This window comes from Streptomyces sp. L-9-10, assembly GCF_004151105.1.
In the GTDB taxonomy this organism is placed as follows: Bacteria; Actinomycetota; Actinomycetes; order Streptomycetales; family Streptomycetaceae; genus Streptomyces.
Genome location: NZ_PHRF01000026.1, coordinates 1 through 57,671 on the forward strand (window position 1 = coordinate 1; position 57,671 = coordinate 57,671).

At 68.4% G+C, this 57,671-nt stretch carries 50 protein-coding genes, 2 tRNA genes and 1 pseudogene (1 of these 53 running past the window's edge); 22 read left to right on the forward strand and 31 right to left on the reverse strand.

From position 1 onward, the window contains the following. Both CU044_RS05265 and CU044_RS05270 read right to left on the reverse strand, forming a co-directional pair. Window positions 1-96, reverse strand: a pseudogene (locus CU044_RS05265) (response regulator transcription factor); the annotation flags it as partial. Window positions 97-256: 160 nt separating this feature from the next. Continuing rightward, window positions 257-1,387: a PP2C family protein-serine/threonine phosphatase gene (locus CU044_RS05270; protein ID WP_129767271.1), complete on the reverse strand. Its 1,131-nt coding sequence runs from the start codon at window positions 1,385-1,387 to the stop codon at window positions 257-259. A gap of 304 nt (window positions 1,388-1,691) precedes the next feature. On the opposite strand from CU044_RS05270, the gene CU044_RS05275 reads away from it, so the two are divergent. Both CU044_RS05275 and CU044_RS05280 read left to right on the forward strand, forming a co-directional pair. Beyond that, entirely contained in the window at window positions 1,692-1,913 is a 222-nt protein-coding gene (locus CU044_RS05275) for a hypothetical protein (RefSeq protein ID WP_129767272.1), read from the forward strand. Window positions 1,914-2,006: 93 nt separating this feature from the next. After that, window positions 2,007-3,092 carry a sporulation protein gene (locus CU044_RS05280; protein ID WP_165371801.1) on the forward strand — a complete coding sequence of 362 codons (1,086 nt, stop codon included), beginning with the start codon at window positions 2,007-2,009 and terminating at the stop codon, window positions 3,090-3,092. Between the two features lie 141 nt (window positions 3,093-3,233). Here the strand turns inward: CU044_RS05280 and CU044_RS05285 are convergent, their stop codons facing one another. Together CU044_RS05285 and CU044_RS38380 are read right to left on the reverse strand one after the other, a co-directional pair. Further along, window positions 3,234-4,163, reverse strand: a complete 930-nt coding sequence (locus tag CU044_RS05285) for a M56 family metallopeptidase (protein ID WP_129767274.1) — start codon at window positions 4,161-4,163, stop codon at window positions 3,234-3,236. Window positions 4,164-4,167: 4 nt separating this feature from the next. Beyond that, window positions 4,168-4,572: a BlaI/MecI/CopY family transcriptional regulator gene (locus CU044_RS38380; RefSeq protein ID WP_165371789.1), complete on the reverse strand. Its 405-nt coding sequence runs from the start codon at window positions 4,570-4,572 to the stop codon at window positions 4,168-4,170. Window positions 4,573-4,842: 270 nt separating this feature from the next. Here CU044_RS38380 and CU044_RS38385 point away from each other — a divergent pair, with 270 nt between their 5' ends. Beyond that, window positions 4,843-5,700 (forward strand): hypothetical protein, encoded by an 858-nt coding sequence (locus CU044_RS38385; RefSeq protein WP_165371790.1) that lies wholly within the window; start codon window positions 4,843-4,845, stop codon window positions 5,698-5,700. A 145-nt stretch (window positions 5,701-5,845) separates the two neighbouring features. Here CU044_RS38385 and CU044_RS05295 read toward each other — a convergent pair. Further along, a tRNA-Ala gene (locus tag CU044_RS05295) sits at window positions 5,846-5,918 on the reverse strand. Window positions 5,919-6,103: 185 nt separating this feature from the next. Between CU044_RS05295 and CU044_RS05300 the strand changes: the two genes are divergently transcribed. Together CU044_RS05300 and CU044_RS05305 are read left to right on the forward strand one after the other, a co-directional pair. Continuing rightward, window positions 6,104-6,652, forward strand: coding sequence for a transcriptional regulator (locus CU044_RS05300; RefSeq protein ID WP_030354386.1), 549 nt, complete (start codon window positions 6,104-6,106; stop codon window positions 6,650-6,652). A 34-nt stretch (window positions 6,653-6,686) separates the two neighbouring features. Further along, window positions 6,687-8,246, forward strand: a complete 1,560-nt coding sequence (locus CU044_RS05305) for a serine/threonine-protein kinase (RefSeq protein WP_129767276.1) — start codon at window positions 6,687-6,689, stop codon at window positions 8,244-8,246. Window positions 8,247-8,258: 12 nt separating this feature from the next. Here CU044_RS05305 and CU044_RS05310 read toward each other — a convergent pair whose 3' ends face one another. The 11 genes from CU044_RS05310 to dnaA form a co-directional block, all read right to left on the reverse strand. Continuing rightward, a complete protein-coding gene (locus tag CU044_RS05310; RefSeq protein ID WP_129767277.1) occupies window positions 8,259-9,575 on the reverse strand; it encodes a hypothetical protein in 1,317 nt (438 codons plus the stop codon). Window positions 9,576-9,895: 320 nt separating this feature from the next. After that, window positions 9,896-10,030, reverse strand: a complete 135-nt coding sequence (locus CU044_RS39345) for a DLW-39 family protein (RefSeq protein WP_211266759.1) — start codon at window positions 10,028-10,030, stop codon at window positions 9,896-9,898. A 172-nt stretch (window positions 10,031-10,202) separates the two neighbouring features. Continuing rightward, window positions 10,203-10,276, reverse strand: a tRNA-Ile gene (locus CU044_RS05320). 58 nt (window positions 10,277-10,334) lie between these two features. Then, window positions 10,335-10,955 (reverse strand): DUF3566 domain-containing protein, encoded by a 621-nt coding sequence (locus CU044_RS05325; RefSeq protein ID WP_129767279.1) that lies wholly within the window; start codon window positions 10,953-10,955, stop codon window positions 10,335-10,337. 87 nt (window positions 10,956-11,042) lie between these two features. Continuing rightward, window positions 11,043-13,709, reverse strand: coding sequence for a DNA gyrase subunit A (gyrA, locus tag CU044_RS05330; protein WP_129767280.1), 2,667 nt, complete (start codon window positions 13,707-13,709; stop codon window positions 11,043-11,045). Between the two features lie 51 nt (window positions 13,710-13,760). Continuing rightward, complete coding sequence (gene gyrB / locus CU044_RS05335) at window positions 13,761-15,839, reverse strand: DNA topoisomerase (ATP-hydrolyzing) subunit B (protein WP_129767281.1); 2,079 nt, start codon at window positions 15,837-15,839, stop codon at window positions 13,761-13,763. Window positions 15,840-16,292: 453 nt separating this feature from the next. Next, window positions 16,293-16,958, reverse strand: a complete 666-nt coding sequence (locus CU044_RS05340) for a DciA family protein (RefSeq protein WP_240045367.1) — start codon at window positions 16,956-16,958, stop codon at window positions 16,293-16,295. Next, window positions 16,955-18,163 carry a DNA replication/repair protein RecF gene (gene recF / locus CU044_RS05345; protein WP_129767282.1) on the reverse strand — a complete coding sequence of 403 codons (1,209 nt, stop codon included), beginning with the start codon at window positions 18,161-18,163 and terminating at the stop codon, window positions 16,955-16,957. Before recF ends, CU044_RS05340 begins: the two co-directional genes overlap by 4 nt. A 31-nt stretch (window positions 18,164-18,194) precedes the next feature. After that, complete coding sequence (gene gnd / locus CU044_RS05350) at window positions 18,195-19,082, reverse strand: phosphogluconate dehydrogenase (NAD(+)-dependent, decarboxylating) (RefSeq protein ID WP_129767283.1); 888 nt, start codon at window positions 19,080-19,082, stop codon at window positions 18,195-18,197. 89 nt (window positions 19,083-19,171) lie between these two features. Then, the gene (gene dnaN, locus CU044_RS05355) at window positions 19,172-20,302 is read right to left on the reverse strand and encodes a DNA polymerase III subunit beta (RefSeq protein WP_030354377.1); all 1,131 of its coding nucleotides are present in this window, start codon (window positions 20,300-20,302) and stop codon (window positions 19,172-19,174) included. Window positions 20,303-21,164: 862 nt separating this feature from the next. Further along, entirely contained in the window at window positions 21,165-22,940 is a 1,776-nt protein-coding gene (gene dnaA / locus CU044_RS05365; protein WP_193563883.1) for a chromosomal replication initiator protein DnaA, read from the reverse strand. Between the two features lie 376 nt (window positions 22,941-23,316). On the opposite strand from dnaA, the gene rpmH reads away from it, so the two are divergent. The 9 genes from rpmH to CU044_RS05410 all read left to right on the forward strand — a co-directional run bounded on the left by rpmH (window position 23,317) and on the right by CU044_RS05410 (window position 30,202). Continuing rightward, window positions 23,317-23,454, forward strand: coding sequence for a 50S ribosomal protein L34 (rpmH, locus tag CU044_RS05370; protein WP_030354375.1), 138 nt, complete (start codon window positions 23,317-23,319; stop codon window positions 23,452-23,454). A 26-nt stretch (window positions 23,455-23,480) separates the two neighbouring features. After that, window positions 23,481-23,852, forward strand: a complete 372-nt coding sequence (gene rnpA / locus CU044_RS05375) for a ribonuclease P protein component (protein ID WP_129767285.1) — start codon at window positions 23,481-23,483, stop codon at window positions 23,850-23,852. Beyond that, entirely contained in the window at window positions 23,849-24,208 is a 360-nt protein-coding gene (yidD, locus tag CU044_RS05380) for a membrane protein insertion efficiency factor YidD (protein WP_129767286.1), read from the forward strand. The genes rnpA and yidD overlap by 4 nt, the downstream gene beginning before the upstream one ends. Window positions 24,209-24,211: 3 nt before the next feature. Next, entirely contained in the window at window positions 24,212-25,492 is a 1,281-nt protein-coding gene (gene yidC / locus CU044_RS05385; RefSeq protein WP_129767287.1) for a membrane protein insertase YidC, read from the forward strand. Window positions 25,493-25,506: 14 nt separating this feature from the next. Next, window positions 25,507-26,025: a R3H domain-containing nucleic acid-binding protein gene (locus tag CU044_RS05390; RefSeq protein WP_129767288.1), complete on the forward strand. Its 519-nt coding sequence runs from the start codon at window positions 25,507-25,509 to the stop codon at window positions 26,023-26,025. A gap of 104 nt (window positions 26,026-26,129) precedes the next feature. Next, window positions 26,130-26,846: a 16S rRNA (guanine(527)-N(7))-methyltransferase RsmG gene (gene rsmG, locus CU044_RS05395; protein WP_129767289.1), complete on the forward strand. Its 717-nt coding sequence runs from the start codon at window positions 26,130-26,132 to the stop codon at window positions 26,844-26,846. A 265-nt stretch (window positions 26,847-27,111) separates the two neighbouring features. Beyond that, complete coding sequence (locus CU044_RS05400; RefSeq protein WP_129767290.1) at window positions 27,112-28,188, forward strand: ParA family protein; 1,077 nt, start codon at window positions 27,112-27,114, stop codon at window positions 28,186-28,188. Continuing rightward, complete coding sequence (locus tag CU044_RS05405) at window positions 28,185-29,282, forward strand: ParB/RepB/Spo0J family partition protein (protein ID WP_129767291.1); 1,098 nt, start codon at window positions 28,185-28,187, stop codon at window positions 29,280-29,282. The genes CU044_RS05400 and CU044_RS05405 overlap by 4 nt, the downstream gene beginning before the upstream one ends. Before the next feature lie 302 nt (window positions 29,283-29,584). Next, on the forward strand, window positions 29,585-30,202 hold the full coding sequence (locus CU044_RS05410) for a GNAT family N-acetyltransferase (RefSeq protein ID WP_129767292.1): 618 nt from the start codon (window positions 29,585-29,587) through the stop codon (window positions 30,200-30,202). 96 nt (window positions 30,203-30,298) lie between these two features. On the opposite strand, the gene trxA is transcribed toward CU044_RS05410, so the two are convergent. The 7 genes from trxA to CU044_RS05445 form a co-directional block, all read right to left on the reverse strand. Beyond that, the gene (gene trxA / locus CU044_RS05415) at window positions 30,299-30,631 is read right to left on the reverse strand and encodes a thioredoxin (protein WP_129767293.1); all 333 of its coding nucleotides are present in this window, start codon (window positions 30,629-30,631) and stop codon (window positions 30,299-30,301) included. Window positions 30,632-30,674: 43 nt separating this feature from the next. Next, window positions 30,675-31,646, reverse strand: a complete 972-nt coding sequence (gene trxB / locus CU044_RS05420) for a thioredoxin-disulfide reductase (RefSeq protein WP_129767294.1) — start codon at window positions 31,644-31,646, stop codon at window positions 30,675-30,677. A 120-nt stretch (window positions 31,647-31,766) separates the two neighbouring features. Continuing rightward, window positions 31,767-32,762 carry a zf-HC2 domain-containing protein gene (locus CU044_RS05425; RefSeq protein WP_129767295.1) on the reverse strand — a complete coding sequence of 332 codons (996 nt, stop codon included), beginning with the start codon at window positions 32,760-32,762 and terminating at the stop codon, window positions 31,767-31,769. Further along, on the reverse strand, window positions 32,759-33,463 hold the full coding sequence (sigM, locus tag CU044_RS05430; RefSeq protein WP_129767296.1) for an RNA polymerase sigma factor SigM: 705 nt from the start codon (window positions 33,461-33,463) through the stop codon (window positions 32,759-32,761). Before sigM ends, CU044_RS05425 begins: the two co-directional genes overlap by 4 nt. A gap of 25 nt (window positions 33,464-33,488) precedes the next feature. After that, window positions 33,489-35,198 (reverse strand): protein kinase family protein, encoded by a 1,710-nt coding sequence (locus tag CU044_RS05435; RefSeq protein WP_129767297.1) that lies wholly within the window; start codon window positions 35,196-35,198, stop codon window positions 33,489-33,491. Between the two features lie 120 nt (window positions 35,199-35,318). Then, window positions 35,319-37,460, reverse strand: coding sequence for a murein biosynthesis integral membrane protein MurJ (gene murJ / locus CU044_RS05440; RefSeq protein WP_129767298.1), 2,142 nt, complete (start codon window positions 37,458-37,460; stop codon window positions 35,319-35,321). Between the two features lie 45 nt (window positions 37,461-37,505). Continuing rightward, window positions 37,506-39,875, reverse strand: coding sequence for a DUF6049 family protein (locus CU044_RS05445; RefSeq protein ID WP_165371791.1), 2,370 nt, complete (start codon window positions 39,873-39,875; stop codon window positions 37,506-37,508). A gap of 211 nt (window positions 39,876-40,086) precedes the next feature. On the opposite strand from CU044_RS05445, the gene CU044_RS05450 reads away from it, so the two are divergent. Then, window positions 40,087-41,553, forward strand: a complete 1,467-nt coding sequence (locus CU044_RS05450; RefSeq protein WP_193563884.1) for a CCA tRNA nucleotidyltransferase — start codon at window positions 40,087-40,089, stop codon at window positions 41,551-41,553. A gap of 63 nt (window positions 41,554-41,616) precedes the next feature. On the opposite strand, the gene CU044_RS05455 is transcribed toward CU044_RS05450, so the two are convergent. The 3 genes from CU044_RS05455 to CU044_RS05465 all read right to left on the reverse strand — a co-directional run bounded on the left by CU044_RS05455 (window position 41,617) and on the right by CU044_RS05465 (window position 44,845). Then, a complete protein-coding gene (locus CU044_RS05455; protein ID WP_129767299.1) occupies window positions 41,617-42,888 on the reverse strand; it encodes an MFS transporter in 1,272 nt (423 codons plus the stop codon). Between the two features lie 97 nt (window positions 42,889-42,985). Next, window positions 42,986-44,068, reverse strand: coding sequence for an inositol-3-phosphate synthase (locus tag CU044_RS05460; protein ID WP_129767300.1), 1,083 nt, complete (start codon window positions 44,066-44,068; stop codon window positions 42,986-42,988). Window positions 44,069-44,128: 60 nt separating this feature from the next. Then, complete coding sequence (locus tag CU044_RS05465) at window positions 44,129-44,845, reverse strand: PadR family transcriptional regulator (protein WP_129767301.1); 717 nt, start codon at window positions 44,843-44,845, stop codon at window positions 44,129-44,131. A gap of 368 nt (window positions 44,846-45,213) precedes the next feature. Here CU044_RS05465 and CU044_RS05470 point away from each other — a divergent pair, with 368 nt between their 5' ends. Both CU044_RS05470 and CU044_RS05475 read left to right on the forward strand, forming a co-directional pair. Further along, window positions 45,214-47,838 carry a transglycosylase domain-containing protein gene (locus CU044_RS05470; RefSeq protein ID WP_129767302.1) on the forward strand — a complete coding sequence of 875 codons (2,625 nt, stop codon included), beginning with the start codon at window positions 45,214-45,216 and terminating at the stop codon, window positions 47,836-47,838. A 115-nt stretch (window positions 47,839-47,953) separates the two neighbouring features. Beyond that, window positions 47,954-49,444, forward strand: a complete 1,491-nt coding sequence (locus CU044_RS05475; protein ID WP_129767303.1) for a glycosyltransferase 87 family protein — start codon at window positions 47,954-47,956, stop codon at window positions 49,442-49,444. A 130-nt stretch (window positions 49,445-49,574) separates the two neighbouring features. On the opposite strand, the gene CU044_RS05480 is transcribed toward CU044_RS05475, so the two are convergent. From CU044_RS05480 to CU044_RS05490, 3 genes are all read right to left on the reverse strand, one after another. After that, the gene (locus tag CU044_RS05480) at window positions 49,575-50,606 is read right to left on the reverse strand and encodes an alanine racemase (RefSeq protein ID WP_129767304.1); all 1,032 of its coding nucleotides are present in this window, start codon (window positions 50,604-50,606) and stop codon (window positions 49,575-49,577) included. A 113-nt stretch (window positions 50,607-50,719) separates the two neighbouring features. Then, window positions 50,720-51,838, reverse strand: a complete 1,119-nt coding sequence (locus CU044_RS05485; protein WP_129767305.1) for a peptidoglycan bridge formation glycyltransferase FemA/FemB family protein — start codon at window positions 51,836-51,838, stop codon at window positions 50,720-50,722. Between the two features lie 111 nt (window positions 51,839-51,949). Beyond that, complete coding sequence (locus CU044_RS05490; RefSeq protein ID WP_129767306.1) at window positions 51,950-52,264, reverse strand: hypothetical protein; 315 nt, start codon at window positions 52,262-52,264, stop codon at window positions 51,950-51,952. 271 nt (window positions 52,265-52,535) lie between these two features. Here CU044_RS05490 and rpsF point away from each other — a divergent pair, with 271 nt between their 5' ends. The 4 genes from rpsF (at window position 52,536) to rplI (ending at window position 54,239) form a co-directional block, all read left to right on the forward strand. Further along, window positions 52,536-52,826 carry a 30S ribosomal protein S6 gene (gene rpsF / locus CU044_RS05495; RefSeq protein WP_006604399.1) on the forward strand — a complete coding sequence of 97 codons (291 nt, stop codon included), beginning with the start codon at window positions 52,536-52,538 and terminating at the stop codon, window positions 52,824-52,826. Window positions 52,827-52,900: 74 nt separating this feature from the next. Further along, the gene (locus CU044_RS05500; RefSeq protein WP_030354351.1) at window positions 52,901-53,494 is read left to right on the forward strand and encodes a single-stranded DNA-binding protein; all 594 of its coding nucleotides are present in this window, start codon (window positions 52,901-52,903) and stop codon (window positions 53,492-53,494) included. Between the two features lie 43 nt (window positions 53,495-53,537). Beyond that, a complete protein-coding gene (rpsR, locus tag CU044_RS05505; RefSeq protein WP_003967857.1) occupies window positions 53,538-53,774 on the forward strand; it encodes a 30S ribosomal protein S18 in 237 nt (78 codons plus the stop codon). An 18-nt stretch (window positions 53,775-53,792) separates the two neighbouring features. Beyond that, the gene (gene rplI / locus CU044_RS05510) at window positions 53,793-54,239 is read left to right on the forward strand and encodes a 50S ribosomal protein L9 (RefSeq protein ID WP_030354350.1); all 447 of its coding nucleotides are present in this window, start codon (window positions 53,793-53,795) and stop codon (window positions 54,237-54,239) included. A 149-nt stretch (window positions 54,240-54,388) separates the two neighbouring features. Here rplI and CU044_RS05515 read toward each other — a convergent pair whose 3' ends face one another. Then, on the reverse strand, window positions 54,389-55,726 hold the full coding sequence (locus tag CU044_RS05515; RefSeq protein WP_129767307.1) for an MATE family efflux transporter: 1,338 nt from the start codon (window positions 55,724-55,726) through the stop codon (window positions 54,389-54,391). Window positions 55,727-56,148: 422 nt separating this feature from the next. On the opposite strand from CU044_RS05515, the gene dnaB reads away from it, so the two are divergent. Then, on the forward strand, window positions 56,149-57,627 hold the full coding sequence (gene dnaB / locus CU044_RS05520; protein WP_129767308.1) for a replicative DNA helicase: 1,479 nt from the start codon (window positions 56,149-56,151) through the stop codon (window positions 57,625-57,627). On the opposite strand, the gene CU044_RS05525 is transcribed toward dnaB, so the two are convergent. After that, window positions 57,594-57,671: the end of an alpha/beta hydrolase gene (locus CU044_RS05525; protein WP_129767309.1), read on the reverse strand. It continues 1,437 nt past the right edge of the window; 78 of the gene's 1,515 nt are visible here — the last part of the coding sequence; the start codon falls outside the window, past its right edge; its stop codon occupies window positions 57,594-57,596. The genes dnaB and CU044_RS05525 overlap by 34 nt on opposite strands.

The window sequence follows — 57,671 nt, forward strand, 5'->3', positions numbered from 1 at the left end:
ATCGGTCACCAGGTCCACCGCCATCGCCTCGCGGCGCAACCCCGCCACCAGAGCCCGCCCCATCAGCGGCTCGTCCTCCACGACGAGTACGCGCACGTGCTCTCCCTCCCTCACCTCTCCGGTTCGCATCGGGTCGACAGCCGGGGGCCACGACCGGATGGCAGGGCTCACGGCGCCATCTCATCGCATGGGTTGTTTGGCGGGTGTATGCGAAATTCCTTATCCTCACCACATACGACGCCGGAGAGCCCATTGGTCAGACCATGCGTTGCACGGCGACCATCGCCACGTCGTCGGTGGGCCGCGCGCCGACGTATCGCAGCAGGTCGGACCGTATGGCGTCGAGCATCTCCTCCGCGTCACGGTCGGTCCACCGGGCCAGCCGGTCGGCCAGCGGGTAGAAGCGCCCGGCCGCGTCGCGTGCCTCGATGACACCGTCGGTGTAAAGCAGCAGCCGGTCACCGACGGCCAGCTCATAGGTGTCCACGTGCTGCTCGGCGGCGCGGAGATCACCGAGCCCCAGCGGCAGTGCGGATTCCATGGGATCGAGTGGGAGTACCTCGTCCCGGCGGATGAGCAGTGGCGGCGGGTGGCCCCTGTTGGCGATCCGGACCACGTCCTCCTCCTCTGCGAACTCCACGATCACCGCGGTGACGAACCCCTCCAGCGCCCGGCGGCGGGAAACGGAATCCGGTGCTTCGCCGGAGGCGGCCCGCACGTCGACGAGATCGTCGCGCAGGCTGCGGTCGAGGAAGTCGGGCAGCTCCGCCAGCGTGGTGCCGTTCCTGGCCGCCTGCCGGAAGGCCGTCAGCAGATAGACGACCACTTCGACCGCGCCAAGCCCTTTTCCCTGCACGTCACCGACCATGACGCGGACGGAGCGTGGTGTGACGGCGGCCGCGTACACATCGCCGCCGATATTGGCCTCCTCCTCCGCCGCGATGTACACGGAGGAGATCGACAAGCGGCCCAGCCGACGGGGAAGCGGTCGCAGCACCAGGTCCTGCATGACCGTGGCGACCCAGCGCGACTGGGCGAGTTCGCGTTCGCGCCGTTGCCGCAGTGAGGCCGTCACGACGGACGCGACGCTGATCAGCGCCACGGTGGCGAACGAGATGGGGAAGGCCTCGGTGCCCAGGGTGTCGTTGTTCACCGCCGCGACGGCGACACTGAGCAGCGTCAGCAGCACGACGAAGAGGACCTGCCCCGGGGCCAGGAAGGTCGCCGAGAGTGCGGGCACCGCCACCATCAGCCCGCCGATCCGGATATTCGGGTTCGTCAGCAGGTCGAAGCCGAGCAGCCCGGCCAGGCACACGAGCGCCGCCGCCAGCTTCACGTACGGCCGGCGCAAGAGGCGCGACGACGTGGCTGCCCCAGTCGTGCCCATGACCCCAAACTACGTCGCGACGGCCCGCCCCGCCTCCCACGCCGCTGCCTTCTCCGCGCTGCCCGTCCAGGGCGCTTTTCGGACGTTCCCCGGCGAGCCGCCGGGATGCGGCCTGCGCGGGGCACCCGACCCCTATGCTTCTACACGCGTGTAGAAAACACGAGGGGTTGCCCGGGTGTTCCCGGCTGCCCCGCGGGCGACGGGCAGTCGGCCGGAAGGGTGCCGTGCGCCATATCGAGCGGGGCATCGGCCACCGGAGCAGTGCGTCGCCCGGATCATCCATCGTTTCCCTGGGAGGGCCGTCGTGGCTTCGATCGACCTGGACAAGGTGCTGGACAAGGCGTGGACGGACAAGAGTCTGCCGGAGATCCTCGCCGCGCCGGTGGCGGCGCTGAAGGGAGTCTCCGACCGGGACGGCGAACTCCTCCAGGAGGCGTTCGGCGTCAAGACCGTCGCCGATCTGGCCGACTTGAAGTATGCGCGCTGGGCTCAGGCCCTGGCCGCGCTGGACACCTCCGCCAAGTAACCCTGGCCCGTGCCCTGGTGGGCTCCACCCCCTTCGGGGCCCACCGGCGGCGACGGAAGAACCACACGTACACATGAAGGAGTGAACGCCACGATGGTGTTCAAACGGCTGCTCGGCTCGCTCGGCGTGGGCGGGCCCACGGTGGACACGGTCCTCGCTCCGGGCGCGGTACTGCCCGGCGGCGCCCTGAGCGGGCAGGTCCATCTGAAGGGCGGCGACACCGACTTCACGATCGAGCACATCACCCTGGAGCTCGTGGCCCGCGTCGAGGCGGAGCATGACGGCGGGGAGTCCGAGGGCGCGGTTGTCTTCGACCGGTTCAGTGTCGGCGGGAGTTTCCGACTCTCCGCCGGCGAGCTGTACAGCGTGCCCTTCAGCGTGACGCTGCCGTGGGAGACCCCGGTCACCGAACTGCACGGCCAGAGCCTGGGCATCGTCCTCGGGGTGCGCACCGAGCTGGCGGTGGCCGGCGCGAAGGACAAGGGCGACCTCGACCCGCTGGCGGTGCGCCCGCTGCCCGCCCAGGAAGCGATCCTGGAGGCGCTGGGGCAGCTCGGCTTCGGCTTCAGGTCCGCGGACCTGGAGTACGGGCACATCGGCGGCACCGGCCAGCAGCTGCCCTTCTACCAGGAGATCGAACTCGCCCCGGCCCCGCGGTACGCGCACCAGGTCAACGAGATCGAGGTGACCTTCCTGGCGAACCCGGGCGTACTGGAGGTGGTCCTGGAGGCCGACAAGCGCGGCGGCTTCTTCTCCGGGGGCCACGATGCGGTGACCCGCTTCACCGTCAACCACCATGGCGTCGAACAGATCGACTGGCACGCCGAAGTCGACTCCTGGATCCGCCGGCTGGTCGAGCACCACGCCTCCTCCGGCGGCCACGGCTCGTACGGGCACAGCGGCTCGTACGGGCACAGCGGCTCGCACCACGACGGCCACTACGGACACGGCGCCCCCCACGCCGCCCACAGCGGCCACACCCACAAGGACGAGCACGGCCACGGCGAGCACCACCACGACGGCGGCCACCGCTCCGGACCCGGCATGGGTACCGCGATCGCGGCCGGCGCCGCGGGACTCGCCGTCGGCGTGGTCGGCGGCATGGTTGCCGCTGAAGTCATCGACGAGGTGGGCGACTTCTTCGAAGGCGACGACGAGGAAGAGGGGGATGAGGGCTGAGACGTCCTCGCCCCCCCGGATAACTTCTGCATCACCGTAGAAGGAGTGGCGGTCCGGGCCGTTTCCCTTTCGGCCCGGACCGCCTCCGACACGTACGGAGTCCAGACGAAAGCCCCTGGATCCTTCCGCACGGCGGCCCGGCTATATCGGGGTGGCCGCGTGCAGGATGAGGAACAGCGTGACGGCGGAGTTCGCCGAGGACAGTGCCGAGACGGTGGTGCCCGCGGCGGCTCCCCAGGCGGCCAGGCCCACCGTGGTGAAGACCGGCGGCCAGATGCGCCCGGCAGGCGCCGGGCCGAGCAGGGCGGCGACCCGACGCGGCACCGGGCCCGCGGTCGCGAACCCCGCGAGCGTGGCGATCGGCGCGCCCCGGGAGATCAGCGCGGACTTGCCGATCGCCAGTGCCACGGTGCGCCGACTGCCGATGTGGGTGGCCGCTTCCTCGTCCGCCCACCGCTCGGCGCTGTAGGCGACGGCGGTACGCAGCGGCCTCAGGAACGGGTTGGCCCGCGCCGCGAGCTGCACGGTGAGCAGGAACCGGTGGTGACGGCGGGCCAGATGGATGCGCTCGTGGGCGAACAGGGCGCGCCGCTCGCCGGCGTTCAGCCCGGCCAGCATGCCGGTGGTGACCACGATGCGGTCCAGCGTTCCGGGCAGCGCGTAGGCGTACGGCATCTCATCCGGCAGCACCGCCACCTGTGTGGCCGGCAGCCCCGCAAGGGCACGCTCCGCTCGGCGGCGTACGCGCTGATGTCGCCACGCCGCCCGCGCGCACGCGGCGAGCACGGCGATCAGGGCGGGGATGGCGGTCTTGCCCGCGATCTCGTCGTGGGGCACGGCTTCGCGTACCTCCGGGTCCGACCAGGCGTCCGGCAGCGGATTGCCCGGTAGTTGGGCGGTGCCGACCACCACCAGCAGGGCCAGGCACAGGGTGCTGCACACCGCGAGCACCCCGGCGACCCCCGTCAGGAGCCAGGTCGCGGCCCGCGGGTGCAGATGCTGTTCGGCCAGGCGGGCGATCGGCCAGGCCGTCAAGGGCAGGACCAGCGGCAGGAAGACGAAGACCCCCATGGCGTCAGTCTTCCCCCTCCGCGGGTGCCAGGGCCAGCAGGTCGCGCAGCAGTTGTTCGTCGCCCGGCGTCAGGGCGGTCAGGAAGCTGGCCAGGACCGCCTCCCGGTCCGTCTCGGCGTCCAGGACCTTGCGCATCCGCAGCGCCGCCAGCCCGGCCTCGTCGGCGACCGCGGTCCACTCGAACGACCGGCCCGACCGCTTGCGGGCGACCGCGCCCTTGGTGTGCAGCCGGGTCAGGATGGTCATCACCGTGGTGTAGGCGAGGTCGCCGCCCAGGCGTTCCTGGACCCAGGCCGCGGTGACCGCCCCCGGGGCCTGGCGCAGCGCGGCGAGCACCTGCGCCTCCAACTCGCCCTGGCCGCGCCGACGCGGCTGCTGCTCCAGACCGCCCTTGTTCTGGTCCGCCACGTCCGTCTCCCTCCCCGCCCAGGTGCCCCGCACGCCGTCGCAGGGTGGTTCATCGTACTGAGTCGCGGCCCGGCCACCGGTCGGTCCTCCGGCGTGCTCACGGGGTCCGGCAGCACGGCGGGACACGAGCGGCCCGGGGCGTGTTCCGGCCAAGTTTGTTGCGCATTGAACGAATACGGGCCGTGCTCCGTACTCACAAGTGGCCCGGGCCCCACCCGGATCCGGGGCGGGCCGGGCCGGATCCGTCCGTACTCGATGGGAGAACTCGCCGTGACTTCTGCCGCCTCCTGGCGCACCCGTACCGCAGCCGTACTCCTGACAGCGCTGACCGTCGCGGGCTCGGCGGGAACATCCGCTTCGGCGGCTGCCGTACCCGTGGTCACCTGCCCCTCGTCCTCCTGCACGAATCTGGTGACCGGCCTCGGCGAGCCCGTCGACGCCGCGTACGACACAGGCGACAACGCCTACCTCACGTACCAGAACGGCGAACTGCGCACGGTGAATCTGGTGACCGGCGCGCGCTCCACCGTCGCCACGGGCCTGGGCAATCTGCGCGGCATCGCCCTCGACGGCACCGGCAGCGCGTACGTCGGAGACTTCGACGGCAACCTGCGCGTGGTCGATCTGGCCACCGGACAGCAGCGCCTTCTCGCCTCCGGGCTCGGCGCACTGCACGCCATCGCCCACAGCGGCACCACCCTCTACGCCACCGGTGGCAGCGGCAAGCTGTACGAGGTGAAGGAGAGCGGCACTGTGCGTGTCGTCGCGTCCGGCCTCGGCCTGTCCCAGGGCATCGCGATGGACGGACGCGGCGGCGCCTACACCGCCGACATGTTCACCGGCCGGATCCTGCGGACGGACCTCACCACCGGGGCGACGAGAACTGTCGCCACCCAGTTCTACGAGCCCACGTCCATCTCCGTGGCGGCGGACGGCCAGGTCTACTTCGCCGTCGGCAACGAGGTCACGCGTCTCAACCCGGACACGGGCGTGGGCACGCAGGTCGCCAGTGTGCGCGGCCTCAACTTCTTCGCCTTCGAGCTGGACCGGAACGGCAACGCCTACACCACGCAGGTGACCGGCACGGGCTCGCTCTGGAAGATCGCCAACCTGGTCCCGCAGCGCTGATTCCCGCCGCCCGGGCCTGACCGCTGAACCGACCGCACCCGAACCGACCGTACTCGACCGCCGCCGCCCACCGGTGGCCCGCCACAACAGAAGAAAGGACCCCTTCTGACCTACGTTTCCGCAGGTCAGAAGGGGTCCATAAGAGTGGAGCCTAGGGGAGTCGAACCCCTGACATCTGCCATGCAAAGACAGCGCTCTACCAACTGAGCTAAGGCCCCTCGACGGGATGGTACGACCGAGCCGCGCGAGAGCGCTCGTCCATCACCGGGACCAGGGTACCGGGTGTACCGGGTGATCCCGCAAAAGGATTGGGACTCCCCGTGCACGACCACGCTCCGTAAGATGCCCCACGAGGTTCGCAGCAGCGAAGCTGCCGCATTGGGGAAGCGATGGGGAGACGCGCATGGACGCCGCACAGCAGGAATCGACTGCCAGAGCCAGAGAACTTCAGCGGAGCTGGTACGGAGAGCCGTTGGGGGCGCTCTTCCGTCGTCTCATAGATGACCTGGGCCTGAACCAGGCCCGGCTCGCGGCGGTCCTCGGACTCTCCGCGCCGATGCTCTCCCAGCTGATGAGCGGTCAACGCGCGAAGATCGGCAACCCGGCCGTGGTCCAGCGGGTCCAGGCCCTCCAGGATCTGGCGGGGCAGGTGGCCGACGGAAGCGTCAGCGCCGGGGAGGCCACGGACCGGATGGAGGAGATCAAGAAGTCGCAGGGCGGCTCCGTCCTCACCGGTACGAGCCAGACGACGAACAGTTCGGGCGCGCCGACCGTGCGCCGGGTGGTCCGCGAGATCCAGTCCCTGCTGCGCTCGGTCGCGGCGGCCGGCGACATCATCGATGCCGCGGACTCCCTCGCACCGACCCAGCCCGAACTGGCAGAGTTCCTCAGGGTCTACGGCGCCGGGCGCACCGCGGAGGCGGTCGCCCACTACGAGGCGCATCAGAGCTGACGGCGTACGGGACGACGGGGAGCGAGCGCGGCGCATGGGTGAGGTCTTCGCGGGACGGTACGAGCTGATCGACCCGATCGGACGCGGTGGTGTCGGCGCCGTCTGGCGCGCCTGGGACCACCGGCGCCGGCGCTATGTGGCGGCGAAGGTCCTCCAGCAGAGCGACGCGCACACCCTGCTGCGCTTCGTACGGGAGCAGGCGCTCCGGATCGATCACCCGCATGTCCTCGCCCCTGCCAGCTGGGCCGCGGACGACGACAAGGTCCTGTTCACCATGGATCTGGTGAGCGGCGGCTCGCTGGCGCATCTCATCGGCGACTACGGGCCGCTGCCGCCGCGCTTCGTCTGCACCCTGCTCGACCAGTTGCTGGCAGGTCTGGCCGCGGTGCACGCGGAGGGGGTCGTGCACCGCGACATCAAACCGGCCAACGTCCTGCTGGAGGCCACCGGAACGGGCAGGCCGCATCTGCGGCTGTCCGACTTCGGCATCTCCATGCGCAAGGGCGAGCCGCGCCTGACGGAGACCAACTACGTGGTGGGCACGCCCGGTTACTTCGCGCCCGAGCAGATGATGGGCGCCGAGCCGGATTTCCCCGCCGATCTCTTCGCGGTCGGTCTCGTCGCGCTCTATCTGCTCCAGGGTCAGAAGCCGGACGCCAAGGCCCTGGTCGAGCATTTCGCCGCGCACGGCACCCCCGGGGCGCCCCAGGGCATCCCCGAGCCGCTGTGGCAGGTCCTGGCGGGCCTGCTGCAGCCCGACCCGCACGCGAGGTTCCGTACGGCCACGGGCGCCCGCAAGGCGCTGACAACGGCCGCGGAGCTGCTGCCCGAACCCGACATCGACGACGAGATCGTCGAGGTCTTCGACCAGATCGGTCCGCTCCCCTCGGCGTTCGGTCCCGAAGGCCCCGAAGGCCGCGTCGGCCCCGTAAGTCCCGCCGGTCCCGTAAGCCTCGCCGGTCCCGCCACGGATCCCCACACCGGCGGTCACACCGGCGGCCACACCGGCGCTCCGTACACCGACGCCACCGGCGGCCCGTACACCGATCCGCGCGGGGCTCGGCCGCCTGCCGGACCGGCGACGGCCGCGTCATCCGTCACCCCGCCGCCCGTCACGCCCCCACCCGCGCCGTCCCCCACTCCGGCGCCAGGGCCCGCCTCCATGTCGGAGACCGGCAGCTTCCATCTCCCCCCACCGCCCGGCCGGGACCACGTGTCCCAGCAGACCCCGCACCCCCAGCAGGCTCAGCACCCCCCGCAGCCTCAGCCCTCCCCGCAACAGGCCTACGTCCCGCCGTACCCGGCGCAGCACATGCCCCCTCACTACGGCTACGGCACCCCGCCCGACCTCTCCCAGGCGGAGACGGCGGCGGTCCGGCACGAAGAGCAGCCCCACACCCGCCCCTACACCGCTCAGAGCCCGCAGATCCCCTTTCAGCAGCCCGTGCCCGCGGTTCCCCCTCCGCGGACACCGGCCCACCACGGCCCCGGCAAACGCCCGGGACCGCCCCCGAAGGTGACGGTCCCGGTCCTGCTGCTGGCGCTGGCCTGTTTCGCCGTGGGCATCTGGGCCCTCACCCAGATCCGGAACTGAAGGCCCGGACCCTCAGCCGGGTCCCGGTGCCGCGCGCCGCCGCGCGAGCAGCGTCCACACCCCCAGGCCCACCACCAGCACGGTGCCCGTGCCGATCCCGCCCGCCGCGACCAGCGTCATCGTGCCGTTGTCCGCCGCGGCGGTTCGGGTCGTGTCGTCGCCCGTCGCCGCCTGCCGGTCGTCCGGGCCCACGCTGAAGTCGCCGGCGGGCCCCGCGTACGCCGGAGCGCCCTTCGGGTCGCCCGTGACGTCGACCCGCAGCGTCAGCCCGTACGGCCCCGGGCCGAACTCCTGGCCCACCTCCGGGCTGAGGCTGACGCGCAGGTAGTACCAGCCCGCGAACCTCATCTCCTTGTCACCGGTCCGCGAGCCGAAGCGGTTCTCATACGCCACCGGGGGCAGCGCGTCGAGAGCCGTCGTCTTCTGCTTCCCGTTGTACGAGAGCGAGTTGCTGGTGTCGATGAGCCCTCGCGCCGGGTTGTAGAGGGCCATGGAGAACGCGCCGCTCACAAACCCCGACCCCGCCCCCGATCCCGCCGCGCTGCCCAGGTCCGCGCCGGCGAAGATCTGCTGCCCCCAGTCCACCGGCACCCGGTAGAAGAGCGAGGCGCCCGGCTCGATCTCCGCCGTCCACTCGCCCTTCCCCAGCTCCGCCGCGTCGTAGAAGCCCGTACCGCCCGCCCGCGCCCGAGACTCGCCGCCGACCGGGTCCGGCGAGGCGCTGGGCCACCCCGAGGGCGCCTCCGACGGACCGGGGCTCGTGAGCTCCGGCTCCGAGACATGGCGGATCTCCAGCTCCCACGGCTCGGGGGTGGAGGTGTCCTCGCCGGTCCGCTCGATGACGACGTAGTACGGACCTGCCTCCTGGCAGGAGTACGCCCCCTTTTCGACCAGCCGGTAGGCATAGGCCGCGAGCGGCCGGGGGTATTTGCTCGCCGTGCCGAACTGCGCGTCGTTGGAACTGCAGTCGCTGCCCCGGCTGTTCTGCACCGAGATCTTGATCTTGTCTCCGTAGGCGACCGTCGACGCCGCCCCGGGCACGGCGACGGCCGAGACATAGGCGTTCGTCCGCGCGTCGAGGTTCAGCCGGTAGATGAGCGTGCCGCCCGGCTCGATCGAATCGCGGTAAGTGCCGTCGGCGTCAAGCTGTTCGGCCCCGCTCGTGGTCGCCGCTCCGCTGATCCGCTTCGCGCCGGGATCGAAGACGTACGGGCTCGGCTCACCGTCCGCTCTGGCCTGGCCCGGCAGCGCCGCCAGCACGCACACCGCCGCGCCCACCGCCGCCGTCCTGGCCGACGCCGCCCGCCCCCTGCTGCGCTGCCACTTCACGCGCTTCCCCTCGCCCTCTCGGCCCGCCTGGCCCCCGTCCGGTCGGTCCATCCTGCCCCGGGGCTCCCACCGCTGTCTGCGGGGTCCGCACGGTCAGCCGGATCACTCCCGGTCCACCCACCCATTCTTTGCGTAAGCAAGTCAAAGATTCACGTAAGTGAACCCTTCCGGTGGGCGCACGGAGCCGGCCCGCACGAGTCCGGACAGTACCGAGCCGGACCGCACGGAGCCGGGCGACACAGAGCGGGACAGCACCGAGCCCGGACAGCACAGAGCCCCGACCGCTCGGCGGCCGGGGCTCGTATCAGGACTACTGCGTCTCACACACCCGAACCTGCGGGCACGGAGTCGGTCTCCTCCGTCCACAGATCCTGCTCGGCGCGGTCCGCCTGGATCTGGCGGTACACGAGGAGCCCGCCGATGGCGGCCAGTGCGACCAAGAGAAGCTTCTTCACCGCGCGACCTCGTCTTTCCTTGACGTAGGGGACTTCTGGCGCCCGACTATACACACCGACCGATACCGATCGGTGACCTGCCCGCAACGCGAGGCGGGGCCGCCACCCATAGGAAGAATCGCGAAAAGCAATCGGCTCGTACGGAGCGATCCGTACGAGCCGATTGTCGCGGTGGGGCTAACAGGATTTGAACCTGTGGCCTCATCCTTATCAGGGATGCGCTCTAACCAACTGAGCTATAGCCCCGCGCTGCCCCTGAAGATTAGCGCACTTCAGGGCCAGCCCCAAAATCGATACCCGGCCCTCACTCGTCCTCGGCGAGCGTGAGCTCAACACCGCCCACAAAGCCCGCGGACAGGTTGTAGATGAAGGCGCCCAGCGTCGCCAGCGCCGTCGCGAGCACCACGTCGATCACCGCGATGACCGACGTGAAGATGATCACTCGCGGCAGCGACAGGAACGACTGAAGGTCGAAGCCGTTGCTCTCGTTCGAGCCCGTGGCCTCACTGATCGTCCCGCCCACCGTGGAGAAGACGCCCATCGCGTCCATGACCATCCACAGCACGGCGGCCGCGACGATGGTGCACAGACCCAGCGCGATGGAGAGCAGGAAACTGACCTTCATCACCGACCACGGATCGGCCTTCGCCACCCGCAGTCGCGCCTTGCGGGTACGCGGAGTCGTCCGCGCGCCCGTCCGCGGCCGGCGCACCGCGGAAGCGGAGGAAGCCGGCGAAGGACCGGTCCCACCGGAAACGGCAGATGTCACGGGAGCCCCTTGCTGGATCTGCTGTCCGCCCTGACTCGGCCCGCCGCCCTGTGGCGACGGATACGCCTGCGGCGGGTGGTACGGCTGAGCACCCGGCTGCGGCTGCTCGGGGCCGTACGTCTCGTAAGGGGGCTTCTGCCCCCGGGTGTCGGTCACCGTTACCCCCTGGGAGTCCGTGGCAGGGCCACGGGCACCGTTCGCTCCGGAAGCGGCCGATCCGGCGCCCGTGGCTCCACTCACGCTCTACTCCTCGTGCTCCCCGGCCGAGGGCTGAGTGCCCTCGGCGACGACCTCGGCCGTACCAGCCTCTTCGGTCCCCGGGTCATCCGTCCCGTCGACCTCTTCGGCTTCACGTCCCGCCTCGGCGTTGCGCGCGATACCGACGACGGCATCCCGCTTGCCCAGGTTGATCAGTTGGACACCCATCGTGTCACGGCCGGTCTCCCTGACTTCGTTGACTCGCGTGCGAATCACACCGCCGCCGAGAGTGATGGCAAGGATCTCATCCGTTTCCTCCACCACCAACGCACCGACGAGAGAACCCCGATCCTCCACAATCTTGGCGGCCTTGATACCCAGACCGCCACGACCCTGGACGCGATACTCGTCGACGGCGGTCCGCTTCGCGTATCCGCCATCTGTAGCAGTGAAGACGAAAGTACCGGGCCTGACGACATTCATCGAGAGCAGTTCGTCGCCCTCGCGGAAACTCATGCCCTTCACGCCTGAGGTGGCGCGCCCCATAGGCCGCAGCGCGTCGTCCGTCGCCGTGAACCGGATCGACTGCGCCTTCCGGCTGATGAGCAGCAGATCGTCCTCCGCCGACACCAGCTCCGCGCCGATCAGCTCGTCGTCCGCGCCGTCGTCCGTCTCCCGGAGGTTGATCGCGATGACACCGCCCGAGCGGGGTGAGTCGTAGTCCTTGAGCGGGGTCTTCTTCACCAGACCCGCCTTCGTGGCCAGCACCAGATACGGCACGGCCTCGTAGTCACGGATCGCCAGGATCTCGGCGATCTGCTCGTCCGGCTGGAAGGCGAGCAGATTGGCCACATGCTGACCCCGCGCGTCGCGCCCGGCGTCCGGCAGCTCGTAGGCCTTCGCCCGGTAGACCCGGCCCTTGTTCGTGAAGAACAGCAGCCAGTGGTGGGTCGTCGAGACGAAGAAGTGGTCGACGATGTCGTCTTCCTTCAGCTTCGTACCGCGTACGCCCTTGCCGCCCCGCTTCTGCGAGCGGTAGTCGTCCGTCTTCGTCCGCTTCACATAGCCGCCACGCGTGATCGTGACGACGATGTCCTCCTCGGCGATCAGGTCCTCCATGGACATGTCGCCGTCGAAGGGCACCAGCTTCGAACGCCGGTCGTCGCCGAACTTGTCGACGATGACGGCCAGTTCGTCATGGACGATCTGGCGCTGCTTCTCCGGCGAGGCCAGGATCGCGTTGTACTCGTTGATCTTCTGCTGGAGCTCGTCGTGTTCCGCGACGATCTTCTGCCGCTCCAGGGCCGCCAGGCGGCGCAGCTGCATCTCCAGGATCGCGTTCGCCTGGATCTCGTCGATCGTGAGCAGCCCCATCAGGCCCTCACGCGCGATCTCGACCGTGTCACTGCGCCGGATCAGCGCGATGACCTCGTCGATCGCGTCGAGCGCCTTGAGCAGACCGCGCAGGATGTGCGCCCGCTCCTCGGCCTTGCGCAGCCGGAACCTCGTACGCCGGACGATGACCTCGATCTGGTGCGTCACCCAGTGCCGGATGAACGCGTCCAGCGAGAGCGTACGCGGCACGCCGTCCACCAGCGCCAGCATGTTCGCGCTGAAGTTGCTCTGCAGATCGGTGTGCTTGTACAGGTTGTTCAGGACGACCTTGGCGACCGCGTCCCGCTTCAGGACGACGACCAGGCGCTGGCCCGTACGCGAGGACGTCTCGTCGCGGACATCCGCGATGCCGCCGATCTTGCCGTCCTTGACCAGGTCGGCAATCTTCTGAGCGAGATTGTCCGGGTTGGTCTGGTACGGCAGCTCCGTGACCACCAGGCACTGGCGGTTCTGGATCTCCTCGACCTCGACCACCGCGCGCATCGTGATCGAGCCGCGGCCCGTGCGGTAGGCCTCCTCGATGCCCTTGCGCCCCACGACCAGCGCACCGGTCGGGAAGTCCGGGCCCTTGATCCGCTCGATCAGCGCGTCGAGCAGCTCCTCGTGGCTGGCCTCGGGGTGCTCCAGCGCCCACATCGCGCCGGCCGCCACCTCGCGCAGATTGTGCGGCGGGATGTTCGTGGCCATACCGACGGCGATCCCGGCGGAGCCGTTGATCAGCAGATTCGGGAACCGCGCCGGCAGAACCGTCGGCTCCTGGTTACGGCCGTCGTAGTTGTCCGTGAAGTCGACGGTCTCCTCGTCGATGTCCCGGAGCATCTCCATCGACAGCGGCATCATCTTGCACTCGGTGTACCGCATCGCCGCGGCCGGGTCGTTGCCCGGAGAACCGAAGTTGCCGTTGGAGTCCACCAGCGGCATCCGCATCGACCACGGCTGCGCAAGCCGGACCAGCGCGTCATAGATCGAGGAGTCGCCGTGCGGGTGGTACGTACCCATGACGTCACCGACGACGCGGGCGCACTTGTAGAAGCCCTTCTCGGGCCGGTAGCCGCCGTCGTACATCGCGTAGAGCACGCGCCGGTGGACGGGCTTGAGGCCGTCCCGTACGTCCGGCAGCGCGCGCGACACGATGACGGACATCGCGTAGTCGAGATACGAGCGCTGCATCTCCGTTTCGAGCCCGACCGGCTCTACGCGCATCGCGAGACCCTCGACCGTCTCGACGGCCTCCTGCACCACAGGGGTACCAGGGGTGCCGGGCGCGCCGGAGCTCTCGGGGATATCAGGGGTGTCAGGGGTGTTCTCGTCGGCCATTGCTGGTCAGTGTTCCTTTCGGCCTTGTCGAATCCGTCAGCTGAGACCGACTCAGATGTCGAGGAAGCGGACGTCCTTGGCATTGCGCTGGATGAACGACCGCCGCGCCTCGACGTCCTCGCCCATCAGCACCGAGAACAGATCGTCGGCCTGGGCCGCGTCGTCCAGCGTGACCTGGCCGAGCACCCGGTGGTCGATGTCCATCGTGGTGACCCGCAGTTCCTCGGCGTTCATCTCGCCCAGGCCCTTGAAGCGCTGGATCGAGTCCTCGCGGATGCGCTTGCCGTTCTGCTTGCCCAGCTCCACCAGGGCGTCGCGCTCCCGGTCGGAGTAGGCGTACTCGAAGTCGTCCCGGCCCCACTTGATCTTGTAGAGCGGCGGACGCGACAGATAGACGTGCCCGGCCTCGACCAGGGGGCGCATGAAGCGGAAGAGGAACGTCAGCAGCAGGGTGTTGATGTGCTGGCCGTCGACGTCGGCGTCCGCCATCAGGATGATCTTGTGATAGCGGAGCTTCTCGATGTCGAAGTCCTCGTGCACACCGGTGCCGAACGCCGAGATCAGCGCCTGCACCTCGGTGTTCTGGAGGATCTTGTCGATCCGCGCCTTCTCGACGTTCAGGATCTTGCCCCGGATCGGCAGGATCGCCTGGTACATCGGGTTACGGCCCGACTTCGCGGAACCACCGGCGGAGTCACCCTCGACGATGAAGATCTCGCACTTCGACGGGTCGTTCGACTGGCAGTCGCTCAGCTTGCCCGGCAGCGACGCGCTCTCCAGCAGACCCTTGCGCCGGGTGAGGTCCCGCGCCTTACGGGCGGCGACCCGGGCCGTGGCGGCCTGGATCGACTTGCGGATGATGTCCGCCGCCTCGTTCGGGTTGCGGTCGAACCAGTCCGTGAGGTGCTCGTGCACGATCTTCTGGACGAAGGTCTTCGCCTCGGTGTTGCCGAGCTTCGTCTTCGTCTGGCCCTCGAACTGCGGCTCGCCCAGCTTCACCGAGATGATCGCGGTCAGACCCTCGCGGATGTCCTCGCCCGCCAGGTTGTCGTCCTTCTCGCGCAGGAACTTCTTCTCGCGCGCGTAGCGGTTGACCAGACCGGTCATCGCCGCGCGGAAGCCCTCCTCGTGCGTACCGCCCTCATGCGTGTGGATCGTGTTCGCGAACGAGTACACACCCTCGCTGTACTGCGCGTTCCACTGCATCGCGATCTCGACCGAGAGCAGCCGCTCCTTGTCCTCGGCCTCGATGTCGATGACCGTCGGATGGATCAGCTCGCCCTTGCGCGAGTTCAGGTACTTCACGAAGTCGACGATGCCGCCCTCGTAGAAGTACGTGACCGTACGGACGGGCTCCTCGCTCGTGCCCTCCGTCGCGTCCGTGCCCGCGACATCGGCGCCCACGACGGCCTTGGCCGACTCGCGCTCGTCGGTCAGCGTCAGCGTCAGACCCTTGTTGAGGAAGGCCATCTCCTGAAAACGCCGCGACAGCGTCTCGAAGGAGTAGACCGTCGTCTCGAAGATGTCCGGGTCGGCCCAGAACGTCACCGTCGTACCGGAGTCCGAGGTCTCCTCGTTACGGACCAGCGGAGCCGTCGGCACACCGAGCTTGTAGTCCTGCGTCCAGCGGTAGCCGTCGGTCTTGACCTCGACCGAGACCTTCGTCGAGAGCGCGTTGACGACGGAGACGCCCACGCCGTGCAGACCGCCGGAGACGGCGTAACCGCCGCCGCCGAACTTGCCGCCCGCGTGCAGCACCGTCATCACGACCTCGACGGCCGGCTTGTTCTCGGACGGAACGATGCCCACCGGGATACCGCGGCCGTTGTCGACCACGCGCACCCCGCCGTCGGCCAGGATCGTCACGTCGATGGTGTCCGCGTGGCCGGCCAGGGCCTCGTCGACGGAGTTGTCGACGACCTCGTACACCAAGTGATGCAGCCCACGTTCACCGGTGGAGCCGATGTACATACCGGGCCGCTTGCGGACCGCGTCCAAGCCCTCGAGCACGGTGATGGCACTGGCATCGTACGAAGCGGTGACCTCGCCGTTCTCTCCAGTGGCGGTGGACGGAGTCTTCTCATTGGGGTTGCCGGAATCGGCCACGAAGCGCCCTTTCTGGCACAGCACAGGCCGTTCTCCGGCGAGCGGGAGCGGCTGCGTCGTTCGGCTTGTATCGACGGGTCCCGCAAGCAGAGCGGGATTTTCCACCAGTCTACCGGTAGCGCCGACCCGAATGGGGGTTTGCCGGTACCTGAGTCCGCATGTGCCGCCCTGAATGAGCGCCCACCGACTCCCCATATTCGGGAAGGGGCTCCAAGAGGCTCACACCGGCATTGAGCGCTTCGGCCTGTCAACCTCCCACTACGGTGAGGGACACCTCAGTCTCCACAGGCGTCCCACCAGGACATCCCGGAGTCGGAGAGAGGGCCGCGGCAGCCGGACGACCGGCCCGCGGCGGGCCGCGCGAGGGCACGCCCGACCCGCCGCCACGGAGCGGACGGCGGTCGGCAGCCGCGTCCCGTCGAAGCCGAAAGACCTGGTCAGAGCCTTCTTCCAGCTGTCAAGACGGAACCGGCGCCATCAGCCGTACGTGTCACCCGGGCCCTTGCTGCCCGGCGCCCGCAGCCGGCCGAACCGCTGCGGCGGACCACCCGGGCCCAGCACCTTGATCATCCGTACGGTGCCATGCCCCAGGTCCTCGTTCAGCCGCGCCACCAGTCGCGGCGCCAGCAGCCGCAGCTGAGTCGCCCAGGCCGTCGAGTCGCACTGCACCGTCAGCACCCGCTCGTCATTGCCGTCGTCGTACCGCTGCGGCACACAGTGCTTCGCCACGTCCTCGCCGACGATCTGCGGCCACCGGCCCATGACCCCGCCCACGGCGGCCGGCGTCTCCCAGCCCCGCTCCGTGATCAGCCGGTTGATCGCCGCACCCAGCGGCAGCGGATCACGGCCGTCCGCGCGTGCGCCCGAACGCAGCCCGCCGCCACGCCTCGCCTGCTTCTTCTGCTGTACGGCGGCGCCCCGCGCCCGTGCCTGCTCCTTCGCCGCGCGCAGCGCGACCCGCGCCAGATCCACCCCCGACGACTCCGCGGGCGACGGCGCACCCGGCGCTCCGGGACCACCGGAGACTCCGGGGGCAGCGGAGACCGGGCCGGAGCCCGGCAGCTCGGCGGGCCCCCTGGATCCGTCGGCCCCGGACGGCCCGGCCGCGCCGCTCGGCCCGGACGGCCTGCGGGAGGTGCTCATACGCGCTCCACCGCACCGTCGGCCACCGCGAACCGCGCCCCGGCCAGCACCCCCGGCACATCGTCGTCCACGGCCGCCGTCACCAGCACCTGCTCCCCCGGAAGCACCAGCTCCGCGAGCCGCTCCCGCCGCCGCGCGTCCAGCTCCGCGAACACGTCGTCCAGCACCAGCACCGGCTCATTGCCCTCGGCGCGCAGCAGATCGTACGAGGCCAGCCGCAGCGCGAGCGCGAAGGACCAGCACTCGCCGTGGCTGGCGTATCCCTTCGCGGGCAGCCGGCCCAGCTTCAGCACCAGGTCGTCGCGGTGCGGGCCGACCAGCGTCACCCCCCGCTCGATCTCCTGCTTGCGCACCCCCGCCAGGGCCGCCAGCAGATGCGCGTACAGCTCATCGCGCGACGTCACCCCCGGGGCGACGAGCCCGTCGGCGGCCCCGGGCCCGGAAGCGTCATCGCCGGAGGCGCCGGGCGCCCCCGGATCACCGGGATCACCGGGATCACCGGCGGAGGAACGGTACTCCAGCGCCACCGGACCGCCCCCCGGCGCCAGTTGCTCATATGCCTTGTCCGCCAGCGGCTGGAGCGTCGCGATCAGATCGACCCGCTGTGCCAGCAACTCGGCCCCCGCGCGCGCCAGATGCTGGTCCCACACGTCCAGCGTCGACAGATCCATGCCGCGCCCGCCGTGCCGCCGCGCCATCGCCGCCGACTTCAGCAGCGTGTTGCGCTGCCTGAGCACCCGGTCGTAGTCCGACCGCACCCCGGCCATCCGGGGCGAGCGCGCCGTGATCAGCTCGTCGAGGAACCTGCGCCGCTCACCCGGATCGCCCTTCACCAGCGCGAGATCCTCCGGCGCGAACAGCACCGTACGTACGATCCCCAGCACATCACGCGGCCTGACCTGCGAAGACCGGTTGATACGGGCCCTGTTCGCGCGGCCGGGATTCAGCTCCAGCTCCACCAGCTGAGAACGCTCGCCCTGGGTGACCGCGGCCCGGATCACCGCACGGTCCGCGCCCATCCGTACCAGCGGGGCATCCGACGACACCCGGTGACTGCCGAGGGTCGCGAGATAGCCGACCGCCTCGACCAGATTGGTCTTCCCCTGCCCGTTCGCCCCCACGAAGGCGGTGACGCCCGGATCGAGCGGTACCTCGACCCGGGCGTAGGACCGGAAGTCGGCCAGCGACAGATGCGTGACGTGCATGGATGTACGCGGGCCTCCCCGGCTCAGGGCTCTACTTCTTCGGCTTGTTCGTCTCGACCGCGTGGCCGCCGAACTGATTGCGCAGCGCCGAGACCATCTTCATCTGCGGCGAGTCGTCCTGCCGGGACGCGAACCGCGCGAACAGCGACGCGGTGATCGCGGGCAGCGGCACCGCGTGGTTGATGGCCGCCTCGACCGTCCACCGGCCCTCGCCGGAGTCCTCCGCGTAGCCCTTCAGCTGCTCCAGGTGCTCATCCGCGTCCAGGGCGTTGACCGCCAGGTCCAGCAGCCAGGAACGGATGACCGTGCCCTCCTGCCATGAGCGGAAGACCTCACGGACATCGGTGACCGAGTCGACGCTCTCCAGCAGCTCCCAGCCCTCGGCATAGGCCTGCATCATGGCGTACTCGATGCCGTTGTGGACCATCTTGGCGAAATGGCCCGCGCCGACCTTGCCGGCGTGCACGGAACCGAAGTTGCCCTCGGGCTTGAGCGCGTCGAAGACCGGCTCGACCTTCGCCACGTTCTCCGGGGTGCCGCCGTACATCAGCGCGTAGCCGTTGTCCAGGCCCCAGACGCCGCCGGAGACACCGCAGTCGACGAAGCCGATGCCCTTGATGCCCAGCTCGACCGCGTGCTTCTCGTCGTCCGTCCAGCGGGAGTTCCCGCCGTCCACCACCACGTCGCCGGGCGACAGCAGCTCGGCCAGCTCGTCGATCGTGGCCTGCGTCGCGGCACCGGCCGGAACCATCACCCACACCACTCGCGGACCCTTGAGCTTGCTGACCAGCTCCTGGAGGCTGTGGACATCGGCGAGGTCCGGATTGCGGTCATATCCGATGACGGTGTGGCCTGCGCGGCGGATACGCTCGCGCATGTTGCCGCCCATCTTGCCGAGACCGACGAGACCGAGCTCCATCAGGTGTTCCTTAAGCGTTGAGGCGATTCGTACCCGGGTTTGTACCCGGATCCGAGCCTACGCCCGGACCCGGCCACTCACCTGTGGGGTCAGCCGCTCAGGCGTACCGGCATGATCAGGTACTTGTACGCCTCGTCCGCCTCCGCGTCGACGGCCGGGCGACCGCTGAGCAGCGCCGGCTTCGTGGACGTCGTGAAGGAGAGCTGCGCGACCGGCGAGTCGATCGCGCTCAGCCCGTCGAGCAGGAAGGTCGGGTTGAAGGCGATCGAGATGTCATCGCCCTCCAGCTGCGCGTCGACTCGCTCCACAGCCTGTGCGTCATCGCTGGAACCGGCCTCCAGGATCAGCACGCCCTGCTCGAAGCTGAGCCGCACCGGGGTGTTGCGCTCGGCGACCAGCGCCACACGCTTGACGGCCTCCACGAACGGGGCGGTCTCGATCACCGCGACCGAGTTGAACTCCGTCGGGAAGAGCGTGCGGTACTTCGGAAGATCACCTTCGAGCAGCCGGGTGGTCGTACGCCGCCCGGCGCCCTCGAAACCGATGAGCCCCTCGCCGGCGCCCGCCCCGGAGAGCGCCAGCGTGACCGTGTCACCGCTGGTGAGCGCCTTGGCGGTATCCAGCAGCGTCTTGGCGGGCACCAGCGCGACCGCGGACACGTCGGGGGCTTCCGGCTTCCACAGGAACTCACGGACCGCGAAGCGGTAGCGGTCGGTCGAGGCCAGGGTGACCGTGTCGCCCTCGATCTCGATCCGTACACCGGTCAGCACCGGCAGCGTGTCGTCACGGCCCGCGGCGATGGCGACCTGGGAGGCGGCCGAGGCGAAGACCTCGCCGGGGACGGTGCCCGTCGCGGTCGGCATCTGCGGCAGCGCCGGGTACTCGTCCACCGGGAGGGTGTGGAGCGTGAAGCGGGAGGAGCCGCAGACCACGGTCGCCCGTACACCGTCTGTGGAAATCTCCACCGGCCGGTTCGGCAGCGCGCGGCAGATGTCGGCGAGGAGCCGGCCGGAGACGAGGACGGTGCCGTCCTCCTCGACCTCGGCGTCCACCGAGACCCGTGCCGAGACCTCGTAGTCGAAGCTGGAGAAGCTGAGAGCGCCGTCCTCGGCCTTCAGCAGAAGGCCCGCGAGTACGGGCGCCGGCGGACGGGCCGGAAGGCTACGGGCCACCCAGGCCACCGCCTCCGCGAGTACATCGCGCTCCACCCGGATCTTCACCGGAACCGCCTCCTGCTGTTGCTGGCTCGCCCTGCTGGCCTTCGTCGTCGGCTGTGATGCCGGGGACCAGTCTGACGTACGGCGCCGACAGTCGGTGCGGCTGTGGGTCAAGTCGGAGCGGCGGGTGTCGGAGGCTCCGGGGCCGAGTTGTGCACAGGGCCTTCTTCGAAGCGGATTCCCCGTTAACTCTGAGTGGGAGTAGTAGTAGGGCCTGTGGAAACCGTGGATAACGTCATCCGCGCAGGTCAGACCCGTTTTTTTGTCCACCGACCCTGTGGGCGCCGTCCGTGGACAACCCGGTCGTTCTGTGGACGGGCGAAAGTTCTGCACAACCGATGCACAGGGCACAGGGACTTCTCCCCAGCCACGTCCCCAGCTTTACCCACGTTCCCCACAGCCCAATCGACCTCCTTGGTGTGATGCCTTTCACTCGACTCAGCGATCCCGGGCGTTTCGTTGCCGAACAGTGGACAGGGGTGTGGAGAAGCTGTGGGAAAGAGAGGCCTGCCTGTGGGCCGCCAGTGGACAACAGCGACGGCGCCCTGTGGAAGAATTTTCCGTCCACAGTCTGTGGAGCAGCGTCGACCACAAATCCACAGGGCCCTGACCTGGGCTGATCCACTTCCGCTCGGTGCGCCTGTGGATGCGATCTGGACAACTTCCCGGTCCCCAGGCTGTGGACGGAAGATCGCGAGCCGATCTGTGGAGAAGACCCCTCCACCCCCAGGTATTCGAACAGCCAGGGCCGGGCGGCGACACGCGGACCCCGGCCGCCCCGGGGTCCGTACAGCGCGAAAAGGCGCTCAGGGACCGTCGTGGACGATGTCCCTGAGCGCCTCGGCAGCGGGCGGAGAGCCGGCTGTCAGCCGTTCTTGATGCGGTTGGTGAGCTCCGTGACCTGGTTGTAGATCGAGCGCCGCTCGGCCATCAGCGCGCGGATCTTCCGGTCCGCGTGCATCACGGTCGTATGGTCCCTGCCGCCGAACTGCGCGCCGATCTTGGGCAGGGAGAGATCGGTCAGCTCACGGCAGAGGTACATCGCGATCTGCCGGGCGGTCACCAGCACCCGGCTCCTGGACGAGCCGCAGAGGTCCTCCACCGTCAGCCCGAAGTAGTCGGCGGTCGCCGCCATGATGGCGCTCGCGGTGATCTCCGGGGCCGAGTCCTCCCCGCCCGGGATCAGATCCTTGAGGACGATCTCGGTGAGCCCGAGGTCCACCGGCTGCCGGTTGAGCGAGGCGAACGCCGTCACCCGGATCAGCGCGCCCTCCAGTTCGCGGATGTTCCGCGAGATCCGGGAGGCGATGAACTCCAGTACCTCGGGCGGGGCGTTGAGCTGCTCCTGCACCGCCTTCTTACGGAGGATCGCGATACGCGTCTCCAGCTCCGGCGGCTGGACGTCGGTCGTCAGGCCCCACTCGAAGCGGTTGCGGAGCCGGTCCTCCAGAGTGATCAGCTGCTTGGGCGGCCGGTCCGAGGAGAGCACGATCTGCTTGTTGGCGTTGTGGAGCGTGTTGAAGGTGTGGAAGAACTCCTCCTGCGTCGACTCCTTGCTCGCCAGGAACTGGATGTCGTCGACCAGCAGGATGTCGACATCCCGGTACCGCTTGCGGAAGGTGTCGCCCTTGCCGTCGCGGATCGAGTTGATGAACTCGTTCGTGAACTCCTCGGAGCTCACATACCGCACGCGCGTGCCGGGGTAGAGGCTGCGCGCGTAGTGCCCGATGGCGTGGAGCAGATGCGTCTTGCCGAGCCCGGACTCCCCGTAGATGAAGAGCGGGTTGTACGCCTTCGCCGGGGCCTCGGCGACCGCGACCGCGGCCGCGTGCGCGAACCGGTTGGACGCCCCGATGACGAACGTGTCGAAGAGGTACTTGGGATTCAGCCGGGCGTGCGGCTCTCCCGGACCGGGCGCCGGGGCGGGCTGGGCGCCCAGCGGCCCCAGCGGTCCGCCGCGCGGACCCCCGCGGCCGACATTGGGCCCGCCGCCGTGGCGCGGTGACGGCGGCTCCTGGAGATCGTGCCGTTCGGGACGCTGCTCGTACGGAGAGTGCTCGGGCCCCTGCGGCTGCCGGTAGTCGTGCTGCGGCTGCTGCTGATGAGCGGTGGCGTACGGATCACGGTCCTGGTAGCCGCCCAGCCGGGGCTGCTGCCAGGACAGGTCCTCCTGGGTCCGCGGCCAGGCGCCGGGGTCGGGGCGCTGCTGCTGATAGTCCGGGTACGCGGGCCGTACCGACGGCATGCCGTCGTCCGACGGGCGGTGCCCGTAGCCGTCGTATGTATCGCCCTGCCGCTGTTCGTCATGGGACGGCCCCTGGTAACGGTGCTGCTGGGGCACGGGCGGGGCCGGCGGCGTGGGCTCGGCGGCCGAGTCGTCCACGGTGATGGCGATCCGGATGGGCCGGCCGCACTCATGGCTCAGCGTCTCGCTGATGAGAGGGGCGAGCCGGCCCTCCAGGACCCTCTTGCCCCATTCATTGGGGACGGCGAGCAGTGCGGTGTCGGCGACCAGTGCGAGAGGCTGACAGCGTTCGATCCACTGTTTGTCCTTGGGCTCGACGCCCTGCTGGCCCTCCCTGAGGAGCTGCTCCAGCACTCGTGGCCACACTGCGGCAAGATCGGCAGGTACATCAGCCACAAGGCACGCTCTCTCGCAGGTCCTGGTCCCACGAATGTGTGGTTCTCGGGACGGGATGGGAAGACCGGCAGGAAATGAAGCCGGAGTTCAGCCACGGTAGTCAGGGCGACCCGCGCGGTTCAAGTTGTTGTCCACAGCCTGTGCACAATGGAACCCGGCCTGGAACTGGTTTGACCGGATGGCGTAGCCGCGCGTACCGTGACCAGGTCGAGTTGTCGATGGCTGCTGCCGCCTGCCTCCGATGGGCAAAGATCACGATCTGTGGTTATGAAGCGGTGCACTCGAGCGTGATCGCGAGCTTCTCAGGTTCTCGTGGGCGCACGGTGACAGCCAGGCGATGTCCCGCCGTCCACACATCATTTTCTGGAGCCCCCGAGTGAGCAAGCGCACCTTCCAGCCGAACAACCGTCGTCGCGCCAAGACCCACGGGTTCCGGCTGCGGATGCGTACCCGTGCCGGCCGCGCGATTCTCGCGACCCGCCGTGGCAAGGGTCGCGCCCGTCTGTCGGCCTGATCGCCTGATCGCCAACAGGTCATGACGTGCTGCCTACCGAGAATCGGCTGAGGCGGCGCGAGGACTTCGCGACCGCGGTACGCCGGGGACGCCGGGCCGGACGCCCGCTTCTCGTCGTCCATCTACGTAGCGGTGCAACGGACCCGCACGCGCCTGGGGAGAGCGCCTCCCCGACGCGTGCGGGTTTCGTCGTGAGCAAGGCCGTGGGTGGAGCCGTCGTCCGTAACCAGGTGAAGCGGCGACTGCGTCATCTGATACGCGAACGACTGTCCGAGCTGCCCCCCGGTAGCCTGGTTGTCGTACGGGCGCTGCCCGGAGCAGGCGACGCCGAATACGCACACCTGGCCCGAGACCTGGACGCCGCCTTTCAGCGGCTGCTGGGAGGGGGCACACGATGAAATACCCGCTGCTGGCTCTGATCAAGCTGTACCAGTGGACGATCAGCCCGCTCCTCGGGCCCGTCTGCCGGTACTACCCGTCGTGCTCGCACTACGGATACACGGCCATCGACCGGCATGGCGCGGTGAAGGGCACGGCGCTGACCGCCTGGCGCATTCTGCGGTGCAATCCGTGGTCGCCGGGTGGTGTGGACCATGTCCCGCCGCGCAAACGCCCGCGTTGGCATGAATCGCTGCGCAATGCCTGGCGTGGCGATAAGGGCGGACACTCCGCCGCTGGCGTGCCCTCCGGGGGATCGGCCCCCGACGCCCCGAGTCCGGCCGCAGAGACCTCGCCCAAAGCTCAAGGAGCCTGATTAGTGGACACGATTGCCAGTTTCTTCAGTTTTATCACCACACCTGTGTCATGGGTCATCGTCCAGTTTCACTCGCTGTACGGGATGATTTTCGGCCCCGACACGGGCTGGGCCTGGGGACTGTCCATCGTGTCCCTGGTGGTACTGATCCGGATCTGTCTGATCCCGCTGTTCGTCAAGCAGATCAAGTCGACCCGGAACATGCAGGTGCTCCAGCCCAAGATGAAGGCGATCCAGGAGCGCTACAAGAACGACAAACAGCGTCAGTCCGAAGAGATGATGAAGCTGTACAAGGAGACGGGCACCAACCCGCTCTCCTCCTGTCTTCCCATCCTGGCGCAGTCGCCGTTCTTCTTCGCCCTCTACCACGTGCTCTCCAGCATCGCGAGCGGCAAGACCGTCGGCGTCATCGATGACCAGAGGCTGCTGGACAGCGCGCGTCAGGCGCATATCTTCGGTGCCCCGCTGGCCGCCAAGTTCATGGACAGCGCCGACAAGGTCGCGTCCCTGAACGCCTCCCTGACCGATGTGCGGATCGTCACCGCGATCATGATCGTGATGATGTCGGCGTCGCAGTTCTACACGCAGCGCCAGCTGATGACGAAGAACGTCGACCTGACGGTCAAGACGCCGTACATGCAGCAGCAGAAGATGCTGATGTACATCTTCCCGCTGATCTTCGCCGTCACGGGTGTCAACTTCCCCGTCGGTGTGCTCGTCTACTGGCTGACCACCAACGTGTGGACCATGGGCCAGCAGATGTATGTGATCAACCAGAACCCGACCCCGGGCAGCAAGGCGCAGGACCAGTACCTGCAGCGTCTGCTGAAGACCATCACCACGCACAGCGAGGTGCGGTCCCGCCGTAAGCGCACGATCGTCCAGGCGATCGTGGCCAAGGGGCCGGATCGCAATGACAACGAGCGTAAGTTCGTCACGAGCCTGGCCAAGGCGGGGCTGGCCGCACAGCCCGACGGAACGGTGATCAAGAGCGACACCGCCGCCGCCGAGGCCGAGTCCGGTGCCGCGGCGAGGCGGCACCAGCCCAAGCGCCAGACCAAGGCGAAGCGGCAGGCCGCCGCCACCCCGTCGGGTACGGACAAGCCCGAGCAGCCCAAGGACTCCGAGGCCGCTGGTGAGCCGGCGAAGACTTCGTTGCAGAAGGGCGAGCCGCAGGACACCGCGTCCAAGCCGACGGGCAAGCCCGCCGCCGGTTCCGCACGCCAAGCCAAGTCGGGGCAGCGTAAGGGCCAGCAGCGGCCCAAGCACCCGTCCAAGAAGTAAGAAGGAGTCCATCCGTGACGGAAGGCACCATCTCCGCCGCCGAGTCCGCCGACGAGGGGGGCGACACCCTGACCCGCCTGGAGCAGGAAGGGGAGATCGCGGCCGACTACCTCGAAGGTCTGCTCGATATCGCTGATCTCGACGGCGATATCGACATGGACGTCGAGGCCGACCGGGCCGCGGTCTCGATCATCAGCGACTCGGCACGGGACCTGCAGAAGCTTGTCGGACGCGACGGTGAGGTGCTGGAGGCACTTCAGGAGCTGACTCGGCTCGCCGTGCACCGGGAGACCGGGGACCGCAGCCGGCTGATGCTGGACATCGCCGGCTTCCGGGCCAAGAAGCGCACCGAGCTGGCCCAGCTGGGCGCCAAGGCCGCGGACGAGGTGAAGAGCACCGGTGAGCCGGTGAAGCTGAAGCCCATGACGCCCTTCGAGCGGAAGGTCGTGCATGACGCGGTCGCCGCCGCGGGTCTGCGGAGTGAGTCCGAGGGCGAGGAGCCGCAGCGCTTCGTCGTGGTGCTCCCTGCCTGAGCGGTCCATTCTTTTCGGCCCCGTCTGTTGCGCAGACGGGGCCGAGTTTTGTCAGCCTGATAGTCAGCCACCGGCCGGTGGTTCGGTATGGAAGGACGGTTCCCGTGACGGAGGCAGCAGAGCTTCCCCCCGCACCGGATGAGGCGCGCACTGTTTTCGGTGAGTTCTTTCCGGAGGCTGTCCGCTACGCGGAACTACTGGCGGACGCGGGGGTCAAGCGTGGCCTGATCGGCCCGCGTGAGGTCCCGCGGCTGTGGGAGCGGCACCTGCTGAACTGTGCGGTGCTCTCCGAGGTCGTGTCCGAGGGCGTGACGGTCTGCGATGTCGGTTCGGGCGCGGGGCTCCCCGGGATTCCGCTGGCGCTGGTACGGCCCGATCTGAAGATCACGCTGCTGGAACCGCTGCTGCGGCGGACGAACTTTCTTCAGGAAGTCGTCGAGCTGCTCGGTCTGGACCATGTGACGGTGGTGCGTGGCCGTGCCGAGGAGGTCCTCGGCACCCTGCAGCCGGTCCATGTGGTGACGGCCCGCGCGGTGGCTCCGCTGGACAGGCTGGCGGGCTGGGGGGTGCCCCTGCTGCGGCCGTACGGCGAGATGCTGGCGCTCAAGGGCGACACGGCCGAGGAGGAGATCAACGGGGCCCGCGCCGCACTGAGCAGGCTCGGTGTGGTGGAGACCTCGGTCCTGCATGTCGGTGAGGGCATCGTCGATCCGCTGGCCACCGTGGTGCGTGTGGAGGTCGGGGAGAGCCCCGGCGGTGTGCGGTTCGCCACGAAGCGGGCCAAGGCCGCACGGGCCGGCCGTGCGCGGCGGCGCCGTTGAGCCGTACAGTCCGTACTGCCTATCAGTGATGCTCCATACAAGCTGCCATACCTATGCAACGCGGAGTGTCGTGACGGTGTAGCTCTGCGGCCCGTGCATCGTGTTTCACGTGAAACGTCGCTCACTGCTGCAGGGAATCATCGGCCGTGGCCGCGCTGCTGCTACACCGCGCGGCCGAAAGCCCCTCGCAAGGGGGACGGAGTTGTCCACAGTGATGGATTCCTCCACAGAACCACGGGCCTCGCTGGTTCACGACCCCGAAAGCATGGCAGGCTCTGTCCATTGCGAGTCTGAAGTCGAGGAGAGTGAATCCTTGCGGTCCGACGCCAACATCGCGGGACCGATGACCGATCCGGTCCCCGGTCCCCGTACCGAGTCGGCGGGGGAGGATGTTTCACGTGAAACACCGCCCCCGATGGACGACACCCCCATTGGCCGTGCGGCCCAACTGGCGGTGGAGGCACTGGGCCGCGCCGGTGAGGGTCTGCCCCGCCCAGAGCAGACGCGTGTCATGGTTGTCGCCAACCAGAAGGGCGGCGTAGGGAAGACCACCACCACGGTCAATCTCGCCGCCTCGCTCGCGCTCCATGGCGCGCGCGTGCTGGTGGTCGACCTCGACCCCCAGGGCAACGCCTCCACGGCGCTCGGGATCGACCATCACGCCGAAGTTCCCTCGATCTATGACGTCCTGGTGGAGAGCAAGCCACTTTCGGAAGTGGTCCAGCCTGTCCCGGACGTCGAAGGTCTCTTCTGTGCCCCGGCCACCATCGATCTCGCCGGTGCGGAGATCGAGCTGGTCTCGCTGGTGGCACGGGAGAGCCGACTGCAGCGGGCGATCGAAGCGTACGAGCAGCCGTTGGACTACATCCTCATCGACTGCCCGCCCTCGCTCGGCCTGCTGACCGTCAATGCGATGGTCGCCGGCGCGGAGGTGCTGATCCCTATCCAGTGCGAGTACTACGCGCTGGAGGGGCTGGGTCAGCTGCTGCGGAACGTCGACCTGGTGCGGGGGCATCTCAACCCCACACTGCATGTCTCGACGATCCTGCTGACCATGTACGACGGCAGGACGCGGCTCGCCTCGCAGGTGGCGGACGAGGTACGGAGCCACTTCGGCAAGGAGGTGCTGCGGACGAGCATCCCTCGTTCTGTACGTATCTCCGAGGCGCCGAGCTATGGGCAGACGGTGCTGACCTACGATCCGGGGTCCAGTGGCTCCCTGTCGTATCTCGAAGCCGCCCGTGAGATCGCGCTACGGGGGGTCGGGGTCCACTACGACGCCCAGCAGGCCCATGTGGACAGTCAGAACAGTCAGCAGAGTATGTCGGAGGGGATCCAGTGAGCGAGCGACGCAGGGGATTGGGACGTGGGCTCGGTGCGCTGATTCCTGCCGCTCCGCAGGAGAAGCAGGTGACCTCTCCAGGAGCGGCCGCTGCCACTCCGGGGGCGGCTCCCGTACTGACCGCAGAGCGGGGTGTGGCAGCAGCGAAGGTGACGTCGCTGCCACAGGCCGCCATGGCGCCGGAGGCGGAGACGGTGGCGCCGGAGTTCGAGGCGGCGCCCGAGCCGGCGGCGGCAGGGGCGCACTTCGCCGAAGTGCCGATCGACTCCATCACACCGAACCCCCGCCAGCCGCGCGAGGTGTTCGATGAGGACGCCCTCGCCGAACTGATCACCTCCATCAAAGAAGTCGGCCTCCTCCAGCCCGTGGTCGTACGGCAGGTGGGCTCCGAGCGCTACGAGCTCATCATGGGCGAGCGGCGCTGGCGGGCTTGCCGGGAAGCCGGACTGGAGCGTATTCCGGCGATCGTCCGCGCGACCGACGACGAGAAGCTGCTGCTCGACGCGCTGCTGGAGAACCTGCACCGTGCCCAGCTGAATCCGCTGGAAGAGGCCGCGGCCTACGACCAGTTGCTCAAGGACTTCAACTGCACGCATGACCAGCTGGCCGACCGGATCGGCCGCTCACGTCCGCAGGTCTCCAACACGCTCCGGTTGCTGCGTCTCTCTCCCCCGGTACAGCGCAGGGTCGCCGCCGGTGTGCTCTCGGCCGGCCACGCGAGGGCGCTGCTCGCGCTGGACGACTCCGAGGAACAGGACCGGCTGGCGCACCGCATCGTGGCCGAGGGGCTCTCGGTGCGCGCGGTCGAGGAGATCGTGACCCTGATGGGCTCGCGCCCGCAGAATTCCTCCAAGGCGAAGGGTCCGCGGGCCGGCGCCCGGCTGTCGCCGGCGCTGACTGATCTCGCGTCACGTCTCTCGGATCGTTTCGAGACCCGGGTGAAGGTGGACCTGGGCCAGAAGAAGGGAAAGATCGTCGTCGAGTTCGCTTCGATAGACGATCTGGACCGGATTCTCGGCACCCTCGCCCCCGGTGAGGGGCGCGTCCTGGACAAGGGACTCGCCGAGGAAACCGGGGAAGACGACGAGAGCTGAGGCCCTCAAACGGCCTTTGGGCGGGCCGTGTTCCACGCTTACCGGAACACGGCCCGCCCTTTGCTGTCTCGCGGTGTGCCGGACATCTTCGGGTGGATACGATGCGTTCTGGTATGGCGCATCCACCTTGATCCATCCCGGAAGGAGCGCGGGGCCATGCGATCGGTGAGCCGCAGTCGGCTGGTATCGGCTGGACTGGGTCTTGGAGTGCTCGGCGGTTTCGTCGGCAGCCTGCTTAGGGAGCGGAGCGCGTTGACGGCCGCCCGCGGCGCGGCAGGCGAAGGAAGTGAGGAACAGCCTCCATGGGGCGTCGGCTCGTACCGCTCACGCTGGACAACCTTTCCGACCTCCCCAAGCGCTGCCGAGCGTGTGTCTTCTGGGAGCTTGATCCGGTCAGCGGAGAAGCAGCGGTAGGGGCAGGCCGAGCCGAGGCGGAGAAGGAAGCCTGGATCTCGGCGGTTCTGCTGGAGTGGGGATCCTGCGGCCGCGTGGTGTATATCGACGATGTGCCGGTCGGCTTCGTCCTGTACGCGCCTCCGGCGTATGTGCCGCGGTCCATGGCCTTCCCGACGAGCCCGGTCTCTCCGGATGCCGTCCAACTGATGACCGCGTGGATGATGCCGGGGTATCAGGGGCAGGGACTCGGTCGAGTGATGGTGCAGACCGTGGTGAAGGATCTGCTGCGGCGGGAGTTCAAGGCGATCGAAGCCTTCGGGAACGCCCGCTGGAAGGAACCGGCCTGTGTGCTCCCCGCGGACCATCTGCTGGCGGTGGGCTTCAAGACCGTACGTCCGCATCCGACGTATCCACGGCTGAGGCTGGAGCTGCGGACCACGCTCTCCTGGAAGGAAGACGTGGAGCTGGCGCTGGACCGGCTGCTGGGAGCCGTCAAGAAGGAACCCGCGCTACGGCCACTCTGAGCCGCGCGACGGATGCGAAAAGAGAAACGGGCCGACTCCCCCGTGGGGAAGTCGGCCCGTTTCACGTGAAACATCGGGGGGCCGACGGCTGCCGACTTACTGGCCGATGAAGTCCTCAAGGTCGCGGACGAGCGCGGCCTTCGGCTTGGCACCGACGATGGTCTTGGCGACCTCGCCGTTCTGGTACACGTTCAGCGTCGGAATGGACATGACGCCGTACTTGGCTGCCGTGGCCGGGTTCTCGTCGATGTTGAGCTTGACGATCTCGATCTTGTCGCCGTGCTCGGCCGCGATCGCCTCGAGCGACGGGGCGATCTGGCGGCACGGTCCGCACCAGGCGGCCCAGAAGTCCACCAGTACGGGCTTGTCGCTCTTGAGTACGTCGTCGTCGAACGACGCGTCGGTCACATGCTTCAGGTCGCCGGCCACGGCGGCCTCCTTAGATTCGCGGGGTGTGGGTCGGTACAGCTGGTCAGACGGTGGCGGTCTTCTCCGGCTCGGCGTTCTCGCTGTCGCTCAGCGCGGCGAGGAAACGCTCGGCGTCGAGAGCGGCGGAGCAGCCGGTGCCCGCAGCGGTGATCGCCTGGCGGTAGGTGTGGTCGACGACATCACCGGCGCCGAAGACACCGGACAGGTTCGTCCGTGTCGACGGGGCGTCGACGGTCAGGTAGCCCTCGGGGTCCAGATCGAGCTGGCCCTTGAACAGCTCGGTCCGCGGGTCGTGGCCCACCGCGATGAACAGACCGGTCACGGAGAGCGCGGAGGTCTCGCCGGTCTTGGTGTTGCGCAGGGTCAGACCGGAGAGCTTCTGCTCGCCGTGGATCTCGGCGACCTCGCTGTTCCAGGCGAACTTGATCTTGGGGTCGGCGAAGGCGCGGTCCTGCATCGCCTTGGAGGCACGCAGGGTGTCCCGGCGATGGACGATCGTGACGGACTTGGCGAAGCGCGACAGGAAGGTGGCTTCCTCCATCGCGGTGTCGCCGCCACCCACCACGGCGATGTCCTGGTCCTTGAAGAAGAAGCCGTCGCAGGTGGCGCACCAGGAGACACCCCGGCCCGAGAGCGTGTCCTCGTTGGCCAGGCCGAGCTTGCGGTGCTGGGAGCCGGTCGTCACGATCACGGCCTTGGCCTGGTGCACGGTGCCGGCCGTGTCGGTGACCGTCTTGATGTCACCGCTGAGGTCGACCGCGACGACATCGTCCGGGACGAGCTCGGCGCCGAAGCGCTCCGCCTGTGCCCGCATGTTGTCCATCAGGTCCGGGCCCATGATGCCGTCGCGGAAGCCCGGGAAGTTCTCCACATCGGTGGTGTTCATCAGCGCACCACCGGCGGTGACGGCGCCCTCGAAGACCAGCGGCTTCAGCGATGCACGCGCGGTGTACAGCGCGGCGGTATAGCCGGCGGGCCCGGAGCCGATGATGATCACATTACGGACGTCGCTCACGGGTTTCTTCCTCGTCTCTGCAGACTGCCTACTGGGGCCGGATCAACGACTTTCACCCCATCCAACGGATCCTACGGGTCCCGCATTCCCGAGGCGTCCCGGCTCCACGAAGGGGGGTCGTCAGTGGCGGAGGTAGGCGTGCTTGAGGAGGACTTTCCCCTTGCCCGAAGGATCGCTGTCCACGCAGGCCGCGTCGATCACATAGGCCTGCACACGGGTGCTGTCTGTGGCGTCCGGCAGCACGACGAGGTAGGCGCTGCTGCCCCGGTACGTACCCGGCTCGGCGGCGAGGGCGGGCACGGTGCTCCCCGTGCCCTGTCGAATACAGGGCGGGATCTCGGGCTCGGGCTGGAGCAGCGGCGAATTCGCCGTGCTCCGGTCACCCCCGGTAGCGCGAGGCTCCTCGGCTTGTGAACCCTTGGACTCCTTGACCGTGGCGCCCGGGGCCAGCAGCGCGTCCACGCGGCTCTGAAGATGGGCTTCCGAGAGCTCATTGCCGTTCCCCGCGGCGCTGGCCGCAGAGTCGGCCACGGAGCTTTTGGCGCTGTTCGTCGCCCCGAGCGACCCGAGCGACTGGATCAGGAGAACGCTGACCCCTACGGCCGCTGTGCCGAAGACGGCACCCAGGACGGCGTTGCGACGGCGACGGCGGGTGTGCCCACCGCGGCCGGGACCGGTGGCTGCCCTCGGACGGCCGGCGGGTCGGTCCGTCCGTACCGAGTCCGCCGAGGTGGACTCGGTCAGGGTCGTCGGCGGCCCGGCCGGTTCGGCGACGGACGGTGTCGCGGGCGTGGGGGATGAGGACGTCCGGGACGAGGGCGGTGTTTCACGTGAAACATCCGCGGTCTCATCGGGGGCAGTGGCGTTCAGGAGCGCTTCCGCCGCCAGCGCGGCATCGATACGTCCGGCGACATCGGCAGGCATCCGAGGCGGTCCGGGCAGTGTGCCCAGGAGTCCCCGGATCTCTTCGAGCGAGTCATGGACATCCGCGCACAGAGCGCAGCCGTCGAGATGGCGTCGTACAGCGGCGGTACGGGACGGCGAGAGCAGCCCCTCCGCGAGATCGGAGATCTCCGAGACATCCGGGTGCTGAGCCGTGTCGGTCGTAGATGTCACGCGCGCCCACCTCCGCCCTTCACTCCAGCAGGATCACTCGGTCCTGGGTCTGTTGGTTCCGCTGCCGGTGGGACGGATGCCCCCGGCGTCCGGTTCCTTCCCCGGCCGAGACCGCTGTTATCCCTGGTGGCCCCGCGTAGATGCGTGAGCATGGGCAGCAGTCTGGCCCGGCCGCGTGCGCAGCGGCTCTTCACGGTTCCGGTGGGCACGCCCAGTACTGCGGCGGCCTCTGCCACGGGGTAGCCCTGCATATCGACGAGAACCAGGGCGGCCCGCTGGTCGACGGGGAGTTTGGCCAGCGCCGCCAGCAGTTCACGGTGGAGATCCTGGCGCTCCGCGGGGGCCTCCGCCGACTCGTGGGGCTCAAGGAGCTGCTCCAGCCGCTCGGTGTCGTCCACGGGGGAGGTCCTGCGTGAGGCGGCCTTACGGGCTCGGTCGAGACAGGCGTTGACGGTGATGCGGTGCAGCCAGGTGGTCACGGCGGACTGCCCGCGGAAAGTGTGGGCCGCCCGGAAAGCGGAGACCAGCGCGTCCTGGACCGCGTCGGCGGCTTCCTCCCGGTCACCCAGCGTCCGCAGGGCCACCGCCCAGAGCCGGTCCCGGTGGCGGCGTACCAGCTCGCCGAAGGCATGAGGGTGGCCCGCGACATGAGCGCTCAGCAGGTCCTGGTCGCTTGAGTCGCCGAGTGCGGCATCGTCCAACAGTGAGCCCCCCTCCCCTGATCCCTCAGCCGGTGAACGTGATCTCGGAGATTCCCCCGCGGAAGCGGTCGGCAGACCCGTCCGTGGGCAGTTCGGTGATGTGGATCAATACGTACCGGGTTCGCACGGGCTTGTCGAGAGTGGTCTTGAGAGTTCCGCCCACAGTCTCCAGCTTGGTGAGGCGCTGAGAGAAGTCCGCGAGCGCCGACGGGTCCGACGCGTCCGCATCCGCCGCGAGTAGCTCGGCCTTCTGGCCTCCGCGGTACATGTCTATGTCGATGCCGGACACGTCCTGCACACTGCCCAGGTCGACGATGATTCCGCTGCCCTGCTTGCGGTCCGGCAGATTCCCGAAGTTCGGGTAGTTCTGGTACTGGAGCGTGATCCACGCGGTTCCGGGCTTGCCGTCAATGGCGTTCGGCACGAGGGCCGGCTTTATCCCGGACCCGCTGGGCATGAACTCCGTCGCGTCGGCGATCCGCAGCGGCTTGGGGGCCTTGGTCGCCTTGTCGTCGCCCGTGGTGGGCTGGGTGGGCACGGGATCGTTCTCGCTCCCCTGGTCGAGGAGGCGGTCGGCGACCTGCCAGCTGCCCAGCCCCAGCGCGGCGATGAGGAGCGCGGCGACGGTCCACTTCAGTAGCTTGCCGGTACGGCTCTGGAGCGGGGGCGGCGGGGGCGCCACCGGCGGGAGGGGCGGAGCGCCGAGGCCCGCCTGCGAGCGTCCGTAGGTGCCCTGCTGGTAGGTGGTGCGCTGGTACTCCGGCGGGGCGGTGAACGTGGGCTCGGGAGGTCGGATGCGCGGCATCTCCGCGACGGCAGCGGCCAGCTCGTCGGGGGTCGTGCAGGGCGGTTCCTGGCGGGAGGCGGTGGCGCCGTCGTTGACCAGGGCGCGCATGGCGAGCTCGGAGAGACCGCGGTGGATGCCGGCACGGACCTGGTCGGGGGCGATGAGCCCGACGCCCTTGGGAAGCCCGGAGAGCCCGTACGCGTCGGCTTCGTAGGGCCAGCGCTGGGTCAGTGCCGCGTAGAGGAGCGCGCCGATCGCCTCCGTGTCGGTGCGCTGCGGCCGGTCCGCGCTGATCCCGCGCAGAGCGGCGTTCACGGCGAGGCCGCGGATGCGGTACTGGCCGGTGGACGTACGCAGCACCGCCCCGGGGGTCAGCCGCAGATGGGCGAGACCCTCACGGTGGGCCGCCGCCATGGCCTGGGAGACCTGACTGACGAGCTGGTACGCCTCATGGGCCTCCAGCGGCCCCGCGGCGAGGAGCGCGGTCAGCTCGACCGCGTCGGGCAGCCACTCGTGAACGACATAGACGAGGTCGTCCTCCTCGACGGCGTCCAGGACTTGCACGAAGCGGGGATCGCCGAGCAGGGCGGAGGACCGGGCCGCCGCCAGTACGGAACGGGCCCGCGGATGGTCGGCCGGGAGGAGATGCACGCCGACGGCGCGGCGGAGCTTCTCGTCGACCGCTCGCCAGCTGCTGAAACCGTCCAGACGGGTGACGCACTCCTCCAGACGGTAGCGTCTGGCGAGTTTGTGGCCGCTGTGCAGCTCGGGCGCCGAGAGGCCCGGTTCGGTGTTCTGCCGTTCGCTGCCCGTGTCCGCTGCGGACTTCTCCGCCTCGTCCTGGGCTTCCGCCAACCCGTCGGTCGTGGCCTTGCCCGCCTTGGCGGCCAGCGGTTCATCACCGCTGTTGTCGGCCACGTCGACGGCAGCCGTGCTACGTTCCGCCACCGTCGCTCCTGCCTCCCCATCCGTTGCGCACTATCCAACAGCCAAGCCAATTGTGCCCACAGTTGGACGCTATGCACGACACGCGGCAGCCGCTGATGGTTGTGCTGGACCCTGCCGCGTTTACCGTCCGAGGCGTCCGCGCACCATGCCGACCATGGCGTTCATCTCTTCGATCCGCATCTTCTTCGCCGCGACGAAGAAGAGGGCCAGCAGGGCGAGACCGCCGCCGAGCAGTGCCACCAGCGAGCTGAGGGCGCTGCTGCCCAGAGCGTTCAGGACGGCGTAGGCGATCGCACCGGCCGCGAGGGCTCCGGGGACGGCCGCCAGGCAGAGCCGGGCGTACGTACGCAGGACGCGGCCACCGTCCAGATCGCCGCCCAGCCGGTTCCGCAGCCTGCGCCAGGCGACACCGACACCGACCGCGTAGGCGAGGCCGTAGGAGGCGGCCATGCCGACCACGGCCCAGCGGGAGGGCAGGACCACATACGAGACGCCGGAGGCGGCGGCGTTGACCGCGGCGACGATGACCGTGTTGTAGAAGGGCGTCCGGGTGTCCTCGTAGGCGTAGAAGCCGCGCAGGACGACGTACTGCACGGAGTACGGGATGAGTCCGAGGGCGAACGCCATCAGGATGAAGCCCATGGAGCGTGCCGATTCCAGGCCGCTGGACGAGAACATCAGGATCGACAGCGGGACACCCAGCGCGAGGAAACCGAAGGCGATCGGCACGATGGCGACCGCCGAGTTGCGCAGTCCCTGGGAGATGTCGTCGCGTACGGCACCCGGGTCGCCGTCGTGGGCGGCGCGGGAGATCCTGGGCAGCAGGGCGGCCATGACGGAGACGGTGATGATGGCCTGCGGCATGCCCCAGATCAGCTGGGCGTTGCTGTAGGCGAGGATGCCCGTGCCGTCCTTGCCGGAGGCGACGCCGGCGGCGGTGGCGAGCTGGGTGACGACCAGGACCCCGGCCTGGTTGGCGAGGACGAAGAGCACCGTCCACTTGGCCAGCTTGACCGTCTTGCCGAGGCCGTGGCCCTTCCAGTCGAAGCGCGGGCGGAACCGGAAACCGGTCTCCCGGAGGTAGGGGATCATCGCGAGCGCCTGGACGACCAGCCCGAGCAGCGTACCGATGCCCAGCAGCCGCACGCCGTCCGGCGGGATCGTCTGCACGGTCATGCCCGAGTCGGCAGCGGTGCCGTACACCCAGATGAACAGACCGAACGTGGTGATCATGACGATGTTGTTGAGGACCGGAGTCCACATCATCGCGCCGAACTTCCCGCGCGCGTTCAGGATCTGGCCCATCACCACATGCACACCCATGAAGAAGATCGTGGGCAGGCAGTAGCGGGCGAAGGTGACGGCGACATTGTTGGCCGCCGCGTCACTGGCGATCGGATCGGACATCAGACGCACCAGCCATGGTGCGCCGAACACGGCGAGGGCCACGATCGCGCCGAGCGCCACCATGACGAGGGTCAGCAGCCGGTTGGCATAAGCCACGCCACCGTCGTCGTCGTTCTTCATCGCCCGCACGAGCTGCGGGACGAACACGGAGTTGAGACCGCCCCCGACGGTGAGGATGTAGATCATCGTCGGCAGCGTGTACGCCACGGTGAAGGAGTCACCGAGCAGGGCCGCGCCCAGCGCGGCGGTGATCACCAGGCTCCGTACGAAACCGGTGAGCCGGGAGACCAGCGTGCCCGCGGCCATCAGGGCACTGGACTTGAGCAGACCAGCGGCCTTGCCCCCCGACTTCTTGGGGGGCGGCGGTGCGGGCGCTGCTTCGGGCTCCGGCGCGGTCAGTACCTGGCCCGAGCCCTGCTGGTCGCGGTAGAGGTGGGCGAACGCGTCCGGATGGGAGTCTTCGTCACCGGCGCGGGAGACCAGGTCGTCGAGGCCGGTGAACTGGGTGGTTCGCGGGTCTTCCCCGTACGGGAGATGGCGCATGGGCCCGGAGGGCTCGGGCGCCGGGGTCTGGGCCCATACCCGGGGGTCGGGCGCGTTCTGCGGGGTGGGCGGCTGCTGGTAGAGCTGGTGGGCCTCCGGATAGGTGCCGGGAGGCGGCGGCGGATGTGAGGCGCGGTCGTAGAGCGCCTCCGTCACCGGATCCTGCGCGGAGAGATCCTGTGACCAGTAGGGGTCCCGGTCGTAGGCATCCTGGACATAGGGATCCTGGGCAGGCTGCGGAGTGGGCGGAATCCGGCCCGCCGGGTCGCCACCCGCGCCCTGCCCACGGTCACCGTCGTACGGCGCGTTCATGGTTACCCCACCTCATCGTCCCCGGCCGACCGGCCACGACATCGCTCAACGGTCCACTTTCTCACCCGCGCCCGACGCGTCCGCGCTTTCCGGACCGGTGTCCGGTGTCGGGTCACTCGGCTGCCCGGGATCTGCGTCCTCAGGGGCCCGCGCGCCGTCCGTGCTCCGCGTGTCCCGCGCCTTCCCGTCCGTGTCGGTGCCGTCCGCGCTGTCGTCTCCGCCGTCCGTGTCCTCAGCGGCTGCCCTACGGGCCACCGCGCGCTTGCGCTGGCTGTACATCTTGACCCCTGCGAGGACGAGAAGCAGTACACCGCCGGCGATGACGAGCATCACGGTGGGGGTGATCTCGGAGACCTTGACCTGGAACGTCATCGGGCTGCCGTACGGCGTGCCGTCGACCGTGTAGAGCTGGGCGGTCACCTGCACCGGCCCGTTGGCATTGCCCGCCCCGGTGAACTTCACCGACTGGCTGTGCCCGCCGTCGATCTTGATCGGCCGATCGGCGACCGCACGGTCGCCGTCCAGCTTGAGCCGCGTCGGGTTGTCGGACTTCAGGCGCAGCACCAGATTCTGGACGCCCTGCAACAGCTGGTTCTGGACGGTCACCGGGATCGTCGCACTGCGCCCCGACAACGTCAGCACGGACTTCGGGATGAGCTGGACCTCGGTGGTGAGGCCCACCAGATAGTCGTCCACCGTGTTGCGGTACTGCTCGGCCTCGTCCGGCTCCCCGCGCCACGAGGTCGACATCGCCCGGCCGATCGCGTTGCCGAAAGGCGCGGCCACCCGGTCCGGAGCGCTGAGGATGGCCTTGAAGTTGTCGAGCCGCTCCTGTGTCTCCTTGATGTTCAGGAAGACCTCGGTCGACAGCTCCTGGTCCCGCAGCTTCTTCGGGTACCGCGAAGAGCCGGGCACCTTGGTGGTGGCGTCCGCGTCGGGTGTGGCCTCCGCCGCCGCGATGAGATCGGACGGCTCGGTCCAGCGCTCTGAGTCCAGGCCTCGTAGGGCGCGCGCCATCGACTGTGCCTGGGCGGCACTCGGCATCCGCTGGGGAGCGACGACGATACTGCGCTGGTTCTCCGGGTTCTGAAGCGTCACGGCCAGCGACTGGGCGAGGAACCTCTGGACCGCGAGGGTGGACGCGCCCGCCTTCGACATGTCCCCCTGGAAGGCGGTGGAGAGCCGGGTGTCGGCGACGACGGCTGTCGTGCCGCCGCCGATCGGCCGTGCCGCGGTGGGGGTGTACGGCAGGTTGTCCTGGAGGCTGTCGCTGCGGGTGATGATCTCGTGGGCACCCGCCGAGGTCGCGACATCGACGATCGAGGGATCGATCGCACCGTCCACGGGCCAGGCGAAGTCGACGGACGGCTTCACATGGAGGATGGTCTCCACGGTCTTCCCGGCCACATCCGTGGCGGGCTGCAGATGGCTGAGCGCTCCGGAGACGTCCTTGCCGCGGTGGGCCAGCGACGCCAGGTCCGGGTCGGCGAACGGCAGTGCGACCACCTTGGCGCCGCCCGTAACCGCCTTCTCCAGGGAGTCGAGCCACTTGGTGGCCACGGCCTGGTTCTTGCCGGGGACAGTCGTGTCCCCGCTTCTGACCCGGTAGTCCTTGGTCATGGCGTCGGCGGTGGCGAGCAGATCGGGGTCGATCACCCAGGTGACGGGAAGCTGACTGCCGAGGGAGACCAACTGCTCAAGCCGTCCGCCGGGGGCCAGCTCCGCGGCCAGGTCGTCGTTCTCGAAGACGGGGGTCTGCTGATCGTCCGAGCCGGTCTCCGCGGACAGGCGCGTCGACGAGATCAGCGGCCAGAGGACGCTGAGCTGTGTCTTCTCCTCCGTCCCGTCCGGCTGCCAGGGAAGGAACGTGCGCTGGATGCCCAGCACCTGGTCGTACGGCGCGGACGAGGTCTTTCCGGTCAGTGAGACACCGAGCTGATAGACACCGTCCTGGCCGAGCCCGAGCTTGCTGACCGGTACCGAGAGCGCGAAGTCCTGGGAGATTCCGACGTCGAGCTTCGGGATGGTGACCTTGTACTTGCCGCCGATCGGAGCCACATCGCCCGAGGTCCCGGTGCGCTCGGCCGCGTCATCGATGGCCGTCCTGCCGTACATCCGCGGGCCGACGCGCAGATCGACCTGCGCGTCGCTGATGGTGTTCTTGCCCTCGTTGGTCACCGTTCCCGAGACGGTGAGCGTGTCGCCCTTCACCGGTGCGCTGGGGGCCAGTGTGTCGATCGACACATGGACCGCACGGGAGCCGGCGGCCGTCGGAGCGGCTTGGGCCGCGGGCGCCGAGGTCCCGGCCAGCAGACCCGCCAGGAGCGGCGCTCCGGCGAGCACGGAGGCCGTGCGCCGCAGCCACCGGCGGGCAGGAGAATGACCCATCCCCTGGAAGTCTGCCGCCTCCGCCACGCGCTCGCCCGTCCCTCGTCATCGTCGGTTGCCGTTGGTGGTTGTCAATTGTCGCGTCCACGCATGGTAACGATGTGCGCTGTGGCGAAGTGCTGGGGACTGCTCCACATGATCGGAAGAATCTCATGAGCCACCGGAAACCTCCGCATCGAGGCTGGGAGGGCCGAAACGGGAGCGCCCGCGGGGGCCGCGGCACGTACCCTTTTCTGTTGTGCCGAAAGCCAATGAAGACAATCCCCGTGCCCTCAGTCAGGTGCAGCGCCGCGCGGTCAGCGAACTGCTGCGGGTGTCCCCCGTCGCCGACGACCTCGCCCGCCGGTTCCAGGATGCCGGATTCACCCTCGCCCTCGTCGGCGGCTCGGTCAGGGACGCCCTTCTCGGCCGGCTCGGCAACGACCTGGACTTCACGACCGATGCCCGGCCCGAGGACGTTCTGAAGATCGTCAGGCCTTGGGCGGATTCGGTGTGGGAAGTGGGGATCGCCTTCGGCACGGTCGGTGTCCAGAAGGATGCCCGTGTCGGGGACGCTGATCAGCGCTTCCAGATCGAGGTGACGACATACCGCTCGGAGGCCTACGACCGGACATCACGCAAGCCCGAGGTGTCCTACGGCGACTCCATCGAGGACGACCTCGTGCGCCGGGACTTCACGGTGAACGCGATGGCCGTCGCGCTGCCGCAGAAGGAGTTCATCGATCCGCACGGCGGGCTGGAAGACCTCTCCGCGCAGGTGCTGCGGACCCCCGGCACCCCCCAGGAGTCCTTCTCCGACGATCCCCTGCGGATGCTGCGGGCCGCACGGTTCGCCGCGCAGTTGGACTTCGAGGTGGCCCCGGAAGTGGTCGAGGCCATGAAGGACATGTCCGGCCGTATCGAGATCGTCTCCGCCGAACGCGTACGGGACGAGCTGAACAAACTGATTCTCTCCAGTCACCCGCGCAAGGGCCTGGCGCTGCTCGTCGACACCGGGCTCGCCGACCGTGTGCTGCCCGAGCTGCCCGAGCTGCGCCTGGAGAGCGATGAGCACCACCGGCACAAGGATGTCTACGAGCACTCGCTGATCGTCCTGGAGCAGGCCATCGACCTGGAGGAGAACGGGCCGGACCTGGTGCTGCGGCTGGCCGCGCTGCTGCACGACATCGGCAAGCCCCGGACCCGCCGCTTCGAGAAGGACGGCCGGGTCTCCTTCCATCACCACGAGGTGGTGGGCGCGAAGCTGACCAAGAAGCGCATGACCGCGCTCAAGTACTCCAACGAGATGGTGAGGGATGTCTCCCGGCTGGTGGAGCTGCACCTGCGCTTCCACGGTTACGGAACGGGCGAGTGGACCGACTCGGCGGTGCGGCGCTACGTACGCGACGCCGGACCCCTGCTCGACCGGCTCCATAAGCTGACCCGCTCGGACTGCACCACGCGCAACAAGCGCAAGGCGAGCGCTCTCTCCCGGGCCTATGACGGCCTGGAGGAGCGCATTGTCCAGCTTCAGGAGAAGGAGGAGCTGGACGCCATCAGGCCCGATCTGGACGGCAACCAGATCATGGAGACCCTGGGTGTCGGCCCCGGACCGGTGATCGGCGCCGCGTACACGTTCCTGTTGGAGCTGCGGCTGGAGAACGGCCCGATGGAGCACGACACGGCCGTCGCCGCTCTCAAGGAGTGGTGGGCCACGCAGAACTGAAGCGGCGCGGGTCATGTTTCACGTGAAACATGACCCGCACGCGATGCCCCGGGGGGCGATGTTTCACGTGAAACATCGCCCCCGCGCTCTGTACGTCAGAGCCGCGGCCACGCCCAGATAGAGCACGGCCACCGTCGCCACGAGCGGTACGGAGCGGCCATCCTGCGGCAGCATCAGCGCGGCCACCCCCGCCGCGCCGACGAAGGCGACATTGAAGAGGACGTCGTAGAGGGAGAAGACCCGGCCGCGGAAGTCATCGTCCACCGCTGTCTGCACCACCGTGTCTGTGGCGATCTTCGCTCCCTGGGTGATCAGGCCGAGGATGAAGGCGGCGGCCAGAATCGGCGTGGGCGCGAAGGTCAGCCCCAAGGCCGGCTCCAGGACGGCTGCCGCTCCCGCGCACAGTGCCATCCACCCGTACGTGCCGAACCGTCCCACCGCCCAAGGCGTGAGGACAGCGGCGGCGAAGAATCCCGCCCCGGAGATCGCGACGGCCAGTCCGAGCAGCGCGAGCCCGTCGGCCTCACGCTCCGTCCAGGCGTATCTGCAGAGCATCAGCACCATCACTGTCAGCGCCCCGTAGCAGAAGCGCATCACCGTCATGGCGGCCAGCGCGCCGGCCGCGGACCGTCGCTCCGCGAGATGCCGGACTCCGTCCGCGAGTCCGCGCGCACTGGAGGACAGGGCGGTCTTCAGCCGGGGCCGGCCCCGCGACGGCTCTCCGGGCCCCAGCAGCTCGCGTGACATCAGAAGCGAAGTGAGCGCCCCGCAGAGATAGAGCGCGGCGCCCAGCAGCACCACGGCGGCGTCGGAGTCCGCGACCGTCAGCCGTACGACGAAGGCGAGGCTGCCGCCCACGGTGGCGGCGAGCGTTCCGGCGGTCGGGGAGAGGGAGTTCGCGAGGACGAGCCGCTCATCGTCGACCACATGCGGCAGGGCGGCCGAGAGCCCGGCGAGAACGAACCGGTTGACGGCGGTCACGGACAGCGCCGCGATGTAGAAGAGCCAGTCGGGCACGGAGGCCACGATCAGTACCGCCGTACAGCCCGCGAGAAGAGCCCGCAGCAGATTCCCGTACAGAAAGACCTGGCGGCGCTGCCAGCGGTCCAGCAGCACCCCGGCGAACGGGCCGACCAGTGAATACGGCAGCAGGAGTACGGCCATCGCGGAGGCGATCGCGCCGGGGGAGGTCTGTTTCTCCGGGGAGAAGACGACGTATGTGGCGAGCGCCACCTGGAAGACGCCGTCGGCCGCCTGGGAGAGCAGCCGGACCGCCAGCAGTCGGCGGAAGTTTCCGAGGCGCAGGAGCACACGCAGATCACGCACGACAGGCATGTGAGCCAGCGTCACATACGCGGCTCCGGCACACACGAGAAGGGTCGCCGGACCAGCAGTCCGGGGACCCTTCTCGTGGTGGCGGGGAGGCCGCGCTCTAGCGCTCGACCTCGCCGGCGATGAACTTCTCGACGTTCTCGCGGGCCTGGTCGTCGAAGTACTGGACCGGCGGCGACTTCATGAAGTACGAGGACGCGGAGAGGATCGGGCCGCCGATGCCGCGGTCCTTGGCGATCTTCGCGGCGCGGACGGCGTCGATGATGACACCCGCGGAGTTCGGGGAGTCCCAGACCTCCAGCTTGTACTCCAGGTTCAGCGGGACGTCACCGAAGGCGCGGCCCTCAAGGCGGACGTACGCCCACTTGCGGTCGTCGAGCCAGGCGACATAGTCCGACGGGCCGATGTGGACGTTGTCGGCACCCAGGTCACGGTCGGGGATCTGGGAGGTGACGGCCTGCGTCTTCGAGATCTTCTTGGACTCCAGGCGCTCACGCTCGAGCATGTTCTTGAAGTCCATGTTCCCGCCGACGTTCAGCTGCATCGTGCGGTCCAGGACGACGCCCCGGTCCTCGAAGAGCTTCGCCATGACGCGGTGCGTGATCGTGGCGCCGACCTGCGACTTGATGTCGTCACCGACGATCGGGACACCGGCCTCGGTGAACTTGTCCGCCCACTCCTTCGTGCCGGCGATGAAGACCGGGAGGGCGTTGACGAAGGCGACCTTGGCGTCGATGGCGCACTGCGCGTAGTACTTCGCGGCGTCGTCGGAACCCACGGGCAGGTAGCAGACCAGAACGTCGACCTGCTTGTCCTTGAGGGTCTGGACGATGTCCGCCGGCGCCTCGGGGGACTCCTCGATCGTCTGGCGGTAGTACTTGCCCAGACCGTCGAGGGTGTGGCCGCGCTGGACGGTGACGCCCGAGGGCGGCACGTCGCAGATCTTGATGGTGTTGTTCTCGCTGGCGCCGATGGCGTCCGCGAGGTCGAGGCCGACCTTCTTCGCGTCAACGTCGAAGGCGGCCACGAACTCGATGTCCCGCACGTGGTACTCGCCGAACTGGACATGCATCAGCCCCGGTACCTTGCCCGCCGGGTCGGCGTCCTTGTAGTACTCGACGCCCTGCACCAGTGAGGCGGCGCAGTTGCCCACGCCGACGATGGCTACGCGTACCGAACCCATTCCGGTTGCTCCCTGTGTGATGTCAGTGTTCGCGATGAAACCCTGCGGAGATGCAGGACCTCACTTGGTGGTGTCCGCGGACGGATCCGGCGGGACGGGATGTCCCGGGGGCGTGCCCCCGGAAGACGCGACATCCCGGTGCCGGGGCAGGCCGTCCGCTTCTCCCGATGTGTCTTCCTGCTCAGCGGGACTCCCGGGGCCGGACCGTCTCTGATCCCGTCCCGCCCGCTCGCTTTCGATGAGCTCGTTCAGCCAGCGCACCTCGCGCTCCACGGACTCCATGCCGTGCCGCTGGAGCTCCAGCGTGTAGTCGTCGAGGCGCTCGCGGGTACGGGCCAGGGAGGCGCGCATCTTCTCCAGACGCTCCTCCAGCCTGCTGCGGCGGCCCTCCAGCACCCGCATCCGCACCTCGCGCTCCGTCTGCCCGAAGAAGGCGAACCGAGCAGCGAAGTGCTCGTCCTCCCAGGCGTCGGGACCGGTGTGGGACAGCAGCTCCTCGAAGTGCTCCTTACCTTCCGCCGTCAGCCGATAGACGATCTTGGCGCGGCGCCCCGCCAGCGAAGCGGCGAGCGCGTCCTCCGGAGCGCTCCCCGGCTCCTCGATCAACCAGCCGTTGGCGACCAGCGTCTTGAGGCAGGGGTAGAGCGTCCCGTAACTGAAGGCGCGGAAGATCCCCAGCGACGTATTGAGCCGTTTCCGCAGCTCATAGCCGTGCATGGGGGACTCGCGGAGCAGACCGAGGACAGCGAACTCAAGGATGCCCGAGCGTCTGCTCACCCGTCGCCTCCTTCGCTGTCCGGACTCTTATGCCGTACTGATGTATCGACTCGATACATCCCGACGATAGAACGGAGTGGAGGTCGCGACAAGAGGGGCCATGGTGAACGGCGTCACATCACCAATTCTCAGGAAGCAACTTGCCTGATTTAGGGTGAACTTCAGCTCTCGGGGGGTTTTGACCGTGCGTAGTCTGTGCGGCATGCAGACCACCGGGAACCGATTGACGTCGGTAAGCGTCAAGACTGTCGGCTTACCGGATGCATATCGGATGAGCCCTATGCCGGGCCGGTCCGTATTGATTTCGGGGGACCGGAACTCAACTGCCGCTTCCAGGCGCCCGCGCCTGCCCGAGGAGTAGTCGTTCGATGAGCGAGCACCGTCGCAAACCGCCGCAGTCACAGGGGGGCGGTCGTGCCGCGGCCAGGCGTGCAGCCCAGCAGGCGTCCGGCCGCCGCGCGGCCCCGTCCCGGGAAACCGTTTCGGCCTCACCCTCCGACTCGTACGAGGAGGAGCAGCCCTACGGCGGTCGCGCCGCGGCCAGGCGAGCCGCCCAGCGCGGTGGCCGCAGACGTGGGGGGGACGACGGAGGCGCCCGGCGTGGCGGATCCGGCCGCGGCCGCGGCGAGCCGTACAAGAAGCGGCTGATCGACTACCCGCGCCAGGGCAAGTACGGCTGGCGGCGCTGGGTGCCGTCCTGGAAGCAGACCACCGGACTCGGCATCGCCTTCGTCGGCTCCATCCTGGCCGCCGGGACCATCGCGTACGCCGTGGTCGGTGTCCCCAATGTCCAAGAGGCGTCCAAGGCGGAGAACAACGTCTACTACTGGGACGACGGCAGCCAGATGATCGCCACCGGTGGTGAGGTCAACCGGCAGATCGTCGGGATCAGCCAGATCCCGGACGCGATGCAGAAGGCGGTCGTCTCCGCCGAGAACAAGTCGTTCTACGACGACTCGGGCGTCGACCCGATGGGTATCGGCCGGGCTCTGGTCAACATGGCCAAGGGCGGCAACACCCAGGGTGGCTCCACCATCACCCAGCAGTACGTCAAGAACGCCCGGCTGGGTGACCAGAGCCAGACCCTGAGCCGCAAGTTCAAAGAGCTCTTCATCTCCATGAAGGTCGGCACGGAGATGAAGAAGCCCGAGATCATGGCGGGCTACCTCAACACCTCCTACTACGGGCGAGGCGCCTTCGGTATCCAGGCCGCCGCCCGCACCTACTACGGCAAGGACGCCGTAGATCTGAACGCCAGCGAGTGCGCGCTACTGGCCACGCTCCTCAAGGGCGCGACGTACTACGACCCGGCCGGCCAGACCTCCATCGACCCGAGGGCGACCTCCGAGGCGAACACGGAGAGGGCCACCAAGCGCTGGTCCTGGATCCTCGACGAGATGGTGAAGGACGGCCACCTCGAGCAGTCCGAGCGGGCCAAGTACACCAAGTTCCCGACGCCGGACGGCGTCAAGAAGAACACCCAGCAGGGCGGACAGATCGGTTATCTGGTCGACCTCGCCAAGGCGTACTTCGTCAACAACAACACCGAGGGCTACACGGAGGACGATCTCTCCAGGGGCGGCTTCGAGATCCACACGACCTTCAACAAGAAGAAGGTCGAACAGCTGAACAAGGCCGTCAAGAAGGTCTACGACGCCAACATCGACCCCAAGAAGCGCCCGGAGACCGACACGCACGTCCAGTTCGGTGGCGCCTCCGTCGAGCCCGAGACCGGCAAGATCGTCGCCATCTACGGCGGCCAGGACGCCACCAAGCACTTCACCAACAACGCCGACCAGACCGGCGCGCAGGTCGGATCGACCTTCAAGCCGTTCGTCCTGGCCGCGGCGATGCGGGACGGCGTACGCGATCCGGCAGACGGCAGCCGTACCCCCATCTCGCCGGACAAGTCCATCTACAACGGCGACAACAAACTCAAGATCAAGAACTATGACGGTTCGATCTGGACCAACGAGGAAGACAAGGAGTGGCTGCAGGTCAACGATGGCGACAAGTCCTACGGGCCCATCGATCTGCGCTACGCCATGCAGGAGTCGGCCAACTCCCCGTTCGTCCAGCTGGGCATGGATGTAGGCATCCCGCAGGTGCGTGACGCCGCCATCGACGCCGGGCTGCTGAACAGCTCCCTCTCCCAGTCGAATGTGCCCTCCTTCTCGATCGGCATCTCCGACCCCAGCGCCATCCGGATGGCCGGCGCCTACGGCACGTTCGCCGCCAGCGGCAAGCAGCGCGACCCCTTCTCCGTCACCAAGGTGCTCAAGAGCGGCAAGACCGTCTACAAGCACGAGGACAAAGAGAAGAGGGTGTTCGACCAGCCCGTCGCGGACAACGTCACGGACGTGCTGAAGACCGTCGTGGAGAAGGGCACCGGTACGAACGCCCAGCTCCCGGGGCGCGAGGTGGCCGGCAAGACCGGTACCACCGATGGCAACAAGTCGGCCTGGTTCGTGGGCTACACCCCGCAGCTGTCGACCGCCATCGACATGTACCGGATGGACGACGACGCGACGAACAAGAACCGCGAGTTCCTGAAGATGTTCGGCACGGGTGGCCAGGACAAGATCCACGGTGCCTCGTTCCCCTCGGAGATCTGGCACGACTACATGGTGGAGGCGCTCAAGGGGCAGCCGGCCGTGAAGTTCCCCGAGCCCGAGCCCATCGGAGAGGCCTGGTACGGCGGAGGCACGTCCCCATCCCCGACGCCGAGCGAGACCCCGTCCGAGACGCCCAGCGAGACCCCGTCCGAGACGCCGAGTGAGACCCCGTCCGAGACCCCGTCCGACACGCCGTCCTCCTCGGAATCCTGCGACCTGCCGTTCGGCTGCCCCGGCGGCAGCAACGGAGGCAATGGAGGCAACGGAGGTAACGGAGGCAACGGGGGTAGTGGCGGCAACGGCGGGCCCGGCGGAGAAACCAGCTCGTCACCCGGGCCCGGCGAGAGCGACGACAACAACGGAGGCATCTTCGGCTGACAGCCTCCACGGAACCCGTCACGAGGGCCGCCGCACCGGCACGTACCGACTCGCGTACGTGTATGGTGCGGCGGCCCTCGCCGCGTTCCTGGCGGCGTACGGCAGGATGGGGGCCATGCCCAGCGCAGAAGAGACCACCGTGGACCAGGACCGGCCGGACGTGCCGCCCACGCGGCGTGACGAGATCGCCGCGGCCGGCAGTGAGCTGATCGGCGGCCCGGTCGGGCGCTGGGCCTGGTTCGGCAGCAGCCGGCTCACCCCCGTACGCGTCGTCTCACTCGTGGCGCTCGGCATGTTTGCGCTGGGCATGGCGCAGAAGATGCCGTGTTACGACTGGGCCTGGTTCCGCGGCGCCAGCTCGCAGTACACCCACGCCTGCTACTCGGACATCCCGCACCTCTTCCTGGGGCGAGGCTTCTCCGACAACCTGGTGCCGTACTTCGACCGCCTCAGCGGCGACATGGAGTACCTGGAGTACCCCGTACTGACAGGCCTCTTCATGGAGGTCGCCTCCTGGCTCACACCGGGCGGCTCCCTGCAGTACCGCGAGCAGATGTACTGGATGGTCAACGCGGGAATGCTGATGATCTGCGCCGCGGTCATCGCAGTCTGCGTCGCCCGCACCCACCGCCGCCGCCCCTGGGACGCCCTGCTGGTCGCCCTCGCGCCCGCCTTCGCGCTCACCGCCACCATCAACTGGGACCTGCTGGCCGTGGCGCTCACCGCCGCCGCGATGCTGATGTGGTCACGGGGCCGCGCCCTGGCCTTCGGCATCCTCATCGGCCTCGCCACCGCCGCCAAGCTCTACCCCGTGCTCCTCCTGGGACCACTCCTCCTGCTGTGCTGGCGGGCCGGGAGATTCCGCGAGTACGGAACGGCGGTCCTCGGCGCGGCCGCCGCATGGCTGGCGGTGAACCTGCCGGTCATGCTGCTCGCGCCCGAGGGATGGAAGAAGTTCTACACCTTCAGCCAGGAGCGCCAGGTCGACTTCGGCTCCTTCTGGCTGATCATCACTCAGCGCACGGGCAAGTCCCTGGACGTCGGCACCGTCAACAACTACGCGATGCTGCTGATGCTCCTGGCGTGCGCGGGCATCGCGACGCTCGCCCTGACAGCCCCCCGCCGGCCGCGCTTCGCCCAGCTCGCCTTCCTCGTCGTCGCCGCCTTCATCCTCACCAACAAGGTCTACTCGCCGCAGTACGTCCTGTGGCTCGTCCCGCTGGCGGCCCTCGCCCGGCCGCGCTGGCGCGACTTCCTGATCTGGCAGGCCTGCGAGGTCATGTACTTCCTCGGCATCTGGATGTACCTCGCCTACACGACGAGCGGCGACGCCCACAAGGGACTGCCCACCGAGGGCTACCAGCTCGCCATCGCCCTGCATCTGCTGGGGACGCTGTACCTGTGCGGGCTCGTCGTACGGGACATCCTGATGCCCGAGAAGGACGGCGTACGCACCGACGGCTCCGACGACCCGTCCGGCGGCGTTCTGGACCGCGCGGAGGACAGGTTCGTACTCGGCGGGGCGGCACGGCCGACACAGCACGCCGCCCAGTCGGTGGAGGCGCCCCGGGTCGAATGGGGAGTACGGCCTCCAGGAGCTGTCTGAGCCGCCTGCCGGACCACAAGGCCGCCCGAAGTCGTCTCCACGCCCTCATCGTTACTGAAAGGCCGCAGAGCGCCCCAAGGGGCGCTCTGCGGCCTTTCAGGTGACGTCCCGCTCAGCGGTCGACTCCGCCTTAGCGGTCGACGAGACGGTCGAACTGTGTCGTCGTGTGCCGCAGATGCGCCACCAGCTCATCCCCGACCTTGGGCTCCTGCGCGTCCGACGGCACGAACAGGATCGACACCTGCATATGCGGCGGCTCAGCGAACCAGCGCTGCTTCCCGTCCCAGACGAACGGCGACAGATTGCGGTTCACCGTGGCCAGGCCCGCCCGCGCGACACCCTTCGCACGCGGCATCACGCCGTGCAGCGCCTTCGGAGCCTCCAGACCCACCCCATGAGACGTCCCTCCGGCGACAACCACCAGCCAGCCGTCGGAAGCGACCTTCTGCTGCCGATAGCCGAACCGGTCTCCCTTGGAGACGCGAGTGACATCCAGAACAGAGCCCCGGTACTCGGTCGCGTCATGATCACCCAGCCACAGCCGCGTACCGATACGAGCCCGGAAACGGGTCTGCGGGAACTGCTGCTGCAACCTGGCCAGCTCCGCGGCGCGCAGATGACTCACGAACATCGAGTGCAACGGAAGCCGCGCCGCACGCAGCCGGTCCATCCACGCGATGACCTCCTCCACCGCGTCGGAACCGTCCGTACGGTCCAGCGGAAGGTGCAGGGCGAAGCCCTCCAGCCGCACATCCTCTATGGCCGTGTGCAACTGGCCGAGCTCCTCCTCCTTCACGCCATGCCGCTTCATGGAGCTCATGCACTCGATGACCACACGAGCGCCCACCAGCGCGAACACACCATCGACGGACGAGACCGAACGCACCACCCGGTCGGGCAGCGGCACCGGCTCCTCACCCCGCCGGAACGGCGTGAGAACCAGCAGATCACCACTGAACCAGTCCTTGATCCTGGCCGCCTCGTAGATGGTTCCGACAGCCAGCATGTCGGAGCCGAAGCGCGTGGTCTCGTCCGCGAGACGCTCATGCCCGAAGCCGTAGCCATTGCCCTTGCAGACCGGGACGACCCCCGGGAACTGCTCGATGACCGACTTCTGGTGCGCCCGCCAGCGCGCGGTGTCGACGTAGAGGGAGAGCGCCATGCCGGTCCGGAACCTTTCTCTCGGCTGCGGTGAATCGAAGAGATGAATGAACGAGGGGGAAGGACGAGGGAGGAGACGAAAAGAAGGGAGGAGAAAGAAACGAGCGGCCGCCGTCAGCGGCGCGACATATAAATGTCAAGCGCCTTGTGCAGCAGCTTGTTGAGCGGGAAGTCCCACTCACCGATGTACTCGACGGCCTCGCCGCCGGTACCCACCTTGAACTGGATCAGACCGAAGAGGTGATCCGTCTCGTCGAGCGAGTCGGAGATCCCGCGCAGGTCATAGACCGTCGCCCCCATCGCGTACGCGTCACGCAGCATCCGCCACTGCATCGCGTTCGACGGCCGGACCTCACGCTTGTGATTGGCCGACGCACCGTACGAGTACCAGACATGGCCGCCGACGATCAGCATCGTCGCCGCCGCGACATTCTCACCCTCGTGACGGGCGAAATACAGCCGCATACGGTTCGGATCCTCGTTGTTCAGCACCGTCCACATGCGCTGGAAGTACGACAGCGGGCGCGGCCGGAAATGATCCCGCTCGGCCGTGATCTCGTACAACCGCTGCCACTCACCGAGATCCTCGTAGCTGCCCTGCACCACATCGACGCCGGCCTTCTCGGCCTTCTTGATATTGCGGCGCCACAACTGGTTGAAGCCCTTGAGGACATCGTCCAGCGACCGGTTCGCCAACGGCACCTGGAAGACATAACGCGGCTGCACATCACCGAAGCCCGCGCCGCCGTCCTCCCCCTGCTGCCAGCCCATCTTGCGCAGCCGGTCCGACACCTCGAACGCACGCGGCTCGATATGCGTCGCCTCGACATCCCGCAGACGCTTCACATCCGGATCCTGGATGCCCGACTTGATCGCACCCGCGTTCCACCGGCGGATCACCACGGGCGGACCCATCTTCACCGAGAAGGCGCCCTGATGCTTCAGATGCGCCAGCATCGGCTGCAGCCACTCGTCCAGATTCGGGGCGTACCAGTTCAGCACCGGCCCCTCGGGCAGATACGCCAGATACCGCTTGATCTTCGGCAGCTGACGGTAGAGCACCAGACCCGCGCCGACCAACTGGTCGTTCTTGTCGAACCAGCCCAGGTTCTCCGAACGCCACTCCGTCTTGACGTCAGCCCATGCCGGGACCTGGCAGTGACTCGCCGCCGGCAGACTCTGGATATACGCCAGATGCTGCTCTCGACTGATGGTCCTCAGGGTCAGGCTCATGCGGGGCGCTCCTCGGCAGGTGTGTCCCCATCGATACAGGGGCTCCGGCTCTCGCGCCGAAGCCTACTGCGCCGATGGAGCGCCCCGTCTGGCTGTGGGCGGAGCGTCCGGCTATCCGAGGACCCCACCGAACAGTCCGCCATGCGCCATTCCGAGGAAGAACCCGACCGCCGAGGCACCGAGTCCGATGATGGTCAGGAACCGTTCACGCGTCGTCACGGAGATGAACTGCCCGTACGCGCCCGTCAGGATCCCCACCAGCCCCGCCCATGAACTGAGCAGATGCAGGTCGTGGAAGAAAGCCGAGACGAAGGCGAGCACGCCCAGCGTCAGCGTCACCGCGACCAGGGTGTCCTGGAGCGGATGACGCTTGCCGTCCGTGGAGAACAGGGAAGTGGCGGAGTTCGGTCGCATTGCCTGTGCCATCTGGCACCTCCTGGCCTTGCCGGAGGCGGCGCATCGTAGCGCCGCGCACACCCGATGTGTACAGATTGCGTCCGCAGGCGGCCGGATTTCAACCGGAAGCCGGTCTGTGAGTAGTCTGTACGGTCTGCGCCGGTGTCTGCCCACGCCAGAAAACGATCCCCTCGCCCAGCGAGCAGGATTGTCAGTGGCGGCGGATACCGTTGCTTACGCATCACGACCCTCCTGCCACGGAACGACCGTGGCCGCTGAGTCCAAAGGAGGTGGGTTTTACATGCGTCACTACGAGGTGATGGTCATCCTCGACCCCGATCTCGAGGAGCGCGCTGTCTCCCCGCTGATCGAGAACTTCCTCTCCGTCGTCCGCGAGGGCAACGGAAAGGTCGAGAAGGTCGACACCTGGGGCCGTCGTCGTCTCTCTTACGAGATCAAGAAGAAGCCCGAGGGCATCTACTCGGTCATCGACCTGCAGGCCGAGCCCGCAGTCGTCAAGGAGCTCGACCGACAGATGAACCTGAACGAGTCGGTCCTCCGGACCAAGGTCCTCCGTCCCGAGACCCACTGAGCTCCTAGCTCAGAGGTCATCGGGTCCGAGCAGCAGCAAGCAGCCAGAAGCAATCCCCGCCGAGAGGTTCACCCATGGCAGGCGAGACCGTCATCACGGTCGTCGGCAATCTCGTCGACGACCCCGAGCTGCGCTTCACCCCGTCCGGTGCGGCGGTCGCGAAGTTCCGCGTCGCGTCCACTCCCCGCACCTTCGACCGTCAGACCAATGAGTGGAAGGACGGCGAAAGCCTCTTCCTGACCTGCTCGGTCTGGCGTCAGGCGGCGGAGAACGTCGCCGAGTCGCTCCAGCGAGGCATGCGCGTTGTCGTGCAGGGCCGGCTGAAGCAGCGGTCCTACGAGGACCGCGAGGGCGTCAAGCGCACGGTCTACGAGCTGGACGTCGAGGAAGTCGGCCCCAGTCTCAAGAACGCCACGGCCAAGGTCACCAAGACCACCGGCCGTGGTGGCCAGGGCGGCTACGGCGGCGGCCAGCAGGGCGGCGGAAACTGGGGCGGCGGCCCCGGTGGTGGTGGCCAGCAGGGCGGCGGCGGAGCACCCGCCGACGACCCGTGGGCCACCAGCGCGCCGGCCGGCGGCAGCCAGCAGCAGCCGCAGAGCGGCGGGGGCAATGGAGGCGGCTGGGGCGGAAGCTCCGGCGGCGGCTACTCGGACGAGCCGCCCTTCTAGGGCGGGCTCGTACCCCACTTCTTGATCACACAGGAGAAACACCATGGCGAAGCCGCCTGTGCGCAAGCCTAAGAAGAAGGTCTGCGCATTCTGCAAGGACAAGACCCAGTACGTGGACTACAAGGACACGAACATGCTGCGGAAGTTCATTTCCGACCGCGGCAAGATCCGTGCCCGCCGCGTCACCGGCAACTGCACGCAGCACCAGCGTGACGTCGCCACGGCAGTCAAGAACAGCCGTGAGATGGCGCTGCTGCCCTACACGTCCACCGCGCGATAAGGGAAGGGTGACCGAATCATGAAGATCATCCTCACCCACGAGGTCTCAGGCCTCGGTGCCGCCGGCGACGTCGTCGACGTCAAGGACGGATACGCTCGCAACTACCTGGTCCCGCGCGGTTTCGCGATCCGCTGGACCAAGGGCGGCGAGAAGGACGTGGCGCAGATCCGCCGCGCCCGCAAGATCCACGAGATCGCCACCATCGAGCAGGCCAACGAGATCAAGGCCCGCCTCGAAGGCGTGAAGGTGCGTCTGGCCGTTCGCTCCGGCGACGCCGGCCGCCTCTTCGGCTCCGTCACCCCGGCCGACCTCGCCTCGGCGATCAAGTCCGCCGGTGGCCCGGAGGTCGACAAGCGCCGCATCGAGCTCGGTTCGCCGATCAAGACCCTGGGCTCGCACCAGGTGTCCGTCCGGCTGCACCCCGAGGTCGCCGCGAAGCTCGGCGTCGAGGTCATCGCCGCCTGAGCAGAGCGCTCAGCAGTAACGCAGTGCAAAGAGAGGGCCGCACCCCCGGGGGGTGCGGCCCTCTCTCTCGCTCTTCCTGACCCTGCTTCTTCCCTGGCCCTGCTCGGGACTGGCCATGTTTCACGTGAAACATGGACCGCGCTCTCCCGTCAGCGGGTGGCGCCCGTGACCAGCCAGTGGCCCGACCGGGTACGCAGCCAGAGGGTCAGCATGCGGACCCCCATCATCAGCCCCATCGTCCACCACAGGGCCGTCAGTCCGCCGCCCCAGGCGGGGACGAGCAGCGCGACCGGGGCGAAGACCGCCAGCGTCACCAGCATCGCTCCCGCCAGATACGGGCCGTCCCCGGCGCCCATCAGTACACCGTCCAGCACGAAGACGATCCCCGAGATCGGCTGAGTGACGGCCACCACCAGCAGAGCAGGCAGCAGCGTGTCCCGCACCACCTGGTCACCGGTGAACAGCGGAATGAACAGCGGACGCGCCGCCACGATCAGAACGCCGAGCAGCACGCCCGCCGCTACCCCCCACTGCACCATGCGACGGCAGACATCCCGGGCGCCCTGAGTGTCCCCCGCCCCCAGATAGCGGCCGATGATCGCCTGTCCCGCGATGGCGATCGCGTCGAGCGCGAAAGCCATCAGGCTCCACAACGACAGAATGATCTGATGGGCCGCGACATCCGCGTCCCCCAGCCGCGCGGCGACCGCCGTGGCGATCATCAGAACCGCGCGCAGCGACAGCGTACGAATCAGCAACGGCACGCCGGCCTGGGCGCTCGCCCGTATCCCCGCCGCATCGGGACGCAACGACGCGCCATGCCGACGCGCTCCCCGGACCACCACGATCAGATAGACGGCCGCCATGGCGCACTGGGCCAGCACCGTCCCCCAGGCGGAACCGGCGATCCCGAGACCGGCACCGTAGACGAGCACGACATTGAGCACCGCGTTGGCACCGAACCCGCCGATGGCGACATACAGCGGTGTCCGGGTGTCCTGGAGCCCGCGCAGTACGCCAGTGGCGGCCAGCACGACCAGCATGGCGGGGATACCGAGACTGGAGATCCGCAGATAGGTGACCGCGAACGGGGCGGCCGTGTCCGATGCCCCGAAGAGACCGACGAGCCACGGCGCGGCAGGCAGCGTGACGGCGATGACCGCCGCACCGAGCAGAAGAGCGAGCCAGATGCCGTCCATGCCCTGGCGTATGGCGGCCTGGAGATCGCCGGCGCCGACGCGCCGGGCCACGGCCGCGGTGGTGGCGTAGGCGAGGAAGACGAAGATGCTCACCGCGGTTGTCAGCAGGGCCGCCGCGATCGCCAGTCCGGCGAGTTGGGGGGTGCCGAGATGGCCGACGATCGCGCTGTCCACCATCACGAAGAGCGGCTCGGCGACGAGGGCGCCGAAGGCGGGAACGGCGAGGGCGATGATCTCGCGATCGTGGCGTCGCGGGGCAGTGCTGGATATCGCGGGAGCCTTTGTCATGCGCTCAATCTAATCTTCCACAGGTAAGTGCTGCAAGCCATTGGGGGTCCTTACCGAGCTGCCCGGTGAAGGCTCGGCTGTGTGCCGTTTGTTCTGATCTTGGTCCAGTCGGGAAAGTTTTTCTCCCCCACAGCCGGTGGACGGAAAAACCCCAGCTCAGAGTGGGTTCGGCGGGGTCGCTATGAGTTTGTCCACAGTGCTGTCCCCCGGTCCGTGCACAGGTTCGCCGGGGTTCTCCACAGCATCTGATCGGTCGTCCACATGGCCTGTGGATAACCAGATTGGCTGACGGTGCCCGCGGGCCTACCGTGGACCGGCGTCCGACGCGCCGGAACCGGAGTCAGGCCTCTCGTTTTGTCAGTGTCGTGCCGTAGAAAGAGTGGCACGGCGAGGTCCGCTGAGCGGACGTGAGGAGGTGGCCGGTGAGCATTCCCGAGCCATTGGACGACCCCTGGACCGACGCCGGTCCCAGTGACCGTCTGCCTGTCTCCCGGCAGCGCCGTGGTGAGGGCCGGGGCCGCGAGGAGCAGCACGAGCGCGGCCGGGACGGGGGCGCCTGGGACGGCGGGTCTCCCGGGTTCGAGCGGGTGCCGCCACAGGACCTCGATGCCGAGCAGTCGGTCCTCGGCGGCATGCTGCTGTCCAAGGACGCCATCGCCGACGTGGTGGAGATCATCAAGGGGCATGACTTCTACCGCCCCGCGCACGAGACCGTCTTCCAGGCGATCCTCGACCTCTACGCGAAGGGGGAGCCGGCCGACCCGATCACGGTGGCGGCCGAGCTGACCAAGCGGGGTGAGATCACTCGTGTCGGCGGTCCGTCGTATCTGCACACGCTGGTCCAGTCGGTGCCCACGGCGGCCAACGCCTCGTACTACGCGGAGATCGTCCACGAGCGGGCGGTGCTGCGGCGGCTTGTCGAGGCCGGCACGAAGATCACGCAGATGGGATACGCGGCCGACGGCGATGTGGACGAGATCGTCAACTCCGCCCAGGCCGAGATCTACGCCGTCACCGAGCAGCGGACCAGCGAGGACTATCTGCCGCTCGGCGACATCATGGAGGGCGCGCTCGACGAGATCGAGGCGATCGGCTCGCGCAGCGGCGAGATGACCGGTGTGCCGACCGGCTTCACGGACTTCGACTCCCTCACGAACGGGCTGCATCCCGGCCAGATGATCGTCATCGCGGCCCGTCCCGCCATGGGTAAGTCCACGCTCGCTCTGGACTTCGCGCGGGCCGCGTCGATCAAGAACAATCTGCCGAGTGTGATCTTCTCGCTCGAAATGGGGCGCAATGAGATCGCGATGCGTCTGCTGTCGGCTGAGGCGCGCGTGGCGCTGCACCATATGCGATCGGGCACGATGACGGACGAGGACTGGACCCGGTTGGCTCGTCGTATGCCGGATGTCTCGCAGGCTCCGCTCTATATCGATGATTCGCCGAACCTCTCGATGATGGAGATCCGGGCGAAGTGCCGACGGCTGAAGCAGCGGAACGAGCTGAAGCTGGTGATCATCGACTATCTGCAGCTGATGCAGTCGGGTGGTTCGAAGCGGGCCGAGAGCCGTCAGCAGGAGGTCTCGGACATGTCGCGAAACCTGAAGCTGCTGGCCAAGGAGCTGGAGTTGCCGGTCATCGCGCTGTCGCAGCTGAACCGTGGTCCGGAGCAGCGTACGGACAAGAAGCCGATGGTCTCCGACCTGCGTGAGTCGGGTTCGATCGAGCAGGACGCGGACATGGTGATCCTGCTGCACCGTGAGGACGCGTACGAGAAGGAGTCACCCCGCGCGGGAGAGGCCGACCTGATCGTGGCCAAGCACCGTAATGGCCCGACGGCGACGATCACGGTGGCGTTCCAGGGCCACTACTCGCGCTTCGTGGACATGGCCCAGACCTGAGCCGGGCCGTCGTAGGGGCTCAGCTCTCTCACCGGCCAGGAGGG

Coding starts and splice junctions, on each gene's coding strand:
- yidD (WP_129767286.1), top strand. CDS start 23,849: ATGAAATACCCGCTGCTGGCTCTGATCAAGCTGTACCAGTGGACGATC.
- CU044_RS05460 (WP_129767300.1), bottom strand. CDS start 44,068: ATGGGTTCGGTACGCGTAGCCATCGTCGGCGTGGGCAACTGCGCCGCC.
- rplI (WP_030354350.1), top strand. CDS start 53,793: ATGAAGATCATCCTCACCCACGAGGTCTCAGGCCTCGGTGCCGCCGGC.
- gnd (WP_129767283.1), bottom strand. CDS start 19,082: ATGGAGCTCGGTCTCGTCGGTCTCGGCAAGATGGGCGGCAACATGCGC.
- rpsR (WP_003967857.1), top strand. CDS start 53,538: ATGGCGAAGCCGCCTGTGCGCAAGCCTAAGAAGAAGGTCTGCGCATTC.
- CU044_RS05400 (WP_129767290.1), top strand. CDS start 27,112: ATGGCAGGCTCTGTCCATTGCGAGTCTGAAGTCGAGGAGAGTGAATCC.
- CU044_RS05280 (WP_165371801.1), top strand. CDS start 2,007: ATGGTGTTCAAACGGCTGCTCGGCTCGCTCGGCGTGGGCGGGCCCACG.
- CU044_RS05305 (WP_129767276.1), top strand. CDS start 6,687: ATGGGTGAGGTCTTCGCGGGACGGTACGAGCTGATCGACCCGATCGGA.
- CU044_RS05480 (WP_129767304.1), bottom strand. CDS start 50,606: ATGGCGCTCTCCCTCTACGTCGACACCGCGCGCTGGCGGGCGCACCAG.
- CU044_RS05300 (WP_030354386.1), top strand. CDS start 6,104: ATGGACGCCGCACAGCAGGAATCGACTGCCAGAGCCAGAGAACTTCAG.
- recF (WP_129767282.1), bottom strand. CDS start 18,163: ATGCACGTCACGCATCTGTCGCTGGCCGACTTCCGGTCCTACGCCCGG.
- CU044_RS05515 (WP_129767307.1), bottom strand. CDS start 55,726: ATGACAAAGGCTCCCGCGATATCCAGCACTGCCCCGCGACGCCACGAT.
- CU044_RS05485 (WP_129767305.1), bottom strand. CDS start 51,838: ATGAGCCTGACCCTGAGGACCATCAGTCGAGAGCAGCATCTGGCGTAT.
- CU044_RS05340 (WP_240045367.1), bottom strand. CDS start 16,958: ATGAGCACCTCCCGCAGGCCGTCCGGGCCGAGCGGCGCGGCCGGGCCG.
- CU044_RS05455 (WP_129767299.1), bottom strand. CDS start 42,888: ATGCCTGTCGTGCGTGATCTGCGTGTGCTCCTGCGCCTCGGAAACTTC.
- CU044_RS05270 (WP_129767271.1), bottom strand. CDS start 1,387: ATGGGCACGACTGGGGCAGCCACGTCGTCGCGCCTCTTGCGCCGGCCG.
- CU044_RS05500 (WP_030354351.1), top strand. CDS start 52,901: ATGGCAGGCGAGACCGTCATCACGGTCGTCGGCAATCTCGTCGACGAC.
- CU044_RS05490 (WP_129767306.1), bottom strand. CDS start 52,264: ATGGCACAGGCAATGCGACCGAACTCCGCCACTTCCCTGTTCTCCACG.
- CU044_RS05470 (WP_129767302.1), top strand. CDS start 45,214: ATGAGCGAGCACCGTCGCAAACCGCCGCAGTCACAGGGGGGCGGTCGT.
- rpsF (WP_006604399.1), top strand. CDS start 52,536: ATGCGTCACTACGAGGTGATGGTCATCCTCGACCCCGATCTCGAGGAG.
- gyrA (WP_129767280.1), bottom strand. CDS start 13,709: ATGGCCGACGAGAACACCCCTGACACCCCTGATATCCCCGAGAGCTCC.
- murJ (WP_129767298.1), bottom strand. CDS start 37,460: ATGAACGCGCCGTACGACGGTGACCGTGGGCAGGGCGCGGGTGGCGAC.
- CU044_RS05410 (WP_129767292.1), top strand. CDS start 29,585: ATGGGGCGTCGGCTCGTACCGCTCACGCTGGACAACCTTTCCGACCTC.
- CU044_RS05285 (WP_129767274.1), bottom strand. CDS start 4,163: ATGGGGGTCTTCGTCTTCCTGCCGCTGGTCCTGCCCTTGACGGCCTGG.
- CU044_RS05475 (WP_129767303.1), top strand. CDS start 47,954: ATGCCCAGCGCAGAAGAGACCACCGTGGACCAGGACCGGCCGGACGTG.